The following is a 57,671-nucleotide window of genomic DNA, read 5'->3' as shown; positions in this document are numbered from 1 at the left end:
TCCCAGAAACCATCGAGACGAAGAATGCCCTTTGATAATTCTTGCCTTGTAATTTGTAGCTTTCCCTTTTCCACTCTTTTAAAATCCATTTCAGGAATTTGGCAGGAAAAAAGGAAAAATAGCAAAATCATTGAGCAAGCATAGCCTATCAAAAAGTGCATATAAAACATTTTTATACGCCTGTCTAAAGTTTGTCCTCCTATTTTTGCAACGAGATCGAAAGCAATGAAATAAAAAATGACCGCTCTATCATATTTCTTCTTTTTTTAAAAATTATTACTTTCCTTTTTAGAACAAATCCGGTAAACTGGTCATATCCAAAAATGAGAGGAATGTGAAAATGAAAACTTTATTAACAATTGTATTAGCAGCCTTACTTACGACAGCAGTTTCCGCTTCCGGCGGTGGTTCTACTAAGCCTTTAGCTGGTAGCTATCCAATCGTTCTATCCCATGGTATCCTCGGTTTCGATGATACTCAGGGCCTAATGAATGGCCTCGTGAAATACTGGGGCGGCATGGACGATTATCTCAGAGAACAGGGTGCAGCTGTTTTGACTCCCGGTAAAACGGCAATGCAGGGTCTTCCCTACAGGGCTCAGGAGCAAAAAGAGCAAATCCTTGTCTGGATGGCAGCCAATAACTACTCTAAGGTTCACATTATAGGCCACTCACAGGGAGGATTGGATTCCAGGTATATGATAAGTAACCTCGGTATCTCCAATAAAATTTCCACCCTGACCACTCTGAACTCTGTTCATAGAGGAAGCCCGGTTGCTGACTTTGTTCTGGATGTTCTTCCGGACTGGATTGAACCCTTTGTAGGCTCTATACTAAATGAATTTGGAAAATTAATTTACGGTGGTGGAGAGCAGGATGTTATTGCTATGGGAGTTTCTCTTTCAACAGATACTCTTGCCGTTTTTAATCAAACTACTCCTAACGTATCCAACGTGAAATACTTTTCCTATGGTTCAAAAATAAACGTTCTTCCCACTATCATTCAACACCCAATTATGTTTGTCCTGTATCCAATTACCTGGGCAGGTGGTGTGTTCAATGGTCAGGGAGGAGACAATGACGGTGTTGTACCTTATTCCTCTCAGAAATGGGGAACCTGGAAAGGTGGACCTTCTATCCCGATTACTACAAACGGTGTAGACCATCTTCAGGCCACTAACTTTGAGTGGACCGGTCAACTCTGGTATGACGTTGAAGGCTATTACCTCAAAATGGCCCAAAACGCCAAAGCAAACCAATAGTTAAGTTTAGCGGGAGTTTTCTCCCGCTTTTTATTTTGTATAAGGATAATTTTTCAATTCTATGAATGGAAAAAAAACACTCATTCTTCTAACGATACTCTTAATCTCTTCTATCCTGTTTTATTTTATTTCTAACAAATCTGCACCCAAAACCGAGCAAGTCCAAATAGAAGAGAAAAAACTTCGCTTTCCGGGAGAATCCGTTAGCCCTGTTCCTATGGCTATGATAGGAGAATCAAGCTTCGGAAATCTGGCTGAGTCTATCTTCTATGATAAAAATATGATATCAGACGTTAATGAACTTTTAGAGCTTGCCCGCAAAGGCAAAATTAACCTTGTCTCGGAACTCTGGGCCATGAGGAGGAAATGTCCGGAAGATTATCGCTTTGAACAGTGCAATAATATGCTGTCTGTCTTTATCGATAAAAACTTTCCTCCTCCCGGTAATGAAACCTTGAAAAAACTTTTAAGCAAATATCTTAAGTATGAAATTGAGATGAGAGATTTCAAAACACCGGAAAATCTCAAACTTTCCGAACGGTACGAACTTATCAAGCAAAAGCGTAGAGAACTTTTCAGCGAAGAAGAAGCCAAATTAATCTTTGGTCTCGAAGAGTCTAAAGTAACTTTTTCGGAAGCTTCTCGAAACTTTTATAAGGAAACCAAAGATTTATCCGGCGAAGAAAGAATCAAGAAATACGAAGAACTCAAAAAAACCGTCTACGGAGACTATTATAGTTCGATGAAAGAACGGGAAACTCCTTTTAATAATTACGAAGTCGAAATTTCCCTACGAGAAAATGATTTTAAGAAATTGAAAGATGACGATAAAAAACAAAAAATGATCGAACTTCAAACAAAGTATTTCGGTAAAGAAGGAGCCGAAAGGATACAGAAGGTTTATGCACAGTTAGAAGAAGAAAAACAAAAAGAATCCGAGTATACAAAAGCTGAAGAGAAGTTCCTAAAGGACAATACAGGTCTTTCTGAAGAAGATAAAACGGAGAAACTAAAGGCTTTGCGTATTCAGTATATGGGAGAACAGGGAGCTGAAGAATATATTAGAAGAAAGCAATATGAAGAATCTTTAAAAAACAAAAAAACTAACAAATAGAGTCTTGGATTTAAAAATACTAAAACTTCCCTTCTTATTTTTTTGTATTATAATAGGCTTATTCGGAGGAATGCAACCTCTGCATTCTTCCCTGTTCGGGCTTATAGGCACCGCAGGTCTTATTTTACTGGCATCCGATTTAGCTAAAGAAAAAACCAGCCGTGCTTTTAAAATCTCCCTATTCCTGAATATTATAATTAACTTATGTATTTTTCACTTTATCTGGATAGGAGTCCATAATTTAAGCGGTTCCAATCTATTTGTATCCTTTCTCGCTTTTCTCTTCTATTCTATATTCTTAAATTCCAAGGTTTTTCTCTTTTTATTCCTCTCTCATTTTGTCCTGAAAAAAACTGAAATCTCGAAAACCTTTTTCTTTCCGACACTTGCTTTGAGTCTCGATTTATTCTTATACCAGCTCTTTCCCTGGCATTTCGGAGACCTTATCAGTTCTGATGTTTTTAGTTTACAAATAGCATCTCTTACCGGAATCTACGGATTAAGCTTTCTTTCCTTTTTATATCCTTCCGTACTCCTTTCCCTATTTGGCCGACTCTATCAAAAAAAGAAACAAATCGACTTTCCTCTATTCAAGAGAGAATCCCTTTACTTTCCCCTGCTTCTTATTTTTACTGTCTATCTCTATGGTTTTATAAGAGTTATATCTTTTCCAAAAGGTACGGAAGAAAACTTAAACATAGCCCTGGTACAAACCAATACAGCAGTAGGAACCCTTCAGGCACGTGAAGACGAAGCTTATGCAAAAGAAGCTTTAAACAAAGTCTTTAACTATTCCTTAAAGGCTATTTTCGAGGCAGGAAAAGAGGGTCTGGATCTATTGATATTACCCGAATCGGCTGTGCCCTTCTTTAGCACAGAAGCCACGAAAGACAATCTGGAAAAAAAAGCGTATTCTTCTACCTTTCAGGGAATTATTCTTTTTTTAAGCCGGATTTCTTCTGTGAGTATCCTGTATAATGAAGTCAATTTTGAAAACCAATCTGCCTACAATTCAGCTACTCTCTTCTCCCGAACCGATAAGACAAAAGAAATCTATCATAAACAAATTTTAGTTCCTTTCGGAGAAAGTCTTCCCTTTTCATTTTTAGAAAAACTTTTTCCGGAAAGTTCTAAATATAAAAAGTCCCAGAAAAAAATTCGCAGTCTTAGTTTAAAACTTATAAACCATAAAAACCTTTCTCTAAATCCTCAGGACATAAACCCTGATAAACTTGGAGAAATCAACAGACCGGAAAGTATATTCCATTCTATGAATATACAGAATTATGATAGAGAAATCAAACTTCTTCCCCTGCTCTGCTACGAAGCTATATTTCCTGAGTTTGTCAGAGAAGCTTTTTTAGAAAAAGAAAAACCGGAAATCATCATTAACCAGGTAAACGATTCCTGGTTCGGTAACCTCTGGGAAAACCATCAACATAACGGGATAGCTATTGTACGAGCGGTAGAAACCGGAAGATACTTCATCCGTTCATCTCTTTCCGGAGTTTCCAGTGTAACGAGTCCTATCGGAAATCAAGTTATAAGCGAAACGAAAATCAATACAGAAGATATTCGTATATTTAAAATTCCTGTAAGAGAAACTATAAAAGATACTCCTTATATAATATTCGGTAATTTAGTAAATTATATAATTCTATTGTTTTTTGGAATTATACTGTTTGTAAGTTTTTATAATAAGCATCTTAGAAAATAGTATGAAACAAAAAATATATAACTGGGTAATTATAAACACTCTGATAGCCGGTTTTATCTACCTATTACAATTGGAGTTTGCTAAAGAATCCATTCGTAATTTCAATCTCTTAAAATTTATAGATACCCTTTTTTCTTTCCAGGTAATTTCTTTATTTGCGATGATTTCCTCCTATCATTTTGCAAGCAAACTCAGTCCGAGAAGCTTTTCCGGTATTCTTTTCGTTGTAATTCCCGTAGCCTGCCTGGCCTCGTTTTGTGGAATAGGGGTCCTACTATTATACCACCTGATTATATACGGTCCTTCCTCTGAAGTTTTTCATAAAGACATTCTTATAAATATTTTTAAAAATACATCCATTATAACTCTCATAATAGCCGTGATTGCAAGCCGCATTGAACACCTCGAAAAAGAAAAGAAGCACCTCCATGATAAATTAGAAAACCTTCATTTTCCTCCTGACCCCCCTGTGAAACGTACAAAGTCTACAAGTCTCTGCATTAAGGAAGGTATAAATATGTATACAATACAGAGTTCAGATATTATTTACATTTCATCTCATGGTAAGAATATAGTCGTACATACTATAGAGAAGGAGTATAAAAAAGCCAGCTTACTTTCGAGCATCGAAAATAGTTTACCAGAAAACTTTATGCGGATTCACAAAAGCTATATCATAAACCTCCAAAGACTTTCCCATATCCAGTACAATAAGGGAGGGAGCTATCTGGCATACTTAAATGACGAAGAAGAAACTGTTCTGCCTGTAGGAAGAAAATTCGCCCCCCACTTAAAAGAAAAACTGAAACAATCGTAGCACTCATTCCCTATATGTAGCTTTCATAGCAACGCCTCTTGACAGGTGGTTTTTACCTGATATAGTGTTTGCTAAAGGAACGAAAAATCATGCGAACCAAATACTATATAATCACTCTGGCCCTTACATTTATTATCCTGGCATCGGAACTTTATCCCTGCTCTACCTTCGGCTTCAAATCCGGGGATGACTTTTTTATGGGAAAAAGTTATGACTTCACTTTTGGACACGGGCTCTTAATTACAAATAAACGAAATGTAATGAAAATGGGTCTCGTAATGGAGAAAAAAGTAGCAAAACACGCGGCAGAATGGATATCCAAATATGGAAGTGTTACCTTTAACCAATTTGGAAGAGAACTCCCCTCAGGTGGCATGAACGAAAAAGGATTAAGTATAGAGCTCATGTGGCTAATCGATGGGAAATATCCGGATTTAGAATCTAAACCAACTGTAAACGAACTTCAGTGGATTCAGTATAACCTGGACAACTATAAAAGTGTACAGGAAATGATAGACAATAGTAATAAAATACAAATTTCAAGAACCGCATCCGAACTACACTATCTTGCCTGTGATACAAACGAACACTGTGCCATCTTCGAATTTGAAGCCGGAAAGATGATAGTATATTCAAAAGATACTTTACCTACTATTGCATTAACAAATGAACCCTATCCCAAAATGTTAAAGGAAGATATTAATTACTCTGATAAAGAGTATACGTCCATTCCCAAAGGATTCAGTTCAGAGGAGCGTTTTTGTAGAATATCGCATCTTATAAAAAATTATAAAGAAGAAAAAGATGGCATTAAGTATTCATTTCATACCCTAAATGAAGTGAAATTTGAACCTAACTGGTACCATAAACTGAGAAACTTCCTTTTTAAAGATCCCTTACTCTATTCTTATTGGAATATTGTTTATAACACGAAAAAAAAAGAAATCCACTTTAGAAGCAAAGACTCCAATAAAATAAAAGAAGTTTCTCTTGAAGCTTTTGATTTCTCCTGCAAAACCCCTGTAAAAACATTGGATGTGAACTATGAAAAAATGGGGAAAGTAAACTCTGATTTCAAGAACTATACAAGAAAAGATAATGAGAAAATCATTTCTTTGAGCTATGCAAACTGGGGGGATGTACTACCCAAGCAGGCACAGGATTTCCTAATCGACTACCCTGAAAAACTACCCTGTCAGGAGGAAAAGAAATGAAAATCTTAATATTCCTTATAGCTCTATTATCAGGATTATTTAACTGTTCTTCAACACAAACAGTATACGATAAAGAAAAAAAGGGAGAGCTTATTTTGAAAATAGATGATCTCTCAAGTGGAAATGGCTTTATACGTATGATAGTTTTTGACGAGGATGGAAAAGAAGGTTACCCGGGTGATTCGAGAAGTTCAGTATATGCCTGCATCCTTCCCGCGAATATCTCAGAGGAAATGGTGATTCAAATTTCAGACCTACCTTATGGACGTTATGCGATTATTTATATGCACGACGAAAACGCTAATGCCGAATTTGACCTATTACTTCCTAAAAAAGAATGGCTTTTCTTCCTTCCTAACTGGCCGGTGGAAGGCTATGGTTACAGCAATGTAAATAGACCGAGTATAGGAACACCCAAATTTGAATCGGCCAGTTTTATTCTGGATAAAGATTCAAAAACTTTTGAACTTTATACTTCCTATTTCTGGAGAAGGTATGGAATCCTTTCCATTGCTCTGATAAATGCTCTATTAAGCGGAGGATAAAAATGAAAGCTCTCATTCAATTCATTATCTTACTTCTTATTATCTCCTGCAAAACAGTTGTACCCAAAAAAGAAATAAATTTAGACAAAGGAAATCTCCGTGTGGAAATAAAGGGTTTGAGAAATGATAAGGGAAATATCATGTTTTTCCTATTTTCTGAAGGAGCCCGGACTTCTTATCCACAAAACTTTAAAAGGGCAAGTGTATCCTACAGGCTTCCTGCAAATGTGGAAGAAAATATACAAATTGAAATTCCAGATTTAGCTTTTGGTAAGTATGTAATATTTCTTATCCACGATGAATCATCTAATAATGACTTAGACCTTACGATTCCGGATAAGGAATACCTGTATCTGATACCTAAATGGCCAACAGAGGGCTTTGGCTTTTCATCGTATAACAGGCCGGTGTTAATAACTCCAAAGTTCAAGGATGCTATGTTTGAATTCAATGAACCGGAGCAAAAAGTAGACCTGAACGTGTTTTATCTGTATGCAAGGTATGGATTCTTATTTGTAGCTATACCGCTTATTATTTCGAGTATGTGAGAGGAATAAAATGAAAAATCTAATATTTTTAAGTATTCTTTTGTTGGGAAGCATATTAAATTGTGCTTCTGTTGAACCACTCTTTACGCCCTTAGAAAAAAGTGCCGAAATCCGTATTAGTATAAAAGGTGTGCGAAGCGAAGGAGGATATTTAAATGTTGTAGCCTTTGACAAAGAAGAAAGGTTCATGAAATTTGATAAAGCTATTATCATGGCATACAGGAAAGCTTACAAACCTGAAATGAATTTTATTTTCAAGGGTAAGTTCTTTGAAGGAGAATACGCTTTTCTTTGTTATCATGATGAAAATGGTAATGGCAGTTTGGATACTTTTAAGTCCGGGATTCCCAGAGAAGGTTTCGGAATAAGTAATAATACAAAAAGTATGCCCAACTGGGAACAAGCTAAATTTAAAGTTACAAATGAAATGGAAAGTGTTTCAATACAGATTACTTATACAGATAATTAGTTTATAGGAAAATGTTGGTATCTGCTCAAAAAACCAGGAAGTATTTTTTAATCGCAGGCGAGCCATCGGTGGCTCGCTTACTTCCCGAAAAAAATGAGGATTTACAAATATTGTGTATAAGTTTATTAAACAATAGAAAGGAGCATAGAATGAAAATCGGAATTTTATTTCTTTTACTGGGTATCGTATCCCCATTTAGTATCTTTGCAGAAAAACCCACAACCTGTGAGTTGAAAATAGAACTAAAAAAAGTTCATAACCAGAAAGGCAATATCTTAATAGGGATTCATAATAAAAAGGTTAAGAATTTTGCAAATTCAAAACCATACAAAAAAATTGTAATAAAGGCAAATGAATCGCTTGCAAATGTAAGCTTACCCTGCAAAAAATATGCTATCGCCCTTATTCATGATGAGAATAACAATAATAAGTTAGACACAAACATGATAGGGATTCCCAAAGAAGGATATGGTTTTTCTAATAATCCACCGTCTAATTTCGGACCACCGAGCTATGAAAAAGCAGAGTTTACATTGAAGCCCGGCGTAAATACGATTCAAATTGATTTAGTTTACCTGATGGAATAAAGAAATCGTGTTCAGTGTGTATCTGAATTGGTCATGAACAATCGAGAGGAAGTTTTTTTACAGCACGTCCTATCAAGAGAGATTGCCATCCGAAACCAATATATTATCTTTTGTGATAGTCAGAGCATCACAGACAGAGGGGTAATATTTTAGGAACTTAAGAAATAGCTTATAAAAGGTATTTCTCTTTCGGGGACAGGGAAAAAGGTACAGGCCTGAAGAAGAATAAGAATGATATAGAGAACTCGCATGACTTACCTATTGCTAAGTTAGACTAATTGAATTATCAAATCAAGAATTTAATTGAGTAAAAAAGCGAATATAAGTAAAACATCCAATAGGGAATAGTAATTAGCATACCACCTCTTCCCAATCAAATGACGTGATGTTTCTGTCTGTTTTGTTGAACTCCACACCGATTAGATATATGCTTTTTACTGATCCGGAATAAAGGTGTGAACTTTCATAACCTATATATTTCTCGTGGTATTTTTTTTCTTTGATCTGCGCAAGGGCACTACCTTTTGGTGTTAGTTCGTTCACCTTGAATTCCAAAACATAGCAATGACCATTGAGAATGGCAACCATATCTATTCTGCCGAGATTGGTTACATCTTCCACATGAACCTCAACACCGGTTGCTGTGAAATAAGTGTAAAAGACAGATGCATAGTAGCCTTCGTAGTCGGCTATCGTATTACCCGTATACCAGTTGTAAGGAATCGAGGCGAAGAAGGAGTGGAACAGTTCTTTTAATCCTCCAACATCGCCTTTGTGTAATAATTTGAATAGTGTGCTTTTATTTCTTTCTTTATCCGTACTAAAGCTATTTGCAAGATACTTCAAAATAGAATCACTCAGGCTACTCTTTACTTCTTTATTGGGATAGACTAAATGATAGATAATCATATCCCCTAATCTTTCTATTTCTTTAATCGTCAAATAACCGGTTTGGAACAAAAGAGCTTCGAGTTCTATTGAACCCACATCAAAGCTATTTAAAGAAGTCTCTGTGAGTTCTATATCCTCTAATTTTGGAATCGGGAATTTTCTTTTTTCGATGAGCTTGATTAAAAAAGTAGGAGTGCCCGTTTCAAACCAGTAGTTTTTAAAAGTTCTTTTATCTAGTAAATGCAATACATCAAAGGGGTTATATACTTTTGTTCCATCAAAACTATAACCATTGTACCACTCTTTCAGCTCTTCCAGAGAAATACCGGAAAGTTGCTCCTGAAAGGTATCTTCCAATTCATTCTGAGTGTATCCACAAATAGTAGAAAAACGTGGATCTAAGGTAATGTCTGTTAGATTATTCAGGCCACTAAATAGATTCACTTTGGAAAACTTACTCACACCGGTTATAAATACAAACCTGATGTAAGAATCTGAATCTTTGATAACAGAATAAAACCCTTTTAAGATTTCTCTAATTTTGATAGCGGTTTCTTCTTTTTCTATATTATCCAAAATGGGTTTATCATATTCATCAATCAGAACGACTACTTTTTCTTTAAATTGTTTGGAACTCTGTTCAATTAATTCTTTCAAACATACAGATGCAGGCAATCCCTTCTCACAGGATATGCCCAGATTTCTCTGGTTGTAACGGAGAATACCATGAATAATTTCATCAACCTGTTCGGGAGTCTGCATAAGCCCTCCGCCAAAGCTGATTTTAATCACAGGGTATTTTTTAGACCAGTCCCAGTTCTTTTCTAAAAACAAACCTTTGAAAATCTTTTCATTTCCTTCAAATGCTTCCTTCAGGGTATCTAAAAAGGAACTTTTTCCAAACCTGCGGGGGCGGGAGAGAAAGAAGTATGTGCCTATATTAGCGAGTTTATAGACGAATTCTGTTTTATCCACGTAATAGTGGTTTTCTAAAATAAGTTTAGAAAATGTCTGAATTCCCAGGGGTAGCCGCTTCATAGGGGATAGCCTGAGTGAAAATCTACTTTTTGTCAAGTGTAAAGCAGGGTTTGATTATGCGATCCTGTCAAAACCGAAAAAATTTCAGGTGAAGAAGAACAAAAATGATATTGAGAACTCGCATGACTTACACTTTTAGAACCTGTAGGTATAGCTTACTTCCATGCTTCTTCCTGCTTTCATAGTTGAGAGAGAAGGATAGGAAAATGTAGCAAATTTGTCCTGGGGGAAAAGAAAAAAGTGAAACCCCTGTTCCTGTGAAGGTGTTTCGGGAGATGCTGGTTCGGAAGGAGATGAGGGTTGTTCGCCTTCTTCTATAAGCACATCATTAGGTATATCTATCACATAGGCATCAATGACATTCATTAAATAAATGGCTAATGCAAGGGTAACGGTAGCATCTGCGGCACGGGAAGATGTCTTAACACTATTTCTGGAAGATTCAGCATATAAAAAGAGATAAATAGAAGGAACTCCTGTTATAGACCCGGGAAGGTAAGAGAGTTTTTTTGCATTTTCAAAAGAAGAATAATTTGAATTGTACACATTTTTCTTTGAGTTTAAATATACAAGACTACCTGCAAAAAGAGAGAAATACAAGCCTCCTCGAAAGGGTTGGTTTTTATGCCATTGTCCGAAGCCGGGCAAAATTGTCGAACGCCAGAGATAGGGAATGTGGGATGGCTCTCCCTGGTAGGGATTCAGTGCCTCATAGTTCCAGTATTCGAGTGTTCCTCCTGTTATCAAACGGGAAAATTCCTCAATAGACTCCCGGATATCGCCCCCGGATTCAATTTTTACCGTCTCAGAGAAATCCACAGTACGCTTATGAATATCAATCACATCACCGCTGATATAGATATCCTTACCTATCCGTGAAATACTACCTACAAGTAGTTTATTCGCTTTAAACTTTTCAGCGATTTCCCCGGCACATTTCTTATCATTACATTTACCTTCGCGGATAGCCTTTAAAAAACTCACTTCATCGACGACATGAAAAACCTTTTTCTGAATGATACTGGCCTTAATTAACTGTGAATATAGTTTGGCTTCTGCTTTGGAGACCCGGCTTGTATCCTCAAAGGGTAGAATGGCAAGTCTTGGTTTTTCCCCTTCTTTCGGCTTCCAATTTGTATTAGTCATCAGGATTTCTGCCACCCGAAGTCTTTCTTCTTTTATAGCTTTTTTTGAATTTTTTGAAGGCCAATTTACAGGTCGTATCTTTAAGGTTTTTACCAGTTTTTTCTCAAATTCCAGTGAACTCTGATTCTGAAAAGACACTTTAAGGGATTGTACCTGGATTTTAACAATGACATTCTCATACTTTTTACCGCTTTTCAAGAATAAGGTATCCGGAAAAATAGGGACAGACAAAAGAAGGATGATGTAGAGTTTACTCATAGTTATTATAATATTTCCTTTACTTAATACTATCGAATTTTCATATTTTTTATAAAACATTCGGCTCTCCTCATCCATAACTCCCTAACTACGGTCCGGATACACAACGAACATCATAACTACTCGTCTTAAAGCCCTGGTAGATTTTGCCTTCATCGAAATCGACGTACCACGCGGTACCAGTAAAACTCGACTTCGTAGTAGAACTCCAATAATAGGTAGAGGCTGTTGCAGGAAAAGCAGTAGTATCGATTGCAGGGCTATCTGTAGTATAATCTACAATGCTTTGCAACTCATTTCGATTGGGTAGTCTCCAGTTTGTTATTGAACCAAGATTTAAATTATTACAATAGTCTATCGCAGATTGCCATGAGGTGATATCTGCTACTCCTGTATCATCACTACAACTTGAATCATTATTTCTGCCAAGTCCACACTTCTGCCAGATAAGCCCTGTAATCGAATCTGTTATAGTTCCATCACCGTTGTCCGTAAAGGATACAGTCCCCTCTGAGGGTCCGGATACACAACGAACATAATTATAACCCGTCTTAGGGTTGTTGCTGACAAAGCCGTCATTGAAATTGACGAACCACGAGTAGGAAGTAAGACTCGACCTCGTAGTGGAACTCCAATAAGCGTTATTGGTTGTACAGGAGTAAGCGTTAAATTATACCCACCCCATAACCTCAGAGAAAATTCTTTCACAATCTTTTGAATTTTTGCAAAGTGGTAATTTTTCAAGGAAATCGAGTAAAGTTTCATATGGTTCTTTATTATTGGCTTTACATGTTTCCAAAAAAGAGAACCAGAAAGCGGTAGCTTCTGCTCCACGAGGAGAGCCTGAGAACATCCAGTTTTTTCGTCCTACAACAAAAGGGCGAATAGCATTTTCCACAAAGTTGTTATCGATATAGATTTCTCCATGTTGGAGATAAGGTCGTAATTTTTCCCATCTGTTTAAAGCATATTGAATAGGCTTACCAACTCCAAATTCTTTCGGTAAACGAATTGCCTGTTCTTTCAGATATGCTTCGAGTTCTAAAAATACAGGTTTTGCTTTTGTTTGACGGATTTCTACAATTTTCTGATATTCTTCTTTTTCATAAAGTTCTAATTTTTTAATTTGCTTTTCAACCTCATACAATTTTTTTATCAGATACAATACTTTTGCTGCAACCCTATCTTTTGTTGAATGATATAGCTTATAAAACTTTCTTCTTACATGTGCCATACATTCCGAAAGAATAATATTCTCATTAGAAGCTAAATGTGTATCATAGCTTTCATAACCGTCTGTTTGAACGAAACCTGTATAATCTTTTAACTCATTTTTTAAGAATTCCGCACTTCTCGTAGGTGAATATTGAAAAAGAATAATTCTTTTAGAAACGGTTCCACCGCGTAGAACCCACATGAATGATTTTGTGGTATTCTTCCGCCCGGCTTCTTTGAAAACCTGGAGACTTGTTTCATCTATCCCTATTATGGGCCCTTTCAATAGATACTTATTGAGAAATGAGAAGAATTCTTTATATTTCTCATATACTCCAACTACCCAGTTTGAAATAGTTGCTCTTGGAATTTCCAGACCATACCTATAAAATATTTTACTCATTCTATAAAAGGGAATGTGGTCAACAACTTTTGATACCAGAACATAGGCCATTAAGGAGGGTGATAAAATACTTCCCGGCAAGAGCGATTCAGGTCTCTTTGCTGTGAGGATAATTTTCCCTGCTTCGTCTCTCTCGTCACCTTCACAACCTTTACAGGCGTATCTTCTGTATATATGCCTCTCTACATACAGTTTTGCTGGAATCATTACTAAATTCTCAGAAATCTCATCCGGGAGCTGATGCATCCTGCAACCACAATTGCAGATTTTTTCTTCTTCCTCTACATCATGAACAATTTCTTTTCGAGGTATATCTTTTGAAATCTTTCTTCGCCCCTTTCTCCTGTGTTCTCTTACATGGGATTCTTTAAGGCCTTCAAATAATTCAGATTCATCATCAAGACCATGTTCTGCTTCATTAAACAAAAGATACTGCTCATATTCTAAAAGACTCATCTTTTCGGATTTTGCTCCAAACAAAATCCGCCTGTAATCCTTAATTTCATTCTCTAACTGTAAAATCTTGTTTTGTGAATTTTTAAATTTCTCCTCTATAGAGTTCTTTTCTGCACTTAAATCCAAGATTTTTTGCTTTAAAGTTAAAATATCATCAGGTAAGCTTTCCAGCATGAGTATAAGTGAATATTATCCTTATTCTTTTTGTACAGCTTTTTTATTGTTGAAAATGCAATTCCTGATGTTTTTTTCTCATATCTACACCACTCAGAAATAAATCCAACTCTCTCTTGCTCAAAGCATAACCTTCTTTTTTAAAGGATAGAAATTTTCCCTGCTCTAATTTCTTCATCCAGATACAGAAACCATTCCCATCCCAGTAAAGTATCTTTACCTGCTTGCCACTCCTACCAGAAAAAACAAATAGACTTTCTGAAAACAAATTGAGACACATGCTTTCTTTCACAAGTGCTATCAGACCATTCCATGACTTCCTCATGTCTACTGGCTTATCATAAAAATATATCTTTAATCTCTGTGGATTTCTAAATATCATGAGTAATACCTTATTGTAATTTTAAACTCTTTATTAATCGGTATCTCTATTTCCAGACTTGCCTCACTAACTGCCTGGGAAAAGTTTTTTGATTCAGTTTTGATTCTTCCTTCTTTCCATAACTCTTTGGATGGTAAGTATTTTGACTTCCAGGTTCGTAGTGTAGAGACTGGAAGAGAATTTTTCCGACAGTAGGCAGACATACTCAACCCGCTTCGTTGCCAGTTTGATAGATGTTCTAATCTTTTTTCATGTTCCATTATGCTTTTACTTTCGCATAATTCTTTTATTATTTCAAGGTGGGTATATTTTAACGCTTACGATATAAATTCATAAGGTTTTGGTATACTCACCTTTTCGGTAAAGTGTCGCTTCATCTACACCATACTGAAAATCACCCAACCCTTAATCACTTGTAGTGAGTAGCTGCAACATCCCAATTAGCAGCGTATCCCATTACGGCCCGGTGCGAATACAACGAACGTAATTATTATTAGTCGATCCAACACTAACAATGCCACCAGTATTGAAAAGAACAACCGAAATATCGGGTGGATTCGATGGATCTGGATTCACTGACCAATAGTAGTTCGAAGCATGATTTGGAGTATCTGAAAAAAGACTATTAACTGCCGGAGGTGAAGTTCCTCCAAGTGAAGCCGTACCACAATCCTGACCATCACCCGGAACATTTGTGTTTGTAGTGCATTCAACGAGAAGCCGTAATTCGTCTTTTGCCGGAACACGCCAGTCTGTTTTACCGGTAAGGCTGGAACCATTGCAGGCATCATAAGCAGTACTTGTGCTACCATTTAAAAAAGGTGGGGATAAAATTCCTGAAACAGAACCCCCATTGCAGTCAAAACTATACGAACTACAATACTGAGTTGTTGTCGCTCCATAATTATCTCCGGAACTTCCTGTACCCCGGCAATCATTACTTGCTGGGTTGAAGGACTGACCGTGTGTGCATTTTGCATAATATAGAGTCTGGGCAGAATAGGCAACTGATCCCCATGTTCCGGCAGTGACTTCTAATTTTATAGTTCCGTCACACATGTCGGTGAAGGTTCCCCAATTGCGGGTTACAGTTCCACAAATACAGGAAATGGTTATATTACTGACATTGGCAGTTGCCGTTCCCGTTCCATTGCTGACTGTACAGGTTGCTGCCGGGTTGGTTGGTTGGTTTAGAATCGTAACCGAATAAGCTGAACCACTGCTTACCGAGGTTGGAAAGGTAAAGCTACTACCACCGGCAGTCACTGTGAGGTTGTCTCCCGAGTTGTTTTGTAATACAAGTCCTGTTCCCACAATCCCCGAAGCAGTTCCTCCGATAGTATAAGTTCCAATACAGGAAATTGCTATATTGCTGACATTGGCAGTTGCCGTTCCCGTTCCATTGCTGACTGTACAGGTTGCAGTCGGGTTGGTTGGCTGGGTTAGAATCGTGACGGAATAGGCAGAACCACTGCTTACCGGGGTTGGAAAGGTAAAGTTGCCATTGGCAGTCACTGTAAGGTTGTCGCCCGAGTTGTTTTGTAATACAAGTCCTGTTCCCACAATCCCGGAAGCAATTCCTCCGATAGTATAGCTATCATTTTGAGTTCCTCCGTTAGTATTGTTGCTAAACTGGTTATCATTTTGAGTTTCTGTAATAAAGGTTGTTAAATCAATCATTGTTACAGTATCTGTTAAGGTAGATGGAGAGGAAGTCGCATCAGATGTACTCGTAGAAGATGTGGCTGTCGTTTCTGCATCAACGGTTGTTATACTGTTAATCACCACATTGAGCGTAAGACCTGTAGGAGTTGTAACCATAAGGCTTGTAGGGTTATCCTTTATCTGTTGTAATTCACTTTCTGTTATAACACTACTCAGGTCAACAGTAATGTTTCCGAGATCTGCGGTCGCTCTTTTAATTTTTAAAGTATGAGTTTCGCCGGAACTCAAAAAAACATTATAAGAACCATTATTGTCTGTAATAACTCCATCTGTTTTCTTATAATCTGTAAGATTTGCAGATGCAAGAAATGTTTCTTCGCTATTGCAGGAGTATACAGATAGCTTATTTGCCCCGGAAGGAATACTGGTATTTTCCACAAACTTAATCTCAGTTCCTACCTTAATAGAATGGAAGGTTGCTATGGACTTTAACTGTAGATTAGAATCCGAACCGTAATAAATATGGAAGCATCCATCTGTAGCTCCGCTCAAACTGCCAGTCTTTATTATAAGCATACAGGTCACCGCATCGGAATTGAGATTGTAATCAACACAGCGAATGGCTTCCTGTGAGGCGTCTCTTCCCTGGACAGAGGTGGAGGTGGAAATCCCTGCAGATGTAGTCAAAAGAGTATTGCTTAATACCCTACCATCCTGTGTTAATGTCCCGGAGATCGATAGACCCAACTTGGTGCTATTTGTATTTCTGGAAACAGCGAGAAATCGTATGAAATTATCACTTCCGGAATTTGCAGCCTTGTTGCAACCTGAAGCCAACAATAACAGTAAGGAGATGAGGATGAACCTGTAACTAATCTTAGAGTTTTCCATATATATAAACAACCGATAATAAATTATTTCTTATTCTGTTGTAAATATACAGGTGAAAAAGAGAAAAGTCGTCTTTCCTTGGAAGGATAGACCATTTTTTTTACAGTTTCTGATGTTTTTTTCTATATTCGGAAGGAGTCAATCCGGTTATCTCTTTAAATGCCTTATTGAAACTTGCTTTAGAAGAAAATCCGGATGCAAAAGCTATATTTAAAATGGTATCATCCTTTCTATCCGTATCTGAAAGCATTTTTTTTGCTTCTTCTACTCTATAGAGACTTATAAACTGAAAAAAATTCTGGTTTAATTCACTGTTAATCGTGATAGATAAGTGATGAACCGGTATCAATAATTTATCAGATAGTTCCTGCAAAGATATTTCATCGAATAAATATGGTTTTTCTTTCTCCATGTAGTCTTTAATCTTATGTAAATATCTCTTTTTATCACTAGAAGTTATACTTTGTTTAGAATATTTGGAATTTTTTTCCGGTTCTGAAATGGGAATTTTCAATACAAAAGATTCAGGCCTTTGAATCAAATTATAAAGTATTAAATATAGAAATAGTGTATCTAAAATAATTTCAAAAAGTGAAATCGGAATCTTCCAGATATGAAAAAGTTGGAGAAAGAATAAAACTAAATAAATGAAAACAAAAGAATAGTTAAAAAATAAAAATTGATAAAACCAATTATAGCTTTTGTTAATCGATGCAAAATATTTAGGATAATTATTTAGATAATTTAGCAGTAATTTATGAGACTTAAACAAAAAATACAATTGATGAAGAGAAACGATAAATATAAAACTCATAGTAAACATACTAACAATGAATGTTTGCTGTAGCACATTAGCTGGCTTTTGAAAATCATCTATAAGCAGAAAGGATATTGCAAAACCGATTGTAGTCAGGAAAGGTAATATGTTATATGGGAGATATTTAAAAACTGCTATCTCTTCTTTTTGGATTCCTGAAAAGAAATAAGAATATATAAAAGGGCCCAGATAAAATAGAGCAGGAAGAAATAAAAAAGGTAAATAAATAATGCCCTCCCAACTCAGGAAGAAACTGGTTCTTACCCAAAAGACAATACTATAGACCCCCAGGATATAAGAAAGATATCGAGAATTTGTATTTTCTTTTGAACGAAAATAAAATATAAAGCATAAAAAGAATGATATGGACAGACTTATAATGGATAAAAATTTTCCAGCTTCTCCTAATAACAAAAACAAAATTACCCTTTTTTTATTTCAAGAAAATAGTCTCTCATATACATATAAATCTCCCATGATTCATGGAGAATCTCTGTCGTAGTTCGACAGGCTCACCACAAGTCCTATTCCTCTTTACAGATTAAAGACCCGAAATAGCGGAGCTGGAAGTTTAAAATTTCGCCGAAAAATTTGTTTTTTTTTCGATAAAATTTTTGGTTTGCGGACCTGAGGTATTCCTCTTCTGAAAATAAAATTTTCAAAAATCCGGGTATCCGCTCAATTTTTCCGGGACACTCTACTGACTACCGGTTTAAACCGGTAGTCAAGGAAATTTCTCCCTGATTTTTTGAGCGGATACAAATCCGGTCAATCTTTTTTAATACTAAATTTTGCAAAAAATTGTCCGTTTGCCAGGACAAAGTTTTTTTATTTCTCGATAGGCTTTATCCGACAAGAAAGATTTGATTTTTCTCTCAGCTAAAAAGCTTTGTATGCTTCTTCTGCTGCAATTCTACCGTAAACAAGACAGGCAACCGTTCCGAGACCCGGCCATTCGGAAAGCTCACAATGAGTAGTTACTGATATTTTAGTATATTCTTATATATTTATATCTATTAAAATACTAGGTATTTTACCTAGTATTTTCCTTTATATAGCACTTATTATCTCTTGAGATTTCTTCATTGAAAGTTTTATACTGCAAAAAAAGGAGAGATTTTATGAGAAAAGGAATATTTAAATTTATAATATTCACAATATTAGTTTTATTGCAAATGTCTAATTGTAAAAAAGACAAAGATAAAGGTTGTGAAGGAAAATACTTACCCCTTTGTATAATGGCATTTTACCCTGCTTCATCTTCTGCTACTGCTGGATATACCATTGGTGGTACGATTACTGGTTTGACAGCAGACGGTCTGGTTTTACAAAATAATAGTGCTGATGATCTGACAGTAACCAGTGGTTCTACAAATTTTTCTTTTAAAACAACAGTGTCCAGTGGTGGAGCTTATTCTGTAAGTGTAAAAACACAGCCTACAGGTCTGACCTGTTCAGTATCAAGTGGTACTGGAACGGCAACTGCCAATGTTACAAATGTAAATATAACCTGTACTGCAAATATATCTGCTGGATACACCATTGGTGGTACAATTTCCGGACTGACAGCAGACGGTCTGGTTTTACAAAATAACAGTGCTGATGATCTGACAGTAACCAGTGGTTCTACAAATTTTTCTTTTAAAACAACAGTGTCCAGTGGTGGAGCTTATTCTGTAAGTGTAAAAACACAGCCTACAGGTCTGACCTGTTCAGTATCAAGTGGTACTGGAACGGCAACTGCCAATGTTACAAATGTAAATATAACCTGTAAAGAACTGATTGTTTATGCCGCCGGTTGGAGTATCAATAGCAGTAGTGTGCAGGTTCCCGGTTATTGGAAAAACGGCACCTGGAATGCTCTCACTCCTATTGATGCAACTAAAAATTCAGATGTTCGGTCTATATTTGTATCAGGTACCGATGTTTATGCCGCCGGTTATAGCATGAATAACAGTAGTGTGCAGGTTCCCGGTTATTGGAAAAACGGCACCTGGAATGCTCTCACTCCTATTGATGCAACTAAAAACTCAATTGTATATTCTATTGTTGTATCCGGGTCGGATGTTTATGCTGCAGGCTATAGTATAAATAACAGTAGCATAAATGTTGGTGGTTATTGGAAAAACGGCACCTGGAATGCTCTCACTCCTATTGATACTTCCAAAAGCTCGGTAGTGAATACTTTTTTTATCTCCGGTTCTGATGTGTATGCAGGAGGAAATAGTGCGAATGTTTTTGGTATTCCTGCTTACTGGAAAAACGGCACGCGAACAGACCTCACTCCTGTTGATGCTTCAAAAAGCTCGCAAGTGAATGCTATTTTTATATCCGGCTCGGACATTTATTCCGCCGGGTTTGGTCAGAATAGTAGTAGTGTGTTTGTTGGTGGTTACTGGAAAAATAGTACCTGGACAAAGCTCCCTGCTCTTGATTCTACAAAAAATTCGATTGCTAATTCGATTGCTGTATCCGGTTCTGATATATATGTCGGAGGCTCTAATATGAATAGTAGCAGTGTGTATGTTGCTGGTTACTGGAAAAATGGTACCTGGACCTCTCTTCCTTCTATTGATTCAACTAAAAACACAGGTGTTAGCAGCCTTATTCTATCTAGTTCGGACATATATATCGGAGGTTATAGCATGAATAACAGTAGTGTGCAGGTTCCCGGTTATTGGAAAAATGGCACCTGGAATGCTCTTACTCCTGTTGATACTTCAAAAAATTCAACTGTTAATTCCATTTTCATCCCTTAGTAGAAAAGTGTAGAATATGTAATTTTCTGAAAGATATTGTCAGAGCAAACGTATCCGTTATAATTCCAATACTATTATCAGTATTAGAATAATTCACTTTTTCTCTCAGCTAAAAAGCTTTGTATGCTTCTTCTGCTGCAATTCTACCGGAAACAAGACAGGCAACCGTTCCGAGACCCGGCCAGGTATTATCCCCGGTTAAATAGAAATTTGGTATTCCTATATCCTGAGGTACTGCATGGAAGTTTGTATTGGCAAAGGTTTGTTTAAAACCACCCACACTTCCTTCTTTTCTATTGGTAAACTTCTGATAGGTAATGGGTGTGCCTACTTCCAAAACTACAGGATTTGTAGCAAGCTTTGGATATACCCTTCTTGCATAATGAATCATTGTATCTCCTATTTGTTGCTTTTTTACTCTATACTCTTCTTCCGATAAACCCTGCCAATCGGAAAGCTCACAGTGAGTCGAAATCATAACAGAACGATAACCCGGTGGTGCTGACAAATTATCATCCTTAGAAGAAATAGAAATAAACATATTGTTTCCATTTCCGAGTTCTGCATCGTAGTCTAATAACATCTGATGATGAGTGATTGTATGATCCCTTACTTCTTCTTCCGGTACTCCTAAAAATATAACGATAGCACCTCCCCTGTCCTCTTTGTTTTTTAGAATATAAGGTTTCACTTTTGTTTGAATAAAATCCGGGGCAAGATCATACGTTACATCTAAGGGAAGAGAACTGATAATTTTTTTGGCAAAAAAGTTTCCCCTATCTGTTGTGATTTTCCAACAATCTCCTTCTTTACAAAAGGAAGTAACTTTATGCAATTTCTTTACTATACCTCCGAGATTCAGATAATGTTCAGATAAATTTTTCCAGAATCCTTTCATGCCTCCCCTGGCTCTCATTAAACCCGCACCGCGAATTGTAGTCCCCAATGATGAATTAATAAAAGGAGCCTTTTCTATTTTACTATGGATCGTATCTTCGATTAGCATAGACAAAAGGCCTATAAGAGCTTTGTCTTTTTCAAGATTAAATTTTTTTAAAATATCCAGCATAGTAGTATTATAGTATTTTAGAAAATGCAGATTTTTTAAACCAATCACCTGAATCGTATGTAAGAATTCATTAATATTTCTTATTGGAAGCTTTATATTCTTCCGGCTTGCTTCCCAGAAAACATCCGTTACTCTATCCATTAATTTCCAAAATTGAATATAATTATCACTCTTACCAAATTTTTCCAATCGTTCCCGATTCCATTTTTCTTTATCCTTATAAAGCACGACCTGCCTGTCAGGAAGCCAGGCTATATAGTCCAGATACTCACCCTCCGGAATCGCAAGACCGATTTCTTTAAGAAAGTTTCCTCCAACTCCTCCTTCCACAAAATCCACAAGGGTAGTTGCTCCCACATCAAAGGAAAATTTCTTCTTTATGAAATAACCCGCACATCCTCCTACCTGAGTATGTGATTCAAAAACAATAGTACTTAAACCTTTTTTTTGTAATCTCAAGGCAGAAGAAAAACCCGAGATCCCGGCTCCGAATACTGCAACATCGTAAATTTGAGTAGATAGTTCTTTCATAATATCCAAGCCTTATAGATTTTTATAATTTTAACACCCGTTTTTTAACTTAATAAAACTTTACGTACTATTTCAAGATATTATTGCAAAGTTTCTAGTTTCTAATAATATAACAATAGAATGGAAACCAAAAATATCTCACCTCACCCGGGCCTTCTCAAATCCATAATCTTAGCTATTAAACAGGTACCTCAATTTTTCCGAAAACCGGAAGAAGTTCATAAATTACTTTTAAAAATGGCAAACAATTCTCCTGAAGGTTTTGTACCTATTTTATTTAATCCTTTTGATTCCATGCTACTCGTGAAAGACATCGCTTTAATCCATCCTATTTTGAAAGATTTGGAATACCAGAATCGATCCGGTTTTCCTATTATAGATTATATCTATTTTCAATTTATAAAACACCTGAATACCCTGAAAGGCACAGAGCCAAAACTTAAAACTAATATGGGAGGAATCACTTTCTCCAATGGAGAAGAGTGGAAACGTAATAGGAGGATAGGACTGGAAGTTATGAACGATCCCAAATTTTTGGAGAATAGCATAGAACCCATTCTTTCTTCAACGGATGATATGATAAAATCTATGATAAGAAGTAAGAAAGCAACTCAAGATATAAACAAATATCTCAGCCAACTGGGAATTGATGTGGTTGGAAAATTAGTTTTTGGAACCGAACTACAAATTTTTCAAGAAAATCCTAAACCAACAGAAATAAACTCTAAAAACCTGGTGAATTCCGTTCTTACCATGTTACACGCGATTCAGGCTTATATCTATATTCCCTTTCCTGCCAAATTCTATTCATTTTTTAAGACAAAGGCAATAAAAAAACTGGATGAAGCCGTTCACAACCTTGCTTTCACCGGAACTATTTTGTTAGATAAAGTAAAAAAAGAAATGAATAATAATAGGGATAAGGAATGTCTCGCTGCCCTCATTTTTCACAGATACCCGGAATTGGATGATGTAGATATTCAGGCTTTACTCATGGACTTACTGGGAGCAGGACACGACACCACCGCCAACCTGGTAATATTTACCCTGTCTTTAATTCTTGAATCTAATCTTCTAATAAACTCGGATGATTTTCAAAAGGAAATTGAATCTATAACAAAAATCCTACCTCATCTCGATAGCCATACAGGAAATATAAACTACAGAACTATCCTCGATACAATAGAGAAGAATTCTCCAATTATGAGTTCTATCCTGAACGAATCTCTGCGTCTTTATCCTCTCGGAGCTATCTTCAGCCGAATCTCTTTAAGCAATAAAGAATATAATATTAACCTAAAAGATAAAACCTATATCCTGAAGCCCGGAGCCAAACTCCTGATTTCGCCTTATATAACAGGAAGACTAAAAGAATCCTGGGGTGAAACTGCGGAAACCTTTGATCCCTTCCGCTTTTTAAACCTGGAGAATAAACCGAATGCCTTTATTCCATTCGGTGCGGGAAAGCGAAGCTGTATCGGGGGAAGATTCGGTATTTTAGAAGCCAGGCTAATCCTTTTCCGTATATTCCAACTTTGTAAATTAGAAAAAGATGCTTCTTTTCAATATACGGACTCCATACTGGCATTTACATTGAGAACCAAATACCCCGTTCCGGTAAAAGTAAGTTATAAATGATATAGATCAAACATTGAACTGTTTTGCCGCCCTTCGATACGGTCGCCGATTGGTGAGTGGCGATAGCCGTATCGAACCATGGCGACCTACTCAGGGATCGGTAAATCCAATAGTTCCCGTTTTTACTACATTCTTAAGATAGTATGTTCTCTATCGGGACCTGTAGAGATAATTTCCATAGGCACACCGAGTTGTTTTTCTAAGAAATGAATATAATCCTTACACAGAGAAGGAAGTTTATCAAATTCGGTAATTCCGCAGATGTCCTCTTTCCAACCGGGTAAGTATTCATACACAGCCTTAACCTTATCCAGACTGTAAGAAGGAAAATAATCTAACTTCTTACCGTTCAGTTCGTATGCCACTGCTACCGGGATCTTATCATACTCAGACAGGACATCTATCTTGGTTAAGGCGATGGAGTTCATTCCATTCACACGGATCGCATGTTTCAGCATTTCCATATCGAACCAGCCACAACGCCTCGGTCTACCGGTAGTAGCTCCGTATTCATGTCCCTTCTTACGTAGCTCTTCCCCTTCTTCACCGAATAATTCGGTAGGAAATGGACCTTCTCCTACACGGGTTGCATAGGCCTTGGTGATTCCATAAACCTTATCTAAATAACGAAAATTAATACCGGAACCGCTCAAAGCTCCACCGGTTGTCGGGTTCGAACTGGTTACAAACGGGTAGGTTCCGAAGTCTATATCCAGACCTGTCCCTTGAGCCCCTTCCAAAAGAACTTTCTTTCCTTTCTTCAATTCTTCGTTTAAATAATAAGATACGTTGATGATAGAAGAACGCATTTTATCTGCAAAACGCTTCAGTGCATCCACAACTTCAGCTTCGGAAACGGTATCTACTTCATAGAGCTTTTTTAGTTCTTCGGTTTTACGACGAACATAAGAGGATAAACGATTTTTCATCAAATCTTCATCCAAAAGTTCACCGATACGAAGCCCTATCCTCATCATTTTATCAGCATAACAAATTCCGATTCCTCTTTTGGTAGTACCTATTTTCTCACCGGGCTTGCAGGCATTTTCCCGAAGTTCATCAATTTGCTTATGAAAGGGAAAGATTATATGACTGGCATCACTTACAAGGATTTGCTTATAAACATCAAAGCCTTCTTTTTGTAAATTCTCGCACTCCTGTAAAAAGAAATCCGGATCAATGACGACTCCATTGCCTATCACACACTTCACATTGGGATAAATAATACCGGAAGGAACAAGATGAAATACATATTTCTTCCCTTTTACCACTACTGTATGACCGGCATTAGCTCCTCCCTGATAACGTACAATAATGTCAATATTACGGCTCAGGTAATCGATAACCTTGGCTTTTCCCTCATCCCCCCATTGTGCTCCTACTACTAAATCTGCGGACATAAGTTTCTCCTTACTCTAAACTTCCTTCTTATTTATCTAAAAGAATCTGTAATAATTCAAGGTTTAATGCAAAACCACAGGCGTTTTTTTGAACCCCGGAAAACTTTTCGTAGAGGTGATCATAAGCACCTCCCATAAAAACAGGCATAGGAATCCCACTAACATAAGCATGAAATACAAAGCCTGTATAATAGTCCAAATCCCGAAGTAAAGAATAATCCAGACAGAGTTCCAAATGTTTTAACTTAGAATTTGCCTGTAAAATTTTTTCTGTTTCAGCGATGCAGACTTCGAGACCCAGAGAATTTTTCTCGGAAACTTTAAGAAGATCCGGTTTAATCTCATCTAAAGAGAAGGAAAGAAGCATCTTATCCAGAGTTCTTCCAAATTCTTTTCCTACACCTTTTTCTTCTAAAAATGCGTGCATATCCAGCCTGTTCTTGGCATAGACAAGTTGAGAGAGCTTTTGCATATCTCCAGTATCCAGACCCATACAACGGGCAAGACCGGAATAAACCTGCACATTTCCTAATACAAGAGTAAATTGATTCCCCTCGATTCCGAGCTTTGACATGAGTCCATCGATAGAAAAGAAAAGCTCCAAAAGGGTATCATAGCCGGAACTACCGAGAATTTCTACACCAAATTGTTGAAACTCCCGTCTATCTGCATTCTCTCTGCGATTATCCTTAATGACTTTTCCGGTGTAGAATACCCGGTTGTCCTCATTCTTACGGGCAAAACCCGCCATACCCTTTACGACTTGCAGAGTCAAATCTACACTGGGCGAAACTTCATACCCATTCAAGTCTTTGAGTTTTAAAATAGAATCTCTTTCTCCCGAAGAAAGATGTGAATAGAATGTAGAACTAAAATCGAAGGCGGGAGGAATTACTTCTAAAAAGCCCTGTTCTTCAAAAAAGGTCCGGGCTGTTAAGAGAAGTCTTCTTCTTTTCTTTGCAGCTTCGGGTCCGAGGAAATGGAAACCATCGGGAATCCATTTATTTTCCGAGTCGATCCTGTATTCTGTGTTCAAAACATTACCAGAGTATTAACTAGGTATTTTCTTACAACTTCTTATTTAAAGCATCGAGCACCCGATTTCGGACTTTTTCAATTAGCTCCTCAGTCGGTCGAATCTCCGTAAATAGGAAAAACTGTTCCATGGCCTGGTAGATGAGCATTTCGTAACCCGGAATTAAAACCCTCGCGAGCCCTTTTGCCTGTTTTAAAAGTGCTGTTTCAAGAGGATTGTAAACGATATCAAAAACGGAATGGGTTCTATCTAAAAGTTCATTGGAAATAGGAAGTGTTCCTTCCACTCCTTTCATTCCTAAAGGGCTGGTGTTAATCAATAAAGAAATGTTTTCTGTGTTTTTTGTATCAAGAAGGGATTCAAGAGGAAGATAAGAAGCTGCATTCTTTTTGATTTGGTTTAAGTCCTGAATCAGATTTTCAGCTTTTTCTTGATTTCGAGCTACAATTCTTAGTTTTTTTTCCTGCAAACCATGAGAAACGAGAGCGAAAGCAATTCCCCTTGCACTTCCCCCGCTTCCAACGAGATAAATATCTCCTACCGTATTTTCAAAAAAACCCGGAACATAACGAAGGATAGAATTTAAAGCCCCGATTCCGTCGGTATTATAGGCTTTAAAACCCGTTTCGGTTCGAATCAGAGTATTAGCAGCTTTCATATACTCAGAAGCCGGATCCCTTTCAGTAGCAGTTTCGTAGGCCCATTCTTTAAAGGGAATAGTAACCGAAACACCCTCTAAACCGATTCCGCTACAGGCATTCAGAATCTTAGCCGGTTCTTTTGACTCAAAGACGAGATATAGTGCATCCAGCTCAAATTCCTGAAAAAGGCCGTTATGAATCAGGGGAGAAAGAGTATGCCCTAAAGGATATCCGAAGATACCAAAAATTTTTGTTTTGCTATTTATACTTTGTGTATTTTTCATTGTTTTATGCTCATACTTACTACGTTTCAGAACCCGTTTATCTTCTTAATTGACATTATTTTTTTAGTGAGCATTTCTTCCATCGTTTCCTGGTATTTTTTCTTTTACCAGAAAAAAGAAATATTCGGTGGCTTTTTGGGAGGTACTATCATCGCTTCCTTTGGAGCCGTGCTCATCCTGCTTACACAGAGTCCCATACGGGATTTTGTCATGTGGCTCATGTCACCCAAAATTGGTACCACACAACTTTCAAGGGTAAATATTATTGTGGCAACATTGGGGGCTTTTCTGGCACTTTTCATTCTCGAAAAAATTGGAAAAGCAAGAAGTAAACGAGAATAGTTCCTTCGTTTTTCTGTTGTGAGACACAGGATAAGTAAGGTTCACCTTCACTAAAAAACAAAAAATAAACCTTTAAAAAGGAGACTTTGGAAAATGAACTGGAATATTGACCCGGTTTTATTAGATTTAAAAATTGTCAAACTACGCTATTATAGCTTACTTTTTGCCACCGGCCTCTTTGCTGCCTATTTTTTGGTATCCAAGTTCTTGAGAGAAAAAGGACTACCAAACGATTATCCCGACAAGATCTTTATTCGGATCGTCATCAGTCTTGTAATCGGTGCCCACCTTGTTCACCTGATCTTTTATGAACCTTCAGCTTTTATCCATAACCCCATGCGAATTTTCGAAATCGGAAGCGGGCTTGCAAGCCACGGTGGAGTACTGGGAGCCCTTTTCGGTCTCTGGCTTTTTTGTCATAAATATAAAGAATCATTTTTTGAAATTGCCGATATGATAGCCTCCTCTGTAGGAATCACCGGGGCCTGTATTCGTATGGGAAACTTTTTTAATTCAGAAATTATCGGAAGACCTACCGACGTGCCCTGGGCCATCACCTTCTTAAAAGTCGATAACCTTCCCCGGCACCCGACCCAGCTATACGAAGCCATAGCCCTCTTTATCATGTTTCCGAGCTTCTACTTCCTGTATAAAAAACAGAAAGAAAAACGAAAACCGGGCTTCTTTCTCTTCCTTTTTCTCGGAATCTACTTCATGATTCGAATCCTTATCGAATTTGTAAAGGAATACCAGAGTGAAATGATGGCGATTCGCCCTACTTTTACTATGGGACAGTGGTTGAGTTTACCCGTAGTGCTGATTTCTTTTTACATGGTTTTTTTACTTAGAAAGCCGAAGCTTTCAAACTAAAAAATCGCTCTGAAGATACAAAGGGCGATTCCCTATATCGCCCTTCCTTTTTTCTATATAACTGATATACAGACTGTATCATTACTATAATACAGACCGTTTCATTACTATAATACAGACCGTTTCATTACTATAATACAGACCGTTTCATTACTATAATACAGACCGTTTCATTACTATAATACGGACTGTATTATTACTATGATATGGACTGTATATCACTGAAAGACCTGACTTTTTAAATTAGGTCGAGTCCTTTATTAACAGTTTTTCCTATTTTTCCTTGACAAAAATCCTCTTCCTTATTTAGTTGCTATTGATACTCATTCTCATTTAGATAAAAAGAGTTCAAGACTCTTAAATAGGAAGGAAAATATGAATATTAGAATAATTCTAAATTTTATTATGCTTGTATTACTAAGCGTTACACTGCTTGTATGTAATACCAAAAAAGAGAAAAATGATAATAATATGGCCATTGCTGCCGTCTTACTCTCAAGCCAAAATACCAGCAGCAGTACAATCCAGGTAAGTACCTTAAGTTTAAGCGAAAGTGGTAAGGACTCAAAGTCTATTTTAAACCAGCCCGAAGATCTGGCTGTAGACTCAAATGGTATTATCTATGTAGCAGATAGCAAAAACAATAGGGTTATTAAGGTTGTAAATGAAAGCACAGTAAGCACTATTCTTAGCTCAAACGGCAATTCTTCTGATGTATCTATTTTTAATAACCCGGAAGGAATTACAGCCGGACCGAATGGTATTGTCTTTGTTTCCAATACAGGAAGCAGCACTGCAAGCAATGGTTATTTCGAAGGTCATAACATTATTAAAATTGATACGAACAATAACAATACCATATCTCTGTTCAGTGGAAAAGATAAACCATCCGTAAGAGAAACAATTGATGGTTCAAATGGAACCAACAGGTATTTTAAACCGGAAGGTATACGTTATGCGAACAATAAACTGGTCATTGGTGAAGCTGGTGGCTATAATGTTCGCGAAGTAAACATCAGCAATGGTACCATAACTACACTTGCCGGAGAAAAACCCACAGGAGGTAGTTCTCCTACCGGCGGAACTCCAATTGCCACTGATGGACTGGCCACTACAGCCAAATTTAACGGTCCGAAAGGTGTAATCGCAGACTCCGATGGAAATGTATATATTGTTGATAAAGGAAATCATTGTATTAGAAAATATAACCCATCTACAAAACAGGTTTCTACCTTTGCCGGTTCCGATGCTGGTGGAGATTCTGCAAAAGATTTTATCGATGGCAAAGGAACTGCTGCTCGATTTAACTCCCCTTATATGATTACCCTGGATGAAAGTGGAAACTTCTATGTGGCTGACTCCGGAAACTTTGCTATTCGTAAAATTACAAAAGATGGAACTGTAAGTACAATAGCAGGTGGTAAAGGGAAAGGAAGAGAGGATGGTTCTACAACAAGTGCTAAATTTTACAATCCGATTGGTATCTACTATAACAACAAGACACTCTACATTACAGATGTAGCTTCAAAAAAGATTGCTGAAGCTGCTGCAGATGATTATAGCACGATCCGTAAAATTACAGGACTTTAAATCTTTCAAAATATACAATGGAAGCTGCAGATTGCAGCTTCTTCTTGTTCTTTAAGGAGTTACATGAGAACTATCACTTTTATAATTATTCTTTTCTTCAGCTTCAGTAATTGTTCCGAAAAAAAAGGAGAAAAATCTGGTGAAGCCGGAATTTTTGGCTATTTCGCTTATCTTTTCAATAGCTTTAATGCAAAACCCCTTTTTAAAAACCTATCAGAAAATATTATTTATACATCCTATGTTGATCTTGAACAAAAAACGACTGTCCTTAAAAACAGTATTGATAGTCTTCAGGATAATTGCTCTTCCAATACCGGCAATTTATTAACTCTACAAAACCAATGGAAAGAAGTTTTTTATTCTTTGAAGAAAAGTGAAGTAATACAATTTGGTCCCTCCAGTATATATACTTCTCTGGATTCCTGGCCTTCGAGTTATCAACTTAATCCTCCTAATACAACTTCGATCAATACATTTATTTCGGGTACAGAAACTATAGATGAAACTGTGATTGCAACAAAAAGTGGAAATGAAACCGGCCTTCCGGCAATAGAATTCCTACTATTCGATAATGGAACGGGTTCAAGTGATGCAGCCAGTATTTGCTTATCGTTAAGCGGAAGAAAACTTAGTTATTTAAAAGAAATTATGAAACTAAATTATAACCGTATTGCAAATCTTCTTATTCGCTGGAATCCAAAAGCAGATAATAGTTACTCCCTTATTATGCAAACTGCCGGTGATGCAAGTAATACAACTTATAAAACAGAAAAAGAATTATTAGACTTACTCATTAAACAAATCGTTAATCTTGTTGAAACTATAAAAGACAGTAAGCTAGGATATCCGACAGGAATATCAGTAGACTCGGCTGGAGTTATTAGATCTACAAATGTTGAATCCCGATTTTCAAATTTGAGTATTTCTGATATAGAGATGAATCTCAGCGGTTTACAACAGTTCTATACCGGTGGAACAGGAGAAGGACTTTCTACTTATGTTAGTTATTATAACCCTGATCTCGACAAACGAATTCAAGGAAAAATGAGTGAAGCCATCACTCAAACTAAAGCCATTATTAATTTAAGTTCTGATATATCTACAGGTAACATAAGTAATATAAAAAACTTAATTAAGATTTTAAATGAATTAAAAATACTCCTGACTGTAGAATTAGCAGGAGTCACAGGTACTAATTTTGATTCCGGTCTCGGTAGGGGAGATGGAGACTAATATGATAAATATTAAACACTTTTTAATAATCTTTCTTTTACTAATATCCCCTTTTTATCTCTTTTCTCAAGAAGAAAAAAAAGAGGAAGAAAAAAATACCTTAAGTCCGGAAGAGCAGGATAAAATGTGGGATAAACTTTCAACAAAGACCCAAATTTTTGTTATTGGCGAAAATAAAGACGATATGAAAAATATCCCGGGTTCTGCTACTCTCATAGATAAGAAGTTTTTACGAGAAACCCAACCGGTAGAAGCCATGGAAGTATTAAGAAGAGTTCCCGGTGCTTCAGTTCGCTTTATGGATTCAGCCGGTCTCACTCCCAACATTGGCTTTCGAGGAGTCTCTAACGAGGAATCAAGGAAAACTCTTTTTTTAGAAGATGGTATATTAGTTTCTTTAAGTCCTTACGGTCAGCCGGAAAGCTACTATTTTCCTCAAATTGATAGAATGGAGCGTGTAGAAGTAGTAAAGGGTTCCGGTGCCATTTTATTCGGACCTTCTACTATAGGAGGAGTAATTAACTTTATCACAAGAAAACCTCCCAAGAAACCTGAATTTTCAACCAAAGCCATAGGCGGAGAAAATGGATATTTCTCTAACTTTACCCAATATGGTGGAACTTTTGGAAAGACAGCTCTCGATGTCTCTTTCTTACATAAGCATGGGGATGGATTTCGTGATTATAATTTTTTCAATGTAAATGAAGGAAATATAAAAATTATCCAGGAGCTAAATGAGAAACATAGTATTTCTCTTAAAATTGGAATTCATCAACAAAAAGCAAGAGCCAGTTATCATGGGATTACACAGGCAATGTTTTGGAAAAGTGAAAAAATAAATCCCGCTGAATTTGATTATAAGCAGGTAGACAGAAATGCAGGAGTCTTAGGTCACGAATATGATATATCTAAAGATCATAAACTCATAACCAAAGCTTATGCAAGTACTGCTTCAAGAGATTGGCAGAGAGAAGACTTCAGTACAAATAACCTTACAAAATATGGAGTTCCATCTCCTCCACCCGCTAATCTTTACAGGACCTATGCAGCTTACCCTATAGGAAACCGTCCGGGCGATATTATGTATATGAAGAATTCGGCTCCAATGCGAAACCAGGGATTTCAGACAGGAGGAGTTGAAACCAAATTGCAAAGCAAATTTAAGACCGCTTCCTTAAAACATAAAGTTGATATGGGGCTTAGAGTTCATGGAGAAAAAAATAATATTGACTTTTTAAATCCATATCCCGACTATCCCTTTATTCGAAGTGGTTATTCTTATAGCCAGCAGGAAAGACTTATCCGTGCTTATGCTGCTTACTTTCAAGACAGAATTAGCTTAAACCCCAAATGGAAAATCATTCCGGGAGCTCGCTATGAAAATGTGTCTCAGGGAGTTTATACAACCAGAAGACATGCAACAGCTAAAGATGTAAAGGAGCAAAAAGCTTCAAAAGTGGGAGATATTATCTTTGTTAATCAGGGAACAGAAGGTCATACCAAAATCGCCCTACCCGGTTTTGGAATTACTTATGATATTACAAATACATTTACCTGGTTTTCAGGGGTTCATAAGGGTTTTTCCCCACCAACTTTTGGAACAGCCATTAGTCCTTACGGAGAGGATTACCGCCTGAGTGCAGAAACCTCGACTAATTATGAAACCGGTTTGAGAGGTGATATTAAGCCTTACTTATATACTGAATTAGTAACATACGTAATGTTTTTTAGGGATCAGATAATCAACACCTCCGAAGTAGCTAATGAAACAGGTTCGAGACCCATAAACTCCGGTAATACCTTACACCGCGGTTTTGAAAGCAGTATTACTTTTGATTTCGGAAAATTTTTAGACTGGTCATGGGAACTTCCTTTAGAATTGATCTATACCTACACGAAAGCGACTTCTCTGGATTATGAAAAATATCCCCATATCATCGATGAGAATAATAATATTGTTTTTTTAAATGTCCCGACTCTGTTATTCGATCAACACGGTAAACTTATTAATCCCGATACCAATGGGAAAATGCTTCCTTATGTTCCTGAACATACAGGAACCATTGCATTCGGTGCCAGAAACAGCAATGGTTTTTATATTAGAGCTGAATACCAATATGTTGGAAAGCAATATGCAAGTCTTTCTAACTACAGGCAATTACAACCCGGTGGTTTTCAATATAAGTATTATAATGGAATCAGCTATGATTTTGTTTGGAATACAAACGACGAAACACCGGATGGAAATACAGGTGTTATTCCTGAGCTTGGACTCGTAAATGCTTCTATAGGATACCGTCATCCGGTTGAAAAATGGTCTCTTTTTATTAATGCAAAAAATTTACAGGACAGAAAATATGTCTCAGGTAGACTACCTGTAGGTATACAACCCGGCCCTACCCGCCAGATCAATGCTGGTATGTCTATTGTTTTTTAGTTCATGGAAAATACAGGCATAATACCCATTCCCGGCTTTAGCGAGCCGGTGAGTTCATTTACACACCTTTTCATAACCCCATTTTTTCTGGTTTTAGCTATACTATTACTCATAAAACGATACGGACACAGGGGAACATTTCTCTTTCACTTAATCTACATCATCTCTGTTTTTTTTATGTTTAGTATGAGTGGGGTATACCACCTTTTAGAACCCGGAAAAACTCCCAGACTGGTTTTGCAGAGACTCGATCATGCAGGTATTTTTTTAATGATAGCAGCAACTTTTACTCCGGTTCATGGAATCTTATTTCGAGGTTTTAAGCGCTGGGGTTTTTTGGGAATTATCTGGAGTCTGGCCATTTCTGGAATTAGTCTGAAAACCATATTTTTCGACTCTATCCCGGAACTTTTAGGTTTAAGCTTTTATCTCGGTCTCGGTTGGATAGGTGCAATTTCAGGAACCATGGTATATAAAACCTATGGATACAACTTCATTCGTCCGCTCTTATACGGAGCCTATGCCTATACTATTGGAGCCATTGCAGACTTTCTTAAGCTGCCTCTACTAATAAAAGGTGTACTAGAAGCCCATGAAATATTTCACATCTTTGTTATCATAGGCGTCTTCTTTCACTGGCAATTTATCTATTCATTCGCTTCTCAAACATTCAAAAACTCTAAAGCACCTTAGTCATGAGTTTCCAAATAATTCATCATATCGTTTATAGAGAATATTTTCTTCCCGATGAATACGACTTCCTAATTTAGCTATTAGATAACCATAATCTTTCGCAAATTCCATTCCTGTGGATTCTTCCTGGTATTTGGAAAAAAAATCTAAGACAATAACTGATACTTCCTGCATATCCTTAATAAAAGATTCAACAATACGTCCCAGATCATCATCAGTATGAGAGGCATTTATAAGAGGTGGATATAACCTATCATCTTCCTTCTTTAAATGAGCTAATAAGGCCGCTTTTGTTTCAAAAAGAATTTTCCTTGCTTCCTTAGAGGCTATCCCCAATTGTTTAACTTTAGCCAAATTGGTAACTACAATTTCATGCTCCCGCTTCAATTCTTCAGTTAACGAACTCATATTCACACCTTTCTTATATATTAGTACAGACTCCAATCAAACGTTTGGAAGTTCATTTAATTTCTTTATTAGTATTTCGTTTACAAGTTTCGGATCCGCTTTTCCCTTACTGTGCTTCATTACCGCTCCAACCAGAGAACCAAGTGCTTTCCCTTTCCCTTTCTTGAAGGAGTCTACAGATTCAGGTAAATCTTGAATAACCTTATCACATAATTCTTCTATAGCTTTATCATCCCGCACAACCCGAAGACCTTTCTTATCCATAATTTCATCAGGTGAAAATTTGGAAGTAAGCATTTCTTCAAAAATTGTCTTTGCAATCTTTCCAGAAATCTCACCGGTGTTTATTAACTCTATCATCCTTCCCAGACGTTTCGGTTCAATAGAAAACCCGGTTATACTCACGCCTTCTTTGTTAACAATTCCCAAAACCTCATCTTTCACCCAGTTAGATGTTTTTTTCGAATCCTTCGAATATTTTAAAGCCTCTTCAAAATAATCTGCAATTTCCTTTTCAGAAGTAAGAACCAATGCATCATATTCAGGTAAACCAAGTTCTGTTTGAAAGCGTTTTTTTCTCACATCCGGTAATTCAGGTAATTTAGATTTTAACTCATCGATAAATTTTTGTTCTAAAAGAATCACAGGCAAATCCGGATCCGGAAAATAACGATAATCATGGGCCATTTCCTTGGAACGCATAGAAACGGTTTTATTCGAATCCGGATCCCATAGTTTTGTTTGCTGTTTAAAAGCCTCGTTTCGACTATACATATCTTTTTGCCATTCGATTTCATAGTCAATAGCCGCTTTTACTGCTTTAAAAGAATTTAAATTCTTTATTTCCACCCTGGTTCTTAACTCATTTGAACCTTTCGGACGTATCGAAACATTCGCGTCACAGCGAAGGGAACCTTCCTCCATATTGCAATCCGACACACCCACATAGCGTAAGACATTTTTTAAAGAGTTTAAATACGCGTAGGCTTCATCTGAACTTCGAATTTCCGGTTCAGAAACAATTTCGATGAGAGGTGTCCCGGCACGGTTTAAATCTAAAAAAGATACCTGCCTTGAGTCCTGAGAATGGATAAGTTTCCCGGCATCTTCTTCGAGATGAATACGAGTAAGATTAACAGAATTCTCCCCTTCTTTGTCCTTCATTTGAAATGTAACCTTTCCGCCAAGACAAATGGGTTTATCAAACTGGGAAATCTGATAGCCTTTGGGTAAATCGGGATAAAAATAATTTTTCCGGTCAAATTTAGTAAAAAGCGAAATACTACAACCAAAAGCCAGGCCTGCTGAAATCGCCTTTTCCAGTGCTAATTCATTCAAAACCGGCAAAGTTCCCGGTAAAGCGTAACAAACAGGTGAAACCTGGGTGTTGGCTGCATTTCCAAATTCAGTTGGAGCACCGGAAAAAATCTTTGATTCTGTATTTAATTGAGCATGGACTTCAAGCCCGATCACCGCTTCGTATTCTATCATAATAAGAATAGTTCTAAAATCGGGCTTTTTTTTTCAATGAAAAACCTTTAAAGGGATACTCCCGTGAACATATCCCTTTAAAAAGTCTGGAGTCCTCGTAAGCGAGCCATCAAAATCTCGTTTATTTCACTCCTGGAAAGGGTCAGTAAGAACATTATTTTTTTAGAGGAAAAAATTTACCTTCCTTATTAATAAAACCCGGAACTGCATCAAGCCTTACAAAGGCCCGTTCTTCCTGGAAATCTCCAGCTTCTGAATAAAGTGGATTAATGAGAATTTTGCCTTCCCGATTAATAAAAGCCCATTTATCACCCAATTGAACCGCTGCCAGGCCATTGGCAAAATCCCTGGCGAATTGAAACTGAGGTGGAATCACTTCTTTACCTTCATAATTTATATAGGACCATTTTTTATCTTCACAAACACGCACCAGTCCTTCGGAAAAGCTTCCTGCGTATCTATACACAGGATTTACTATAAAATTTCCCCTTTTATCTATAAAGCCAAAGCGATTTTTCTCCATAATCATGGCATAACCCTCAGAATATGCAGCTGCAAAAGAAAACTGAGGCTTAATTAGCATCTTTCCTGAGAAATTTATATATCCATATTTATCGTTGAGTTTGATGGAAGCCAGTCCTTCTTTGAAATCATCACAGTATTCAAATTGAAGACTAATTTGCATTTTTCCGGAAAGATTAATATAACCACAACGTCCTCCTTCAAAAACCCTGGCCAGACCCTCCGAAAAATCATAAACACTTTCGTAGACAGGTTCAATGGCAAAATTTCCATTCGGTCGAAGATAACCCCATTTTCCATTTAGTTTTACCCTGGCCAGACCTGAGTAAAAATCGGAAGCTTCTTCAAAACGAGGGTTTATAACGATTCTTCCGGATCTATTGATAAAACCAAAATAGGCTCCGATTTTCACCCTTGCTCTATCTTCCCGAAATGGAAAAGCTTCTTCAAATTGTGGAGAAATTTGAAAAATGCCTTCTTCATCTGTAAATCCAAATTGAGTACCCTGCCTGGCCAGATAAAGCGGAGCTGAACTACAGGAGTAGAATAAAGAAAAAAGTATTGGAAAAAAAAGTTTTCGATACAAAGCTAACCTTCAACTAAAAATTTTTATTTCTTTACAGTTTTGTATAAGTTTCTGTATTTTGAGTAAAAAACAAAGGAAGTATATTTGCCAGCAAAAAACTCTATAACTTTTCTTTCGAAAACTGCTTCAAAAATTTTCGATTTCACAGCCAGGTATACGTCCTATGTATTTGCCGCAACGCTGTATTCCGGTGGTTTTGCCGGTTGTATCGCTACCTTATTTATTATCTATTTCTTTGATGCACTAAAAATTGAAGTAAGCCCTTCCCTTATGGGACTTTTAAAAACCCTGATTATCTTTTTATGGCTATTTGCTGCTTTTCAATACGGACTTTTCTACCGTCTGGGCTTTCGCTGGGCATTCGGAAAAACTATCCGTGTAATTAATAACTGTATTATATCAACTCCCCATATCATGATACGTTCAGATTTAAAAAAACACGAATATCTTGATCTTTTAAAAGCATTGTCTCACCTACCCATATTTTTATCGATAGGGATAATTATTATGGTCTTGAGTGTATTCTCAATCACGGTAAGTGTGGGTTTTGCCACCGGGGAATTCAATAAAATTACAAGTACCTATGTTCTTATCGCCGGGATTATAGAAATTTTCATAACCTTCTGTTTTACCCTGATTCTCTGTGAAATTTTATCGGGTAAAATGCGGGCAGATTGTCTGAAAAAAATGAATGATAAAGAAATACAACTCAATAATTTTTCTAATAATATTCTATTTACCGTAAAAGCTAAAATTGGTTTTTTTCTTTCCCTTTTCTTATTAACTGTATTTTTATCTAATTTATTACTTTATCATAATAAAGAGAATTTGAACCGCGTTTGGACCTTTTCGTTTTTTGCCTTCTTAACCTCATTGTTTCTCGCTTATATTTTGTTTTATACAATTTATATATCCCTAAAACAAATTGAAAATGCCTCTTATAAACTAATAGAAGGAGGCAAAGGGGTTTTATTCCTTCGCTCCCTGGATAAAGAATTTATCACTGTTGCCAAAGGCATCAATAAAGCTTCGGTCACTATACAGGATTATAGAAATAGTCTTGAAAACAAAGTTAAAGATAGAACCAAGAAATTAAATGAAGCAGTAACCGAATTGCAAATGACTCTTGCAGAACTAAACCATAAAGAAGAACTTCTTGAAACCGAATTAGAATTCGCTGCTAATATTCAAAAAGGAATAATACCCGCTGAAATCAAACCTTATTCAGGTTTACAATTTGCAGTTTTTTATGAACCCCTCGGAAAAGTTTCCGGTGACTACTATGACATCTTTCGTTTTCCATCCTGCATCTATGTAATTATGGCAGATGCATCCGGACATGGTGTTCCGGCCGCCCTTATTACAATGGCAGCAAAACATGTTTTTTCAAATATTCAAGAAAATGACAGGCCTTCAGAAATTTTTAAAATGGCCAATCGTGAGCTTTTGAAACGCATTAAGACCAGTGACTATTTAACGGCCTTTTTACTGCGAATCGATGAAAAACATAGAATTCAATACAGCAATGCTTCTCACACCAAGGCTATTCACTACCACAAAAATACGAATAACCTGGAACTTTTAGATACAAATGGAATGTTCATCGCTGCTATAGATGAAGCTGAATATTTATATGAAGATAGAACCACCCGCCTAAATAGTGGTGACCGTATCTATTTATACACCGATGGTCTTATTGAACATAAAAGTTTAAACAAAGAAGAATTTGGTCAGGATAGATTAAATGAACTCATCCTGAGTACAATTGAACTCCCCTGCAAATCTCAATTAGAAGAAATTCGCTTGAAATTACACAAGCACATCGGAACAGCTCCATTGACAGATGATATAAGTATGTTAATTATTGAGCTACCCTCCTTTTGGACCAAATTTATAGAGTTGTATAATAATGGTTTAAAGTTATTAAAAGAAAACCATATTGAATATGCACTTAAACTTTTCGAAGAAGCCAAAATATTGTTTCCATCTTATCCGAGTATCTACTACCAGATAGCTCTTGCTCTTTACCAGCTAAAAGAATATGAAAAATCGATAGAATATTTACATATCTTTCTTGATAAAAAACCTGATGAAATCAAAGCCTTGCAATTGGCTGTAAATGTATACAGCAAATTAGGAATGAAAGAAAAAGCCAAGCGCACATTAAAGAGGATCCGATATTTAGAAAATATTCCTGATTCAAATATAGGTATCTAAGAATAAGAAGGTCTAAAATTGCGTACACAAAGATTTACAGCTATTATTGAAAATAATATACGAGCCATAATTATTTTCATTTCAAAATATACCTCCTATGTTTTAGGGGTTACACTTTTTTCTGCCGGGATAGGTGGTGTAACTGCCAGTCTCTTTGCCCTATACTTTTTTGATGCAGTTAAGGTTGAACTTTCCTCTTATTTTATGATTCTGCTTAAAATTTGCATTTTTACTGTGTGGACCGGTTCTGCTTATCAATTCGGTTTGTTTTACAGACTCGGACTGAAAGGTGCCTATGGAAAAACCCTAAAAACCATTCATAAATTTATAGAATATAGAAATAGAAACATTATAATAAAAGAAAACTTGCAGGATGAGGAGTATAAGGAATTATTTAAAGCTCTCATACGTTTTCCCAAAAATATAGCTCTAACTATAAATATAGGAATTACACTTATCCTGATCGGTCTTCTTACCTTCGAGATAAGCCTGGAAGGTTTACAGCTTCAAAAAACTTTAATAATATTATCAGTAGCTTTCATTGCCATTTTTATTGTCACCTGCTTTAGTATGGTCATTTCAGAAATCTTAACCGGAGAGTTAAGAGCTAAGTGTATGGAAATCATGTATGAAAAAAATATATCTATTGATAAATTAAGAGAGGATGCTATCTATACAGTAAGGACAAAGCTTACGTATTTTATCATACTATTTATCATCAATCTTTTAATTTCTAACTCTATAACCTACTCCAACAGGGGAAATTTAAATAAGGTCTATAGCTTCTCTTTTTTGGCAGTAACCGCTTCCTTGTTTATGGCTTTTCTAATTTTCTATATCATCTATAGCGCTTTAAAGCAAATAGAAAGTGCAACTTATGATCTTATGAAAGGTGGAAAAGGCCAGTTATTTCTAAAAACAATAGATAGTGAATTTGTGAACCTCGCTAATGGTGTAAATTTAGCAGCCAGCACGATTCGGGAATATCAGCAAAATCTTGAAAACAAAGTCGAAGAAAGAACGATGGAACTTAACAAAAGTCTTGGAGAATTAGCAAGAAAAGACAGGATGCTTGCTACCGAGTTAGATTTTGCAGCGAATATTCAAAAGGGAATCCTACCTCTCGAAGAAGATCTCGAACCCTGGAATGGAATTTCCTTTGCAACCTACTATAAAGCAATGGGTAAAGTTTCCGGGGACTACTATGATGTATATCGCTATCCAAGTAGTCTTTACGTTCTTCTTGCCGACGCTTCCGGACACGGAGTACCGGCAGCCCTGGTTACAATGGCCGCCAAACAGGCTTTTTCGAATGCTATAGAAGAAAATATACAACCTTCAGAAGTCTTTAAAGAGGTAAATGAAATACTCTGTAGTAAAATCAAAACCAGTGACTATTTGACTGCTTTTCTTTTACGGATAAGTGAGAATAACCGTATGGAATATGCAAATGCCTCTCATACAAAAGCTATTCATTTTATCCATAGTAAAAAAGAATTTCAACTCCTTGACACCAATGGGATATTTATAGGAGCCTTAGAAGATGCAGGTAGCACTTATGAAAGCCGCCATACAAGACTTCAGAGCGGTGACAGGGTATATTTGTATACAGATGGACTCATTGAACATAAAAATCCGGAAAAAGAAGAATACGGTCAGGATAGGCTTATAAAAATGCTCTTTGATACACAGAGTTTAAATCTACAGGATCAAGTATACGCTGTGATTAACGATCTGGAGCGATTTATGAAAAATGCAGAAGTAAAAGATGATATTTCAGTCTTCGCAATTGAATTACAGCCTAATTGGTCAAAATTTATTGAACTATATAATTCCGGTATTCATCTCTTACGTTTAAATAAAGTTAGAGACGCTTTATTTAATTTTGCAGAAGCAAAGAAACTAATCCCCTCTTATGCCGGTATTAAATATCAACTGGCACTGGTATATTACCAGATGAATGAATTAGATAAATCCAAACTTTTAATCGAAGATTTTCTTACAGACAAACCTAAAGATAAAAAGGGTATTCAACTCGCAATTAATATTTTCATGAAAACCGGTGAAAAAGAGAGAGCCAGGAATCTTGCGAACGAGTTAAAAGAGTTGGCTTAATTTTTCATTTCCGCAACATTAGGTCTCTCATAGGTTTATCCTTTCCAAACCTCCAGATGAATCCATCTATATAATAATGAAACAATATAATCATAGCGAAAGGAACAAATAAATACATAGCCCAGGTATAAGATAAAAGCTCATAAACTTCAATAACAGCCGAAAGCAAACCATAAGCAACCGCAACAAAAAACCACTTGTAAGCTACTGCTTTTACTTCCGGGAACTTTTTTACCTGGTACTGGGCAATCCAGCCCTGGTACTGAACTGTATGATAAGAAGTTTCTAAAGCTTCTGCTACCAAAAATGTTGTCTCAGTTGCAAAAAATACAAAGAAATGAGAAGATAAAGCAGCAAAGAGTAAAAGGAATTTGGGAAGATTAATTTTCTTACCAATAGAAATAAGATGGAATTGTCTTAAAAGAAATACTATTAGGCTTGCAAGAAATACTTTCCAAAGAATAAGAGACACGATCTCCGGTGTTCCGGGAAAATGAACACTTAGCTCTCCATATATAAGTGTAGGTTTATCAGTTTTTGTAAAATTACCAAAGAAAAATGCAAACATACCGGAGTAGAACATCGTTGAATCAATATAAAAATCTATAGGATGATTATCTGCATTTTTTCTGTGGTAGGCTCGCAAAAATCCATAGTGCTGTCGTATAACATGATAAGAACCAAATATAGCTGTAAATATTACCAATTCCTTAATATACCCCTTAGCCGTAAGAACCAGACCAACAAGGATAAGTAAAAAAAGTCCTATTGTGTAGGTATATTTACGATTTTGAAATTCTTCCTTATCCGCATGTGTCCTCGAGAAAGTCTGAAAAATATGAGGTTGATCAAAAAAAGCTGTAAATATAAAATAAGTAACTAAAGCAGAAGTTCCGGTTGCTGCAAATCCGAGATAGACAAGCCATTTATATAGTCCATAAAAAAGAAAAGTTAGAATAAAACTTCCAATGAAAAAGAAAAGATCGTAGCGGGGACCTACGATCCAATTGATTGTAAAATATCTATGTAACAAGCTTATAATCCTAAAGTTCTATAATTCTTTGCATTTTTTCATGGTTTAAAAAGATACTATTCCTCTTTCTTTTTCCAACAAGGCCAAAAGCACAGATTTCCGCAAAAGCATGAGCCAAATCAGTATAGACAGAATCAGCTTTATTATCAAAAGCAGCCTGTTCCAGGAGTTCTGAAAGAGCAAAGACTTCATAAGCCAGCTCAGCAAGATAAGTACGATTGGCTTCTTTCCAGTCTTTAGGTTCTTCCATGAGATCCTTTAACTCCACAAGTTTCGTTTCAAAAGTCGAGCAAGGATAATGTAGAAAAGGTATCTCTCTGGCCTTATCTACATTGTTTTCTATTTCATTCAGGAAAGAAGTGTATTTTCTTTTTCGGTTCATTGCCTGCAAGAAATGTCCGGTAATTATCAGGTGAGTGCCTTCCCAGGTTTCGTTTATGATAGAATCATTATGTAATCTCGGAACGGGAGAAAAGTCACCAATAATTCCATTTCCTCCGAGACAGATCATAGCTTCACGGGTAACGTGAGAAGCCTGCAAGGAAGATTTGTATTTCAAAAGAGGAGCTAATATGGCTTCTGCTTCTATCCCCTTATCGACATAAGAAAAAAAGCGAAATACAGAAAAAGCCATAGCTGCCTGTAAAACGGCAATTTCACTTAATTGTTTTGTATAAGCGGAAAAATCCTGAATTTTCTTTCCGTATGCCGTGCGAAACCTGGCATACTCGGCTGCTTCCATCACCGCACGTTTGGCATTCCCGCAAGCTCCAACAGCAACATGGATTCTGGAAATAGAGATAACATACTTTACAAGATTCGCAAGTCCGTGGGTGGTTCTTCCCAATTCTTCAGCTTCCAGGTCTTCATAGACAATTTCAGTAGTTACCTTTCCTCTTGAACCAATAATATCTTTTTTTCTTAATATATGATGACCGTTAAGTTCCCCATTGTCCTTGAGTCTCGGAACTAAAAATAAACCAATCGTATTGGTTCCTTCTACTCTGGCTGTAGTTACCCAGAGATCACCGGGATTTGAACAAAACCATTTTTCTCCATTCAAAAGCCATTTACCATTCTCTAACTTTTTAGCTACAGTTCGATTGGCCTGAACATTACTTCCCCCTACCCGTTCCGTAACGTATTGTCCTGCCATAAAGTGAGAAGAACTTTTCTCTCCCGCAACCAGAGGAAGATATTTCTTTTTTTGTGCTTCCGTGCCGATTTCCTTTAAAGCGAAAATCATCCCTTCTGTCATAGCCAGGGGACAGGCAACTCCTCCTTCTCCATTCAGGTTATTGAGATAAGTCAAAGCATAACGATGTAAAAATGTAAAAGGATGTTTCCAGGATGTATGAAAGTCCAAATTAACTATCCCGTATTCATAAGAAAGTTTACGTGATTCTAATTGTTCCGGAGAATAGCGAATTGCATCAATTCGTTTACCGGTTCTATCATAATGTTCAATCTCGCCGTATTTACCTTCTTTATGACAGGCTTCTGTTAATTCATCAAGCTTTCCACCTACCAGTTCTCCATAACCTTCAAGATGGGAAATCATAGCCTTTTTATGTTCGGGAGTGTAGCCTTCCGAATAACGTTCTACGATTCTCTGAATTGTCCTGTCCACTTTATAAAAATTCTTTCCCCTGAGTCCGGTATAAGAACTCAGATCATAGGCCTGTAAACCCGGATTATCTTTTTCTCTTGCCATATAACCCCTATTCTTTAGAATCCCAAAAATGCCAAGTAATTAAACAACTTCGTATTAATAAAAAATGCTGATTTATGGTAGTTTACAAATTAAAATTCACAAAATTTTGAATCTAATTTTGATTGATATTTGCAGGCTTTCGAAAAGCCTGTGAACTATCCTTTCCATAAGGCGTTATATTATGAATTTAAAAAACCCGATAGAAACAATAAAAGAAGTACATATTGAAGATTTAAAATCTCTGGAACACCCTTCCTCTTTCATTCGAGAGGAAGATTATAGAGTTCTCATACTCCGACATCTATCTCTTTTTGAGTCTGGTTTAAACTATGAAAGCAAAGGCTTTATAATTCAAAATGAAACTATTCATATATATAATCGGGAGAAAAGCAGTTTTGAACTACTCCCGAATGGATTTCCCGGTCTTCTGCAAAGTATCGTTCCGATTCATAATGAACATAAAAAACTCATAGATGGTTATACCAATGAGATCGATGCTCTGGAAGATAAACTCTACACTAATAAGATATCCAGATATTTTATGGATGTATGGTTTGATGCAAAAAAAGACTTAACTAAATTTGAACGTTATTATCAAAGAAATATTCTGGTCCTGAAAGATGTTTGCAAAGAATATGAAACTCATAAAAATTTCCCAAAAACTAATTTTTATGATTTAATAGAGGATATCAATGCTTATATTGTGGGCATACAAAATCAGTTACATAAACTGGATAGTATTCATCACTATTATGTTTCTTTAAAAGATGATCGTCTTAACAAAAACATCTATTACCTTACCCTTATATCGGCTACATTTCTTCCTTTAAACCTCGTTGTAGGTTTTTTTGGAATGAACACAGAAGGTTTATTTTTTAAGGGAGATCAAAATGGCACCCTAAACGTGCTCATAATCTTGATCTCCACTTTTGTAATATCTTCATTAGGTCTAAAAATTCTTAAATTAATCGACTACTATATTTTTAGAAGACTTTTGAGTAAATATAATATTTATAATAATATATCTAAAAAACTCAACCGTATATTAAAAGTTGACTGAATTTTAGAATTTCCATTTTCTATATTAACTCCAGGGGAGTATATTGTAAAAGAAAGTTCTTTTGAGCATGTCCAAATGCTACCTTTACTTTACGATTATCCCCTGAGCCGGAAACCTCCAGCACAACCCCTTCTCCGTAAATCTTATGTCGAACTTTTGAACCTTTTTGTATTCCTCCGGAATTTGATACATTAGTATTTGCTTTATTATTTGTCGGAAAAGGTTTTGATGAAAAACTATCCCTGGCTCTGGGTACAAATTCGGGCTTTCTAATAGCAACTCTTGATCCCGATTTGGAAGCAAAAGACCTATCGAGGTATTCTTCCGGAATCTCAGCCAGAAAGCGCGAAGGATCCCGATAATCCACCATACCATATTTCCTACTGGTTTCACAATAGCTGATATATAATTTTTGACGGGCACGGGTAATAGCTACATAACAAAGCCTTCTCTCTTCTTCAATATTTCCCTCCTCAATAGACATCTGGTGAGGAAAGGTTCCTTCTTCCATACCGCTTAAAAACACATAGTCAAACTCTAAACCTTTAGAATTATGGACCGTCATTAAAGTCAAGTAATCATTCAATTCCGGCTTCTCCTGTTCGCTGGTCAAAAGACTAATGTCTTCTAAATATTCAGAAAGACTGGGTGATTCGGTGTTTTCCTCATATTCTTCAATAGCATTTAAGAATTCTTGAATGTTCTCAAGTCTACTTATAGACTCATCCGACCCTTCCTGTTTGTAAAACTCCTCGATTCCAAGAACTGTAATTGTATTTTCAACCACTTCAGAAGGACGAACATCGGGACTTTCTAATAATTCCATTAAACTTAGAAGTTTTTGATACAGTTCCTTCACTTTTGTAAGAGTATTTTTTCTGAGTTCCAGTTTATCGGAATTTAATGTTTCAAATAAAGAAACACCTTCGTGAATACTAATCTCAATCATTGAGTCAATACTTTTCTGTCCGATTCCCCTCGGAGGTGTATTAATCACTCTTAATAAAGACGTGGAATCCAATGGATTTACCAGCACCGACAGATAAGCAACCAGATCTTTTATTTCTGCCCTATCGTAAAAACGAAAACCACCAAAGATTTTATAAGGAATTGATGCTTTACGGATCTCTTCTTCAAAGTAGCGAGACTGTGCATTTGTCCTATAGAATATTGCCATTCCGGAATATTTCCCTGTCTTTGCATATAACTTCTTAATTTCTTTTACGTGAGCAAAGGCTTCTTCTGCTTCATTCAAATATTGCTTTAAACTAATTCGTTCCCCTTCTTCTTTTTTTGTATAAAGAGTTTTATCTTTCCGGTTTGAATTATTAGCGATAACCGAAGCCGCGGCTGTAATGATATTGCGAGTAGAACGATAATTCTCTTCTAATTTTACAACATAGGTATCAGGAAAATCCTTTTCAAAATTTAAAATATTCCGAATGTCAGCTCCCCGCCAGGAGTAAATAGATTGATCATCATCTCCAACCACGCAGAGATTTTTGTCTTCTCCGGAAAGCAATTTGGTAAGCTCATACTGAATTTTGTTTGTATCCTGATATTCATCCACCATAAGATACTTCCAGCGATGGTTATATTTTTGTAGAACCTCCGGTTTATCCAAAAATAGATGAACCGTTTTATAAATTAGATCTCCAAAATCTACAGCATTACGTTCTTTCTTTTTAGCTTCGTAGAGTTCATAAATATCAAATAATAGTTCTCGCCTTGGTTCATAGCGATGAGCATGGAAAAATTGTTCGGGCGAAAGAAAATCATCCTTGGCAGAGTTGATACGGTTTGCCACAAAAGAAGGCTTCATATCCTTTAGATCCGCTCCCAATTCTTTCATGCACTCTTTTAACAGGGATTCTTGCAGGGCTGTATCATAAACAGTAAAACCCGACTTCCTATCGGTATGTTCGGCTTCTACACGCAAAATGTAAAGACAAAGGGAATGGAAGGTTTTCATCATCACCATATTGGCATCCGATCCTAAAAGGCCCTGCAACCTATCCCGCATTTCTGCTGCTGCTTTATTAGTAAAAGTCAGGGCACAAATTTGAAGAGGATGAACCTTTTCTTCCCGAACGAGGTGAGCTACACGGTGAGTAATGACTCTTGTCTTGCCGGAGCCGGCCCCGGCAAGAATTAGAACCGGCCCCTTCACCCTCAATACAGCGTCTTTTTGTGCTTCATTTAAACCCTGCAATAAATCCATATTTCCATTTTTTTTTATTATTCTTTTATGTCTCTTATTTTATTAGAGAATTAAAAGTTTCGCACACAACGAACCATATTAGAGTTTCTTAAGATGTCTCCCTGAGGACCGTGATAATAAAAGGTGTTCCCTGCCGTATCCTTAGCTGAACTGGCTCCCAGAGTAAGGGATACATCCTGCTTATAATTACTCCTTTGAGCACCGGCACCGTGAACATCATACACAGAACCTATATAGCCCAGGCAACGTCCAAAACAAACGTAACTACCGGCATAACCTGTATAAGAACTTCCATCCTGATTATAAGCTGCATGGGTCGTAGAAGACCAGTAGTAACCGTAGTCAGTTTTCCCTCCTTCATTGGTAAAGGAAGTAGCATTAAATTTTGCATCAATTGCTGCACTATTGGTTATATCCGGAGAGCGGGAATAGTCAACAATACTCTGCAATTCTTTCACATTGGGTAAACGCCAGTCTGAATGACCTCCTGTTGTTGCCTTTTCACAGGTAGAAACTGCATTTTCAAAATCAGTAGATTTGGTATCATTTTTTTGCCACATTAAACTTGTTGCTTTATCACTAATCGTCTCATCATTATTGTCTACAAAGTTATTTAAACCATAATTCGTATTTCCCCTTACACAATAAACATAATAAGTTTTATTTGAAGTAGGATAACCTTTTATTCTTCCATCTACAAAGTTTACACCAAACATTGTTTCAGCATACCCACCTCCTAAATTAGTACAAGAGTTATAGATACTGGTTGTCGCATATTGTCCATCGATAAACCTTTCCCCGGCTGAAGTATCTCCAAACCCAACTATAAACTTTGTAGAGTCAATAAAAGGAGAAGCTGTACTGGTTGTAGTACTACCACTGGGATCTTTACCGGTAAAGTTCATGAGAGAATAAAGTGTTTTAATGTCCGGTAAACGCCAGTCTGTGTATCCGCCCAGGCTTAAATCGGAGCAATAGCTTACCGCGGCGGTTTGTGTCTTCTTATCCGAAGCATTTACAGTTCCATCTCCATTTATATCCGGTGACTTTGACCACATCAAACCTGTAACATTATCCGTAATCGTTTGATTTCCATTATCGGTATAACTCTGCTGATTTACAGTATTATAATCAGCGTCATAACCTGTACCCGAACAGGCAGTCACAGCCCCTGATGTTGAATTAAAACAGTCCGTCTGGGCAGTATCCGGAACTTTGTACTGAGCCGTACTGCTTGTGGTGGTGGTAGGTGTTGAATAATTAGGTGTAGAACAGGTACTCGCACCTTTATTTGCATTCATAGAAGCTGCTGCCAATAATAAAACCTTTTCATTATCCTTATTATTGTCATCATTTTGAACGAGCGAACAGGTATTTAAAATAAAAATCGCCAAAATTGGTATGAAAACTTTTTTCATTCTTGTCTCCTTAAAACTCTGTATAACTCATAATATCTCAAGAAAAATGAAGATCAAGAAAAAATTAGTATATAGGAAAAAAACAGCTTATTATAAAGTATTTAAGAATATGTTAATATATTTAAGAATACTGTTTACGCTTATGCAGGATGTCTAAAAAGGGGTTATTCCTTCCCATTTCAATCCGTTTTAATTCATTTAAAAACTTCTTATTAGGAACTTTTCCTTTTCTATCGACAGAATATTCTTCTTTTATCCCATCAACAAAGTACATATCAATAGCACCCTTGTTTTTCGCCTGCACTTTCCCCCTGTAAGTACAATCGAAATATTTCTTTACAAGCTCATAAGTACAACCGGAGATATTAATTTTTCCGGGAAAACCTGAAGACTCCATCCGACTCGCAGTATTTACTGTATCTCCCCAGATGTCATAAGCAAATTTCTTTTTACCGACCACCCCGGCAACTATAGGCCCTGTATGTATTCCGATTCGCAGTTCCCAGAAAGGTTCGTTGAAGGCCTTCTTTATCTGGCCAGTCTTTTCCATGAATTTTTGTATTTTAAAAGCTGCTAATATAATGTCTACCGGATTGGTTTTCGTAGGCTTCGGTATACCACCTGCACACATATAAGAATCCCCGATAGTTTTAATTTTCTCCAGACCGTGTCGACCTACGACCTCATCAAAATAAACAAAACAATTATGCAATTCGTTCACCAGGTCTTCCGGTTTCATTTCTTCAGCTACCATGGTAAAGCCTTTAAAGTCTGTAAATAAAACCGTTACCATTTCATACTTTCTAGTATTAGCTTTTCCGTGTGTTTTTAGTTCTTCGGCTGTCTCTTCCGGTAAAATATTCAAAAGGAGTTCATCGGATTTCTTCTTGGCTGAGGCCAGATCCCTTGTTCTTTCTTTTACCTTCACTTCAAGAGAATTTCTTTCTTTCTCCAGTTCTTCATAAGCCCTGGCGTTTTCTATGGAAATACCGGCAAGAGAAGTAAAAGCAGCCAACAAGTCCTCATCGCTTTCCGTAAAAAATTCTCCCTTAAGCTTATTTAAGACCTGGATAGCTCCAATAATCTCGCCTTTGGGATTTTTAATAGGCATACATAAAATAGAACGAGTTCTATAACCGGTTTTTTTATCAAAGTCTCGATTAAAACGCTCATCCAAATAAGCATCGGGTATATTAGCGGTCTTTCCACTCAGGGCCACATCCCCTACAATGCCAAAACCCAGAGGAAGGCGTATCTCCGGTGCTCCCTGGGCAACCCTGGACCAGAGTTCATTCGTATTCCTGTCGATTAAAAATAAAGAAGAACGATCCGCTCCCATCACCTCGGTTACACTTTCCATAATCCGGGCCAGAAGAGAATCCAGACCGATTTCAGCCATGATAGAACGGGCAACATCCATGAGAACTTTCAATCGGTTTACCTGAAGATGTAAGGCTTTGTAGTCCGGAACCTCCATGTAACACTTCCCGGTTTCTGTTTCATGAATTACCCTTCGTTCTATATCATGCAGGGACTCTTCTGAAAGCTTATCCGGGTTTACGATCGTTCTATTTGTATCCATCCACCTTGCCGTTTTCAGTCATCAATACAGTATTTTCCTAGTTTAGTGCTAGTTTGCTTTTTTAGGATTGAGCGTCTACTATTATTAAATTTTTTCATCTTTTTCCTTTATCGTGAATAATTTATTTATTTTTTCTTTTCTTATTCCGGGTATTCTTGTATTTTGAGTTCATGAAATTGTCTCCTGAATACATAGAATTTGAAGATTTTCCGGCTTTTGCCAGTTTCTTATATGAAAACGAATTGATTGGAATAGCACAAATGGCCAATCCAATTCAGGATAAAAATGGAAAAGTCCTTATACAGGAAAATGCAAAGTTGAAAGGTGGGATGATAAGCAAACTGGAAACCATGCATGGCCAGTATGAACCTATTTTTCATATTAAAATTACTTTTGAGCTTGTAGAACGTCTAAAAAGCCGCTTTATTGAGTCTATTTATACGAGACTGGACAAAGACAGCGTAGAAGACATGATTTCTATGCTTTTTAACTCAGAAACAGAAAGAACCATCTCCTATAAAGGAGTAATAGAACATTCTCTTCGGGACTCCTTCATTGTAATTTCCTCTTATAGACTCTGGAGAGAGAAAAAGAAATATTTTTCCTATAGCATAGAGTCCGCCTTACTTTCCATGGGAATTGCCTACTCAGTCGAAATGCCCATAAAATACCTGCATCGCTATGCTTTTCTTGCCGGTTTATTTATGGATCTGGCTCTTTCTGAGAATGAATACTGGAAAATTCCCCTTCAAAGGGATGCACAAATGATGCAACTGGCCGATTTCAGCTCTTCTTTAGGAAGAAAAATCGGTCTCCCCTCTTTCGTTCAAGAAGCCATTCGTCGCCACTGGATACCGGGCATGTATTGGGGAGGTGGTGGTCCGGAAGAGTTAGAACTGGATATGGAAAGAATATCTGACCATCCATTTAAACTTTTTCAGGATAAAGAAATCAAAGAACCGGAAGTGGAACCGGAACTTGTAGAATATTTAATAGAAATACTTAAAATCGTTCGCTTTCTTAAAGAAACCATGAAAAAAGTGCCGGACAATGAAAATACATCTAAAACGATTTTAACGATGTTTGCTTATAATCTTGAAAAGAAGATATTCAAGGAAGAAATCGCAGAACCTTTTATTAAGAAATTTAAGACCTATGAAGCTATAATTGATAGAATGCGTGCTATTGCCAAAATTGAAAAGCAATGCCAGTATCCTCCTGCCGCCTGGGCTTATCCCAAACCTCAGGCCACACAGGTTTTGTGCAAAAATAATGTAGAGAGTTGTCCTTTCTACGAGAGAGGCTGGGATTTAAAAATTGTATCCCAGCAAGAAGCCTATGGCTATGTGGGTACTCCTTTAAAACCAGGAAATTACCCCAAATGTCGTCTGGAAAAGAGATTGAAAGAATTAAAATAAGGATCTATATATGCCGTTCATCTGGATAGATAGTGGGGTTTCGAGCCGTTATAAACCGGAACCGGGAAAAGATAGGGTTCATAAGGTACATAAATTTAATGAATCAACTACTAACCGTGATGATGTAGTAAAAGAACATCCCGAAGATAAGGGACAAAAAGATTCTTTTGAAAGACGGGATACAAGCAGTATTTCCAGACCCAAACTAAACCCCTACGAAGATATGGAGTTTAAAGCAGAAGAAGCAGAATCAGTCCAGGCAATTTTAGCAAGGCATGTCATGAGTTCTCCGGTTATAGAAGTTGAACCATCACTTACAGTAGAAAAAGCAGTTTATCTTTTTAGAAAGAATCGTATCCGTCACATCCCTGTTATTAATTATGAGAAGAAGTTAATCGGAATTATTTCCGAAAGAGGTATTCTGCAAAATTTCTTAGACTATCCGGAAGATATTTCTTATGTTAAAAATCGACTGATAGAAGAAGTCATGATAAGTCGCGTTCTAACTGCAAAACCCGAATCCCCTCTTCCTGATATGGCAAGAGTTATGCTGGAAGAAAGAATTGGTTCCCTACCTATTCTTAATGAAGAAAGAAAAGTTCTGGGCATTGTCACACGCAGTGATATATTAAAGACAATCCTTTATAAGGATCATATTGATTATAAAGCATGAATATAGCATTTTATGCAGTAAACCTTGCATCCTCAGACTGTAAAGAATCTGCAAATATTTATTCCGAAACCTTTCAGGGAAAAATTATTGTATGCAAAAAACAACATGCTGAAATTATACTGGATGATAAAATTCGAATTTTCTTTGATTCTCTTGAGGGTCACTGCCCGGCACAGCCGGGGAATCTGACATTCAGTCTAAACCGGGCAAAAAAGCCCGATCTTCCTGCTTTTTTTCAGCCGGAATATAGCTTTATAGAAAAAGGCTATTTCTCTTACAGAGATAAATACTTGAATCGAATCTGGTTTTATTACCGAGAATAATAGGGACTAAACAAATTAATTCATTTCAAAATCGTTGTAATCCATTGTTCGAAAGATGGAAATTTTGCAACCGCTTGCTTCCATTTTTCTGTAGGGTTTTTAATTACTTCTAAACCAAACTCCTTTTTAAGCCATTTTCTGTATTTGTTATTTTCAGTCTTATATTCATCGTTGTACTCAAAAAAAGCTTTATCGTATGGAATATAGGCACGATTGGCGGTTAAAATCTGCATAAAATCTAGAATATTTTCGGCTAAAACCGTATTTCCAATACCTTCCGAGCCAAGATAAACCACCGGAGCGTTTTCTGTAGTAATGCCACTTTTATATAACCAAAATGCAAATAAAGCACCCGTTCCATCAACTCCGAACGGAATAATTTTCGAATATCCCTTTTTATTTTCTTTAAACCAGGCCTTCGCCATATCATATTTATCTGCCTGTAATTCAAACTCATCGCAAAAGTAGGTTCCTAAATCATCCCAAAAAACGGCAAGTTTAGCCAGGGGCTCAGGAACCCGATGTTCTTTAAATGATTCGATTAATTCCTTTAAAGTTGTCGATGATTCATCATTATTATCACTCTTTAACTTTTCGGGCAAACAGGCCCCCTCGTATTGAGAATAAAATACTTCATCATTTAAAAGTTTTGCTACTTTAATTTGTTCAATATATGCATCTTCTCTAAACTCTTCTGTTTCACATCGCTCAGCCCAAATACTATTATCAAAACAACAATAAGCTTTCCAATACTGTTTTAATTTTTGATAATATTTCCCGGCCTCGAAAAAGGCATCTGCCATAGGAATGTATTTTTTCTTATTATTTTTAAAATTTAAAAGTAAAGGATAAAGTGGGGTTTCATTTTCTGAGAATAGAGTGCACATTTTTTTGGCATTCATTTTTAAAAGTTTAAACGAATAGCTACCCAAATCATGACGTAAGATGCAGTTTAAAAGTTTTTCGTAAATTACCTTATCAGCTTTATCCAAGTTAAGAATATGTAAAAGTGGTTCATTAAAAAATGGATATTTCTTAAGATATTTTTTCCACTCATTTAAGCTAAATTTTTCTTTTTCAAGTAGTATATGATACTCATGAAGAAAGGAACCCGGTTCTACAATTTCGTATAATTTTGAAGTTGAAGAATTTGCAATCAATAAATCTACAAACTCCCTAGAACGTTTGGCTAAAAATGGTTTTAATATTTTAATAATTTCATCCCGATTTTCTTCAAAGTTTTCCTGAAAATGCCAGCCTTTTTGGGATTCGGCAATTAAGTATCCTGGCAACCATGTTTTTACACTTGAAGCAAACGTACTTAGAGTTCCTTCGTTTTGATCAAGATATCCAACAGGCCATTGATTTACCGGACGATTTAAAACGGGCATGATTCCAATGTGATCATGACCGGTATTACTGATTGAACAAAGCCAGTACCCCGAAGTAACACAGAAATCGCTAACACCCATTTCGCAATAATGTTCGTAGTTTAAATCGAAATCTCCAACCTGAAATTCAACTAAAAGCTTATTTATGGATTTCAAAAATGCCGAAACTGTTTTAAATACTTTTTCCGGTTTATGTGTCTCTTTTATTAAATCCTTTTTGGCTTGTGAAGCTTTTTTTAACCTGTCTTTAGTTTCTTGATAACCTTTTTTAATTTTCGTGTTAATTAATTTATTAGCCTCGGTATCACGATTTTTTTTTGAATCAAAGCTTTTTATTTGAGTTGTTCCCTCCGAACCTGTTTTACCAAACCGAATTTGATATTCATTTTCTTTTGTAAATTCTATTTCCCAAAACTTCGAAGATTTCTCATCACAATATTCAAAATATCTTTTCATACAAGTATTATATTAGCTATATAATAGTCTACATTAATGTCTACTCAAAAATTCTAAGAGAGATTTTTGAAATTAAGAATATATTAGATGAATAATAACTTACCTGATCGGATAACACATAAGAAGGAGCTTTTATAAACTTATCTAATGTACCATCCTTTATAGATGATAAGCTAATGATTATATACCCTGAAAGTTCCTGTGCTTTCATCCTCAATTCCATTACTTTTCTTAAAGGCGAAAGTAAGAGCATAGTATCTAACATCCGGGACCGTGTCGTAGCGAATTCCTCCTACAGAGATAAATGCTTAAATCGACCTTTTTCAGCCTGTTTCTGAATGGGAAATGTGAGGTAAATAACGACCCGTCTTTTTGGAAGGAAAAATCGAGATAGACCGGCAGTTAAACCACCGGTCCGGAGAGGGGAATTAGTCTTTATCGTCGTCTTTATCTTTAGCTTTGTTTTTATCCTTATTCTTTCCTTTACCTTTTCCCTTTCCTTTACCCTTTCCTTTATGATGGCCTTTGCGCTTTCCTTTCATTTCATCTTTTGTAATGAAGCCATCACCATTTTTATCCATTTTCTTAAAACGACCTTCTTTATGACCTACGAATTCGTCTTTGGTTACTTTTCCATCTTTATCCTTGTCCATTTCATCAAAGCAATTTTTCTTATCTTTGCCTTTATCTTTTCCTTTTCCTTTGTGCTTTCCTTTGCCTTTACCTTTTCTGGACTCGTGATGCTTTTGGACTTCTTCCTTGCTTAGAGTGCCATCTTTGTTTGCATCAATTTTTTCAAACCATTTGCCCTTTGCATTTTTGAATTCATCCAGAGAAATTTTTCCGTTTTTATCGGCATCCATCTCTTTAAAATGCTTTCCATGGCCTTTGGCCGAAACAACTGTAACAAAACCCAAAACAAGTAAGATACTCAAAAGTTTTTTCATAAAGTTAAGCTCCTTTTTATGATTAATTAGAAAGCATAAATTGAGAAAGGTTCCTTTTTTTTAAAAAAAAGTTTCGCATTTTTACCCCTACAGTCCCATATGAAATTCTTGAGATAAAAAATGTTACTACACATAAAAAAACGAACCCTGATATACTTCCTTTTGTTCTCCTTTTCTTCCCTATTTGCAGATACAATTCAACTAAAAAATGGGACCCTTCTCACTGATATAAAAACAGAACTCAGCGGTATCTGCCTTCATACACAGAATTCTTTAAAAGAATCAAATACCTATCCCCTGAAAGAACTGGAATTTATCCAACCGGAACCTCTGGATAGACATAGTCTGGATGATGACGATATCCGGGCTGCTTCCTATTTTCTATCCAACTCCGGGTTCCAATTAGAAAACCCCAAAGAAAAGCCCATTCTGGCGATTTTACAACCGAATGGACTGAAGGATAAGGAGGCTCAGGATTTAACAAATACGCTCACCGGCTCGATTCAAGAAATCGGAGTTTTCCAGTCCAATGACAATGAAAAACTAAATAGGGAACTAAAAGCCAGTAATTGCAAAGAAAAGGACTGCTTGAAAATCTTAAAAGCCCTGCAAATTGATTTTATCATGATCTATGAAGTTGAGAAATTAAAAGAGGGATACGTCATTAACACCCACTTTTATAAAAATAGAGAAGAAGAACGACTTTTTTCCGAATCTGCCTTTATCCCTTTCGCCGGGAGTGAAGCAAAGAAGACCTACTCTCTAAAAGTTAGCGGTAAGGTCTTGAAACACTGGAAAAAACTCAAATTAAAACCCGAAGAAAAAGCAAAAACACAGGTTAATTACCTTTTACGTTCTGCCCTGCTGCCCGGTTGGGGTCAGTATTCCAAGGGAGAAACCTGGAAATCTGTCCTTTTCTTTACCGGAACTCTATACCTTGCCTATACCCTATATAATAATTCAGAAAACTATAATACAGCTAAAAATAATTATAATTCTCAGAGTTTTTTACCGGCTTTAGGGGGGAATGCAGTCGCGAAATCTGCTCTTTTTCTTTATACAGCAAATCTGAAAGATATTGCTAATCACCATGCAGATTCTGGAAATCAAAATCTCATGCTTCTTTTAGGAATTTATGCTTTAAACCTCTTTGATGCCCACTACTCTCCTGTTCCCAGGCTACCGGGTGAAAAAGAAGGTATTTGTATACAATACCTTCCCCAAAAGCCCAGTTTTAATTTTCAAGCAGAAAGCCATCTCGGAATTTCCTATAGCTTTAAATTTTAGTATAATTCCAGTAAAACTTAAATACAGGTTGTATATAATAATAAAACGTTTCGTATCATTACTATAATATGATCTGTATCATTACTATAATATGATCTGTATATCGCTTATATATTTTCTATCTTACAGCATCCTGACTTTTTCAGAAAGCATCCCCTTTTCTATAAATAGTAATGAAAAACAGCATAAATAGTATAATTTGAGGACTAATATAGTCCATTTGGGTTATTGCAAAAATGCAAAATCATGTGCTATACTTTGTTAAAATATATAGAATGACAGAGAACCTTGAGGAGGGGTTAAGCCATGAAAACATTTCTAAAAACAACTGCTTTGCTTTTTCTCCTTTTTCTTCTTCCTCTTAATTGTAAGACACAAGAAGATCCGGGGCTTCTCTGGTTACTGAACCTTGGAAATGACGAAATTACATTATCAAATACAGCCACCGGAGAAACAGATAGCAATTCAACAGGAACTGAAGAAGTAAGTGGATCGGATGGTACAGGTAACAGTACCTATATAACAGATACAGCTGCCAGTACTTCAGAAAATGATTCGTTTATTCGAGATGTTTATTCTATCGAAATAAATGATGTAGTTGGAACAACTGATTTCATTTTCGACACTACAAAAACGATTGAATTGAGTGTTACCGTTTTGGACACTGTAGCTACGTTA

Annotated in this window: 49 protein-coding genes (2 of these 49 only partly in view); 25 read left to right on the top strand and 24 right to left on the bottom strand. The window is 36.5% G+C overall.

Features of this window, described 5'->3' with window-relative positions:
* Positions 1-89, bottom strand: partial view of a response regulator gene (locus H7A25_17690; protein MCP5501740.1) — the beginning only. It extends 3,157 nt beyond the left edge of the window; only the first 89 of its 3,246 coding nucleotides appear in the window; it begins with the start codon at positions 87-89; its stop codon lies off the left edge, out of view.
* 251 nt (positions 90-340) lie between these two features.
* Between H7A25_17690 and H7A25_17685 the strand changes: the two genes are divergently transcribed.
* The 9 genes from H7A25_17685 (at position 341) to H7A25_17645 (ending at position 8,272) form a co-directional block, all read left to right on the top strand.
* On the top strand, positions 341-1,261 hold the full coding sequence (locus H7A25_17685; protein ID MCP5501739.1) for a lipase: 921 nt from the start codon (positions 341-343) through the stop codon (positions 1,259-1,261).
* 61 nt (positions 1,262-1,322) lie between these two features.
* Positions 1,323-2,375 carry a lipase chaperone gene (locus tag H7A25_17680; GenBank protein MCP5501738.1) on the top strand — a complete coding sequence of 351 codons (1,053 nt, stop codon included), beginning with the start codon at positions 1,323-1,325 and terminating at the stop codon, positions 2,373-2,375.
* Positions 2,376-2,379: 4 nt separating this feature from the next.
* On the top strand, positions 2,380-4,092 hold the full coding sequence (locus H7A25_17675) for a hypothetical protein (protein ID MCP5501737.1): 1,713 nt from the start codon (positions 2,380-2,382) through the stop codon (positions 4,090-4,092).
* A gap of 1 nt (position 4,093) precedes the next feature.
* Entirely contained in the window at positions 4,094-4,909 is an 816-nt protein-coding gene (locus H7A25_17670) for a LytTR family transcriptional regulator (protein ID MCP5501736.1), read from the top strand.
* Between the two features lie 89 nt (positions 4,910-4,998).
* A complete protein-coding gene (locus H7A25_17665) occupies positions 4,999-6,123 on the top strand; it encodes a linear amide C-N hydrolase (GenBank protein ID MCP5501735.1) in 1,125 nt (374 codons plus the stop codon).
* Positions 6,120-6,668, top strand: coding sequence for a DUF2141 domain-containing protein (locus H7A25_17660; protein MCP5501734.1), 549 nt, complete (start codon positions 6,120-6,122; stop codon positions 6,666-6,668). Before H7A25_17665 ends, H7A25_17660 begins: the two co-directional genes overlap by 4 nt.
* Positions 6,669-6,670: 2 nt before the next feature.
* Positions 6,671-7,216: a DUF2141 domain-containing protein gene (locus H7A25_17655; GenBank protein MCP5501733.1), complete on the top strand. Its 546-nt coding sequence runs from the start codon at positions 6,671-6,673 to the stop codon at positions 7,214-7,216.
* Between the two features lie 10 nt (positions 7,217-7,226).
* Positions 7,227-7,685 carry a DUF2141 domain-containing protein gene (locus H7A25_17650; protein MCP5501732.1) on the top strand — a complete coding sequence of 153 codons (459 nt, stop codon included), beginning with the start codon at positions 7,227-7,229 and terminating at the stop codon, positions 7,683-7,685.
* 149 nt (positions 7,686-7,834) lie between these two features.
* Complete coding sequence (locus tag H7A25_17645) at positions 7,835-8,272, top strand: DUF2141 domain-containing protein (protein MCP5501731.1); 438 nt, start codon at positions 7,835-7,837, stop codon at positions 8,270-8,272.
* A gap of 351 nt (positions 8,273-8,623) precedes the next feature.
* Here H7A25_17645 and H7A25_17640 read toward each other — a convergent pair whose 3' ends face one another.
* The 8 genes from H7A25_17640 to H7A25_17605 all read right to left on the bottom strand — a co-directional run bounded on the left by H7A25_17640 (position 8,624) and on the right by H7A25_17605 (position 18,022).
* The gene (locus H7A25_17640) at positions 8,624-10,201 is read right to left on the bottom strand and encodes an AAA family ATPase (GenBank protein ID MCP5501730.1); all 1,578 of its coding nucleotides are present in this window, start codon (positions 10,199-10,201) and stop codon (positions 8,624-8,626) included.
* 135 nt (positions 10,202-10,336) lie between these two features.
* Positions 10,337-11,665, bottom strand: coding sequence for a hypothetical protein (locus H7A25_17635; GenBank protein MCP5501729.1), 1,329 nt, complete (start codon positions 11,663-11,665; stop codon positions 10,337-10,339).
* Positions 11,666-11,693: 28 nt separating this feature from the next.
* Positions 11,694-12,077 (bottom strand): DUF1566 domain-containing protein, encoded by a 384-nt coding sequence (locus tag H7A25_17630; protein MCP5501728.1) that lies wholly within the window; start codon positions 12,075-12,077, stop codon positions 11,694-11,696.
* Positions 12,078-12,275: 198 nt separating this feature from the next.
* Complete coding sequence (locus H7A25_17625) at positions 12,276-13,853, bottom strand: IS66 family transposase (protein ID MCP5501727.1); 1,578 nt, start codon at positions 13,851-13,853, stop codon at positions 12,276-12,278.
* 43 nt (positions 13,854-13,896) lie between these two features.
* Positions 13,897-14,235, bottom strand: a complete 339-nt coding sequence (gene tnpB, locus H7A25_17620; GenBank protein MCP5501726.1) for an IS66 family insertion sequence element accessory protein TnpB — start codon at positions 14,233-14,235, stop codon at positions 13,897-13,899.
* Entirely contained in the window at positions 14,232-14,495 is a 264-nt protein-coding gene (locus tag H7A25_17615) for a hypothetical protein (protein ID MCP5501725.1), read from the bottom strand. The genes tnpB and H7A25_17615 overlap by 4 nt, the downstream gene beginning before the upstream one ends.
* Positions 14,496-14,691: 196 nt before the next feature.
* Complete coding sequence (locus H7A25_17610; protein MCP5501724.1) at positions 14,692-16,791, bottom strand: DUF1566 domain-containing protein; 2,100 nt, start codon at positions 16,789-16,791, stop codon at positions 14,692-14,694.
* Positions 16,792-16,891: 100 nt separating this feature from the next.
* Positions 16,892-18,022, bottom strand: coding sequence for an AraC family transcriptional regulator (locus tag H7A25_17605; GenBank protein ID MCP5501723.1), 1,131 nt, complete (start codon positions 18,020-18,022; stop codon positions 16,892-16,894).
* Positions 18,023-18,729: 707 nt separating this feature from the next.
* Between H7A25_17605 and H7A25_17600 the strand changes: the two genes are divergently transcribed.
* Complete coding sequence (locus tag H7A25_17600; GenBank protein MCP5501722.1) at positions 18,730-20,367, top strand: hypothetical protein; 1,638 nt, start codon at positions 18,730-18,732, stop codon at positions 20,365-20,367.
* Positions 20,368-20,476: 109 nt separating this feature from the next.
* On the opposite strand, the gene H7A25_17595 is transcribed toward H7A25_17600, so the two are convergent.
* Complete coding sequence (locus tag H7A25_17595; protein MCP5501721.1) at positions 20,477-21,967, bottom strand: FAD-dependent oxidoreductase; 1,491 nt, start codon at positions 21,965-21,967, stop codon at positions 20,477-20,479.
* A gap of 120 nt (positions 21,968-22,087) precedes the next feature.
* Here H7A25_17595 and H7A25_17590 point away from each other — a divergent pair, with 120 nt between their 5' ends.
* Positions 22,088-23,605, top strand: a complete 1,518-nt coding sequence (locus tag H7A25_17590; protein ID MCP5501720.1) for a cytochrome P450 — start codon at positions 22,088-22,090, stop codon at positions 23,603-23,605.
* Between the two features lie 125 nt (positions 23,606-23,730).
* Here the strand turns inward: H7A25_17590 and H7A25_17585 are convergent, their stop codons facing one another.
* The 3 genes from H7A25_17585 to H7A25_17575 are packed head-to-tail and all read right to left on the bottom strand — an operon-like array spanning position 23,731 to position 26,966.
* Entirely contained in the window at positions 23,731-25,005 is a 1,275-nt protein-coding gene (locus H7A25_17585) for an adenylosuccinate synthase (GenBank protein ID MCP5501719.1), read from the bottom strand.
* Positions 25,006-25,033: 28 nt separating this feature from the next.
* Entirely contained in the window at positions 25,034-26,041 is a 1,008-nt protein-coding gene (locus tag H7A25_17580) for an ATP phosphoribosyltransferase regulatory subunit (GenBank protein MCP5501718.1), read from the bottom strand.
* Positions 26,042-26,072: 31 nt separating this feature from the next.
* Entirely contained in the window at positions 26,073-26,966 is an 894-nt protein-coding gene (locus H7A25_17575; GenBank protein ID MCP5501717.1) for a shikimate dehydrogenase, read from the bottom strand.
* Between the two features lie 6 nt (positions 26,967-26,972).
* Here H7A25_17575 and H7A25_17570 point away from each other — a divergent pair, with 6 nt between their 5' ends.
* The 6 genes from H7A25_17570 to H7A25_17545 all read left to right on the top strand — a co-directional run bounded on the left by H7A25_17570 (position 26,973) and on the right by H7A25_17545 (position 34,131).
* The gene (locus tag H7A25_17570) at positions 26,973-27,308 is read left to right on the top strand and encodes a hypothetical protein (protein ID MCP5501716.1); all 336 of its coding nucleotides are present in this window, start codon (positions 26,973-26,975) and stop codon (positions 27,306-27,308) included.
* A 93-nt stretch (positions 27,309-27,401) separates the two neighbouring features.
* Positions 27,402-28,178 (top strand): prolipoprotein diacylglyceryl transferase, encoded by a 777-nt coding sequence (gene lgt / locus H7A25_17565; protein ID MCP5501715.1) that lies wholly within the window; start codon positions 27,402-27,404, stop codon positions 28,176-28,178.
* Between the two features lie 375 nt (positions 28,179-28,553).
* On the top strand, positions 28,554-29,768 hold the full coding sequence (locus H7A25_17560) for a hypothetical protein (protein MCP5501714.1): 1,215 nt from the start codon (positions 28,554-28,556) through the stop codon (positions 29,766-29,768).
* 63 nt (positions 29,769-29,831) lie between these two features.
* Positions 29,832-31,001: an imelysin family protein gene (locus H7A25_17555; GenBank protein MCP5501713.1), complete on the top strand. Its 1,170-nt coding sequence runs from the start codon at positions 29,832-29,834 to the stop codon at positions 30,999-31,001.
* 1 nt (position 31,002) lies between these two features.
* Entirely contained in the window at positions 31,003-33,438 is a 2,436-nt protein-coding gene (locus H7A25_17550) for a TonB-dependent receptor (protein ID MCP5501712.1), read from the top strand.
* 3 nt (positions 33,439-33,441) lie between these two features.
* Positions 33,442-34,131 carry a hemolysin III family protein gene (locus H7A25_17545; GenBank protein MCP5501711.1) on the top strand — a complete coding sequence of 230 codons (690 nt, stop codon included), beginning with the start codon at positions 33,442-33,444 and terminating at the stop codon, positions 34,129-34,131.
* Here H7A25_17545 and H7A25_17540 read toward each other — a convergent pair whose 3' ends face one another.
* The 3 genes from H7A25_17540 to H7A25_17530 form a co-directional block, all read right to left on the bottom strand.
* Positions 34,132-34,539 carry a hemerythrin domain-containing protein gene (locus H7A25_17540; GenBank protein ID MCP5501710.1) on the bottom strand — a complete coding sequence of 136 codons (408 nt, stop codon included), beginning with the start codon at positions 34,537-34,539 and terminating at the stop codon, positions 34,132-34,134.
* A 36-nt stretch (positions 34,540-34,575) separates the two neighbouring features.
* Positions 34,576-36,030: an Asp-tRNA(Asn)/Glu-tRNA(Gln) amidotransferase subunit GatB gene (gene gatB, locus H7A25_17535; GenBank protein MCP5501709.1), complete on the bottom strand. Its 1,455-nt coding sequence runs from the start codon at positions 36,028-36,030 to the stop codon at positions 34,576-34,578.
* A 154-nt stretch (positions 36,031-36,184) separates the two neighbouring features.
* Entirely contained in the window at positions 36,185-37,138 is a 954-nt protein-coding gene (locus H7A25_17530; GenBank protein ID MCP5501708.1) for a WG repeat-containing protein, read from the bottom strand.
* Between the two features lie 84 nt (positions 37,139-37,222).
* On the opposite strand from H7A25_17530, the gene H7A25_17525 reads away from it, so the two are divergent.
* Both H7A25_17525 and H7A25_17520 read left to right on the top strand, forming a co-directional pair.
* Positions 37,223-39,355, top strand: coding sequence for a SpoIIE family protein phosphatase (locus tag H7A25_17525; protein ID MCP5501707.1), 2,133 nt, complete (start codon positions 37,223-37,225; stop codon positions 39,353-39,355).
* Positions 39,356-39,373: 18 nt separating this feature from the next.
* Positions 39,374-41,470, top strand: a complete 2,097-nt coding sequence (locus H7A25_17520; GenBank protein MCP5501706.1) for a serine/threonine-protein phosphatase — start codon at positions 39,374-39,376, stop codon at positions 41,468-41,470.
* Positions 41,471-41,474: 4 nt separating this feature from the next.
* On the opposite strand, the gene H7A25_17515 is transcribed toward H7A25_17520, so the two are convergent.
* Positions 41,475-42,503: a hypothetical protein gene (locus H7A25_17515; GenBank protein MCP5501705.1), complete on the bottom strand. Its 1,029-nt coding sequence runs from the start codon at positions 42,501-42,503 to the stop codon at positions 41,475-41,477.
* A gap of 10 nt (positions 42,504-42,513) precedes the next feature.
* Complete coding sequence (locus tag H7A25_17510) at positions 42,514-44,217, bottom strand: acyl-CoA dehydrogenase family protein (protein ID MCP5501704.1); 1,704 nt, start codon at positions 44,215-44,217, stop codon at positions 42,514-42,516.
* Positions 44,218-44,398: 181 nt separating this feature from the next.
* On the opposite strand from H7A25_17510, the gene H7A25_17505 reads away from it, so the two are divergent.
* Positions 44,399-45,277, top strand: a complete 879-nt coding sequence (locus H7A25_17505) for a hypothetical protein (GenBank protein ID MCP5501703.1) — start codon at positions 44,399-44,401, stop codon at positions 45,275-45,277.
* 19 nt (positions 45,278-45,296) lie between these two features.
* Here H7A25_17505 and H7A25_17500 read toward each other — a convergent pair whose 3' ends face one another.
* The 3 genes from H7A25_17500 to H7A25_17490 all read right to left on the bottom strand — a co-directional run bounded on the left by H7A25_17500 (position 45,297) and on the right by H7A25_17490 (position 50,000).
* Positions 45,297-47,498 (bottom strand): exodeoxyribonuclease V subunit gamma, encoded by a 2,202-nt coding sequence (locus H7A25_17500; protein ID MCP5501702.1) that lies wholly within the window; start codon positions 47,496-47,498, stop codon positions 45,297-45,299.
* 50 nt (positions 47,499-47,548) lie between these two features.
* Positions 47,549-48,916, bottom strand: coding sequence for a DUF1566 domain-containing protein (locus tag H7A25_17495; GenBank protein ID MCP5501701.1), 1,368 nt, complete (start codon positions 48,914-48,916; stop codon positions 47,549-47,551).
* 121 nt (positions 48,917-49,037) lie between these two features.
* A complete protein-coding gene (locus H7A25_17490) occupies positions 49,038-50,000 on the bottom strand; it encodes a hypothetical protein (GenBank protein ID MCP5501700.1) in 963 nt (320 codons plus the stop codon).
* A gap of 668 nt (positions 50,001-50,668) precedes the next feature.
* Between H7A25_17490 and H7A25_17485 the strand changes: the two genes are divergently transcribed.
* From H7A25_17485 to H7A25_17475, 3 genes are read left to right on the top strand one after another with little or no spacing between them, the layout of a single operon-like run.
* Complete coding sequence (locus H7A25_17485; protein ID MCP5501699.1) at positions 50,669-51,916, top strand: hypothetical protein; 1,248 nt, start codon at positions 50,669-50,671, stop codon at positions 51,914-51,916.
* 10 nt (positions 51,917-51,926) lie between these two features.
* Complete coding sequence (locus H7A25_17480; GenBank protein ID MCP5501698.1) at positions 51,927-52,589, top strand: CBS domain-containing protein; 663 nt, start codon at positions 51,927-51,929, stop codon at positions 52,587-52,589.
* Positions 52,586-52,912, top strand: coding sequence for a hypothetical protein (locus H7A25_17475; GenBank protein ID MCP5501697.1), 327 nt, complete (start codon positions 52,586-52,588; stop codon positions 52,910-52,912). Before H7A25_17480 ends, H7A25_17475 begins: the two co-directional genes overlap by 4 nt.
* A gap of 20 nt (positions 52,913-52,932) precedes the next feature.
* Here the strand turns inward: H7A25_17475 and H7A25_17470 are convergent, their stop codons facing one another.
* From H7A25_17470 to H7A25_17460, 3 genes are all read right to left on the bottom strand, one after another.
* Complete coding sequence (locus H7A25_17470; GenBank protein MCP5501696.1) at positions 52,933-54,759, bottom strand: WGR domain-containing protein; 1,827 nt, start codon at positions 54,757-54,759, stop codon at positions 52,933-52,935.
* Between the two features lie 40 nt (positions 54,760-54,799).
* Positions 54,800-54,970 carry a hypothetical protein gene (locus tag H7A25_17465; GenBank protein ID MCP5501695.1) on the bottom strand — a complete coding sequence of 57 codons (171 nt, stop codon included), beginning with the start codon at positions 54,968-54,970 and terminating at the stop codon, positions 54,800-54,802.
* Between the two features lie 217 nt (positions 54,971-55,187).
* Complete coding sequence (locus H7A25_17460; protein MCP5501694.1) at positions 55,188-55,706, bottom strand: EF-hand domain-containing protein; 519 nt, start codon at positions 55,704-55,706, stop codon at positions 55,188-55,190.
* Positions 55,707-55,826: 120 nt separating this feature from the next.
* Here H7A25_17460 and H7A25_17455 point away from each other — a divergent pair, with 120 nt between their 5' ends.
* Both H7A25_17455 and H7A25_17450 read left to right on the top strand, forming a co-directional pair.
* Positions 55,827-56,993 (top strand): hypothetical protein, encoded by a 1,167-nt coding sequence (locus H7A25_17455; GenBank protein MCP5501693.1) that lies wholly within the window; start codon positions 55,827-55,829, stop codon positions 56,991-56,993.
* Positions 56,994-57,299: 306 nt separating this feature from the next.
* Positions 57,300-57,671, top strand: partial view of an LruC domain-containing protein gene (locus H7A25_17450; GenBank protein MCP5501692.1) — the 5' end (the start) only. 1,029 nt of this gene lie beyond the right edge of the window; only the first 372 of its 1,401 coding nucleotides appear in the window; it begins with the start codon at positions 57,300-57,302; the stop codon falls past the right edge of the window.

It is taken from the genome of Leptospiraceae bacterium, from assembly GCA_024233835.1.
GTDB lineage: Bacteria > Spirochaetota > Leptospiria > Leptospirales > Leptospiraceae > JACKPC01.
This window is presented reverse-complemented; position numbering and strand designations above follow the sequence as displayed.

Bases quoted from the DNA above. Each gene is read 5' to 3' on its own strand.
- H7A25_17510 (MCP5501704.1), bottom strand. From the start codon at position 44,217: ATGGCAAGAGAAAAAGATAATCCGGGTTTACAGGCCTATGATCTGAGT.
- H7A25_17650 (MCP5501732.1), top strand. From the start codon at position 7,227: ATGAAAAATCTAATATTTTTAAGTATTCTTTTGTTGGGAAGCATATTA.
- H7A25_17480 (MCP5501698.1), top strand. From the start codon at position 51,927: ATGCCGTTCATCTGGATAGATAGTGGGGTTTCGAGCCGTTATAAACCG.
- H7A25_17640 (MCP5501730.1), bottom strand. From the start codon at position 10,201: ATGAAGCGGCTACCCCTGGGAATTCAGACATTTTCTAAACTTATTTTA.
- H7A25_17505 (MCP5501703.1), top strand. From the start codon at position 44,399: ATGAATTTAAAAAACCCGATAGAAACAATAAAAGAAGTACATATTGAA.
- H7A25_17540 (MCP5501710.1), bottom strand. From the start codon at position 34,539: ATGAGTTCGTTAACTGAAGAATTGAAGCGGGAGCATGAAATTGTAGTT.
- H7A25_17475 (MCP5501697.1), top strand. From the start codon at position 52,586: ATGAATATAGCATTTTATGCAGTAAACCTTGCATCCTCAGACTGTAAA.
- H7A25_17495 (MCP5501701.1), bottom strand. From the start codon at position 48,916: ATGAAAAAAGTTTTCATACCAATTTTGGCGATTTTTATTTTAAATACC.
- H7A25_17655 (MCP5501733.1), top strand. From the start codon at position 6,671: ATGAAAGCTCTCATTCAATTCATTATCTTACTTCTTATTATCTCCTGC.
- H7A25_17570 (MCP5501716.1), top strand. From the start codon at position 26,973: ATGCTCATACTTACTACGTTTCAGAACCCGTTTATCTTCTTAATTGAC.
- H7A25_17600 (MCP5501722.1), top strand. From the start codon at position 18,730: ATGAGAAAAGGAATATTTAAATTTATAATATTCACAATATTAGTTTTA.
- tnpB (MCP5501726.1), bottom strand. From the start codon at position 14,235: ATGATATTTAGAAATCCACAGAGATTAAAGATATATTTTTATGATAAG.
- H7A25_17545 (MCP5501711.1), top strand. From the start codon at position 33,442: ATGGAAAATACAGGCATAATACCCATTCCCGGCTTTAGCGAGCCGGTG.
- H7A25_17575 (MCP5501717.1), bottom strand. From the start codon at position 26,966: ATGAAAAATACACAAAGTATAAATAGCAAAACAAAAATTTTTGGTATC.
- H7A25_17645 (MCP5501731.1), top strand. From the start codon at position 7,835: ATGAAAATCGGAATTTTATTTCTTTTACTGGGTATCGTATCCCCATTT.
- H7A25_17635 (MCP5501729.1), bottom strand. From the start codon at position 11,665: ATGTTTTATAAAAAATATGAAAATTCGATAGTATTAAGTAAAGGAAAT.
- H7A25_17470 (MCP5501696.1), bottom strand. From the start codon at position 54,759: ATGAAAAGATATTTTGAATATTGTGATGAGAAATCTTCGAAGTTTTGG.
- gatB (MCP5501709.1), bottom strand. From the start codon at position 36,030: ATGATAGAATACGAAGCGGTGATCGGGCTTGAAGTCCATGCTCAATTA.
- H7A25_17460 (MCP5501694.1), bottom strand. From the start codon at position 55,706: ATGAAAAAACTTTTGAGTATCTTACTTGTTTTGGGTTTTGTTACAGTT.
- H7A25_17670 (MCP5501736.1), top strand. From the start codon at position 4,094: ATGAAACAAAAAATATATAACTGGGTAATTATAAACACTCTGATAGCC.
- H7A25_17455 (MCP5501693.1), top strand. From the start codon at position 55,827: ATGTTACTACACATAAAAAAACGAACCCTGATATACTTCCTTTTGTTC.
- H7A25_17465 (MCP5501695.1), bottom strand. From the start codon at position 54,970: ATGAAAGCACAGGAACTTTCAGGGTATATAATCATTAGCTTATCATCT.
- H7A25_17660 (MCP5501734.1), top strand. From the start codon at position 6,120: ATGAAAATCTTAATATTCCTTATAGCTCTATTATCAGGATTATTTAAC.
- H7A25_17595 (MCP5501721.1), bottom strand. From the start codon at position 21,967: ATGAAAGAACTATCTACTCAAATTTACGATGTTGCAGTATTCGGAGCC.
- H7A25_17625 (MCP5501727.1), bottom strand. From the start codon at position 13,853: ATGCTGGAAAGCTTACCTGATGATATTTTAACTTTAAAGCAAAAAATC.
- H7A25_17615 (MCP5501725.1), bottom strand. From the start codon at position 14,495: ATGGAACATGAAAAAAGATTAGAACATCTATCAAACTGGCAACGAAGC.
- H7A25_17585 (MCP5501719.1), bottom strand. From the start codon at position 25,005: ATGTCCGCAGATTTAGTAGTAGGAGCACAATGGGGGGATGAGGGAAAA.
- H7A25_17590 (MCP5501720.1), top strand. From the start codon at position 22,088: ATGGAAACCAAAAATATCTCACCTCACCCGGGCCTTCTCAAATCCATA.
- lgt (MCP5501715.1), top strand. From the start codon at position 27,402: ATGAACTGGAATATTGACCCGGTTTTATTAGATTTAAAAATTGTCAAA.
- H7A25_17680 (MCP5501738.1), top strand. From the start codon at position 1,323: ATGAATGGAAAAAAAACACTCATTCTTCTAACGATACTCTTAATCTCT.
- H7A25_17500 (MCP5501702.1), bottom strand. From the start codon at position 47,498: ATGGATTTATTGCAGGGTTTAAATGAAGCACAAAAAGACGCTGTATTG.
- H7A25_17665 (MCP5501735.1), top strand. From the start codon at position 4,999: ATGCGAACCAAATACTATATAATCACTCTGGCCCTTACATTTATTATC.
- H7A25_17485 (MCP5501699.1), top strand. From the start codon at position 50,669: ATGAAATTGTCTCCTGAATACATAGAATTTGAAGATTTTCCGGCTTTT.
- H7A25_17560 (MCP5501714.1), top strand. From the start codon at position 28,554: ATGAATATTAGAATAATTCTAAATTTTATTATGCTTGTATTACTAAGC.
- H7A25_17685 (MCP5501739.1), top strand. From the start codon at position 341: ATGAAAACTTTATTAACAATTGTATTAGCAGCCTTACTTACGACAGCA.
- H7A25_17555 (MCP5501713.1), top strand. From the start codon at position 29,832: ATGAGAACTATCACTTTTATAATTATTCTTTTCTTCAGCTTCAGTAAT.
- H7A25_17610 (MCP5501724.1), bottom strand. From the start codon at position 16,791: ATGGAAAACTCTAAGATTAGTTACAGGTTCATCCTCATCTCCTTACTG.
- H7A25_17550 (MCP5501712.1), top strand. From the start codon at position 31,003: ATGATAAATATTAAACACTTTTTAATAATCTTTCTTTTACTAATATCC.